Below are 57,671 nucleotides of genomic sequence, written 5' to 3' on the forward strand. Positions count from 1 at the left end.
CCGACACCACCGACATCCACAGCATGGTCACCGGGTTGCCAAGGATCAGAAATGTGTTGGCCCGCGAGCGTTCGGCGCGGGTGAACCAGTGGCAGAGATAGACCAGCATCGCCGGCATCACCGCCGCTTCGACCACGCCGAGCATGAAGCGAATGACGATCAGCCAATAGGCGTTGGATACCACGCCAGTCAGCGTGGCGAGCCCGCCCCAGAGAATCAGGCTGACGAAAATCAGCTTCTTCACGCTGTGCTTTTGCGCGTAGATCGCGCCGGGTACCTGGAAGAAAAAGTAGCCGAGAAAGAACAGCGCGCCGAGCAGCGAGGACAGGCCCGGTGTGATCATCAGGTCTTCGGCCATGCCCGACGCGGCGGCGAAACCGTAGTTGGCGCGATCGAGATAGGCCAGGCTGTAAGTGATGAACACGATCGGCATGATGTACCACCAGCGGCGGGTGGCGAGGGTAGCGGTTTTCATCGGTGTGACTCCTGAGCTTGTTGTTTTTGTCGCAGCAGGTTCATTGATTTGCGGTGATCAGGCGGGCCTCTTCGCGAGCAGGCTCGCTCCCGCATGTGAAATGCGTTCCCCTGTGGGAGCGAGCCTGCTCGCAAATTCAGCGGTCAACTCCAAGCGGGAAGGCAACCCCTCCATATCCCCGCGACTCTGCACCGCGCGACTGCCAATCCAGTTCGCTCGCTGCACGGCCTCGGCAAAACTCTGATGCTCGAGCAGGGCGCTGATCATCCCGACCGCAAAGCCATCACCAGCGCCCACGGTATCGACCACGTTGCTCACCGGCACGCCAGCGACAAATCCCTGATCCAGCTGCGTGCGGTAATAAGCGCCCGCAGGCCCGAGCTTGATCGCCACCGCCTCGGCGCCCTGATCCAGATAGAACGCAGCAATGTCGGCCGGGTCGTCGAAACCGGTGAGCAAGCGGCCCTCGCTCAACCCCGGCAGCACCCAGTGGGCGAGGGCGGCGAGGCGGTTGATCTCGCGGATCATCTCGGCCTCGCTGGCCCACAGGCTTGGGCGCAGATTCGGGTCGAACGACACGCTGCGTCCGGCGGCGCGCATGCGGTTCATCAGCTCGAAGGACATTTCCCGGCTGGAACCTGACAGCGCCGGCGGAATACCGGTGGCGTGCAAATGGCGGGCGCTGAGCAGGTTGTCGGTGATGGAGTGCGGCGACAGATGACTGGCCGCCGAACCACGGCGGAAATACTCCACCTGCGGGTCGCTGCCGTCGTCGTTACGCGATTTGAACTGGAATCCGGTCGGATGGTTTTTATCGACTTCGACGTGGCTGCAATCCAGACCTTCCTTGATCAGCGTTTCCACCACAAAGCGTCCGAGCGAATCGTTACCGACCCGGCTCAGCCACGCGACGTTGAAACCCAAGCGCGACAAGCCGATCGCGACGTTGCTGTCGGCCCCGGCAATCCGTTTGTGAAACTGCTCGACCTTGGCCAGATCGCCGGTCTGCTCGGCGACCAGCATTGCCATGGTTTCTCCGAAAGAAAGGATATCGATCTCAGACATGAGCAGGCTCCAGGCGCGATTGACCGAGGCGGGCGAGGGCGGCGACGTGTTCACGGGTCAGTTGCACCAGGTCATCGCCTTGCAGCGGGTATTCGGCGGCGCGCATAACGCCTTGGTCCATGTGCCGCAGCAGTTGTTCCCACAGATGCAGGTCGCTGACGGCCGGCGGTACGGCGACCAGTTTGCCGTCGGCGCGGCGCGCCACGGCTTTGCAATGCACGTAACCGACATGACGCCCAAGCGCGCGGGCGGCGCTGGCGGCAGATTGGTCCTGCCAGTGCCAGTTACCGATGTCGAAAGTCATCTTGATCGGCAGGTTGTGCTGCTCGACGGCGGCGAAGAAACGCTGGAACGGCTCGATGCGCCCGCCGTGCAAGGTCTGGTCGTTCTCCACCAGCAGTTGCACCGGGCTTTGCTTGAGTCGCTCGGCCAATGCCTGCAAATCAGAGTTATCAGTGAAATAGCCAAGCGAAACTTTCAGCCATTTCGAACCGAACGCCTGGGCCTGTTGCAGCGCGGTAATCAACTCGGGATTTGGCTGCGCTTGCCCGGCCAGCCAGAGTTCGGTGGGTGAGGAATAAATGCTTTGCAGGCCCTGCGCCTGGGTAGCCTGAGCCAGTTGCGCCGGGTCTTCACGGGTCAGCAGCTCTTCACGCCACTCGATGCGATTCGCCCCGGCTGCCGCGAGGATGTCGATAAAACAATCCTGCCCACGCTGGCGCACGAGCTCGGCACCGTAGCTGGACAAACTGATGGAAACGGCGGGTTTATTCATTGTTATTGACCTCTGAAACCGGTTTCATTTTTGTTCAAAAAAATATCAGATGGATTTGTGGTGCTTTTGCAGGCCTTTTCGCGAGCAGGCTCGCTCCCACAATGGAATGCGATCAACCTGTGGGAGCGAGCCTGCTCGCGAAAGCGTCAGATCAGACACCGCCAACCTCACGGGTCGATCCACGCTCAACCAGCACCGGCGCAAAATCCACCACCCGCGCCACCTCATCATCCCCGCGCAAGCGCTTGAGCAGACACTCAAACGCCCGCGCGCCTATCTCTTGCGTCGGCTGTGCCAGCGCGGTAATCCCGCTGCCCACCAGCGGATACCAATCCAGATCATCCAGGGCAATCAGCCCGACATCCTCGAACAAGTGCACACCGAGTGCGCGCAACGCGTGAGTCGCCGCCAGCGCCGCCACGCCATTGGCGCAAAACAGTGCTTTCGGACCGTCACCGTGGGTGTTTAAAAAGGTTTGCAGTCGCGCGAGTAGATGATCGCCGGTTTCCAGCACCGCTCCGGTCAGGGCCGAGCGTTGGGCAATCTGCGCTTGAAAACTGCTGACCCGTTCGATCCGCGAACTGGTGCCGTCAAACGGTTCGGTGACCAGCAATAAATTCCGATATCCGCGCTGCTCAAGATGCGCGAGCGCCATCTCTACTGCTTGCGAGTTGTTCAACCCGACCATGTCGCTGTCGAGCCCGTCGACCTTGCGATCCACCAACACCATAGGCATCTCGCGGCGCAGCTCGTGCAATTCGTCACGGTGATGGCCCAGCGTGTTCACGATCAGCCCTTCGATGTTGTACGAGCGCAACAGCGCCAGATGCTGGCGCTCCTGCTCGTCATCGCGGTCGGTGTTGCACACCACCAGGCTGTAGCCGTGCGCACGGCAGGCGGTTTCCACCCCGTGCATCACGGCAATCGAATAAGGGTTACGGATATCGGCCACGAGCATGCCGATCAGGCGGGTGCGCCCGCGTTTCAGGCCGCGGGCCATTTGGTTGGGGCGGTAACCGAGTTCGCCGATGGCTTGTTCAATGCGCAAGGCAATCGCGTCGGAGAGCAGGGCGCGGTCATCGCCGATGAAACGCGAGACGCTGGCCTTGGACACCCCGGCGCGTTCGGCGACGTCGAGCATGGTCACGCGGCTGCGCTGGGCGGCGGAAAAGTCGTTCATCGGGAAACCTTATTGTTATTCGGGTATTGCTGAAACCGGTTTCAGGAAAGCCGATTTACTGGAACGGCGTCAAGCGTCTTGATCAAACTAAACAGAAAAATTCCGACAGGCGGTCCTTTTACCTGTCAGATCTGACAGTAGGCAGCATGCCTGGCAAGGCGTTTAATCTTATGAAGTACTCATCAAGCGAAAACAGGTAGGGATTTGATGTATGTCTAACTCAGGCCCGCTGGACTTCAAACCGCCGAGAGTCATCGGAGTAGAGGATGCGGATGTTGATCCGGAAGGTTACATACCGCTGGATTTATTATTGGCGGGAATCGACGTGGTGGTTCCACTTTGGCCCAGTTATGCAACATTGCCTGACGATAGAGATCGATTAACGGTTTTTTTAGACCAACCGGGTCAGCCACTTGTTTCAATAATTAATGATTACACGGCAGCGGACATCCAGCCGGAGTTTGTTATTCATATTGATGCTCAGTTTTTGCAGGTCGATGGCGTGGGGCAATTGTGGTATCAGGTGCTCGATACTGCGGACCACCCCTCAAAATCGGAACAACGCAAACTGACAATCGACCATACTCCTGTTCCAACTGACCTAGAGGCGCCGGATTTCCCTGATAAAGACGATTACGGCTATCTCAACTGCAGCACGAAACCGCCTTTGAGTGAGGGCGTACAAATATCTGTCCCACCTCTGGTGGGGTTCAGGGTCGGGGATCGAGTCGAGTTACTGTGGAGAGGCTATTCAAGTTTGAATGGAAGCGGGGTGGAATATGTCAGGGCACGGAAAAAAGACATACGCTCCGCCCTGAATGACACCGATATCAACGAAGGCTATACCTTGTGTATCCAACCTTACGATGTCCACATCAAGCCTATGTATGAGCATGCTTCAGCGACTGCTGTGTACCGAGTTTTTCGGGGGCGCAAACTTGTCGGTGTCTCCAAGCTAGGCTGGGTAAAGATTGATCAAGTAATTCCTGGCGATGAACTTCCTTTAAGACCGTAAACCGCTAATCGTAGGTGCTTGGCAACAAGTGATTGAAGAGAAGACATACCTAATTGAAAAAAGCAGGGAGAAAATAATGAACGCTATAGTTGAAAAAGCCAATCTGTCCAGAGTGGCGGCGCTGAGGAAAAAATCCGTAGTCGAAAATGCTCTTGATATGCCAGTAGCCGTTACTTTTCCTGCACAAACACTACTTCCCGATTTGCGCATTCCAATTGCTGCTCTTGTCAGTGATCTGGAGTATGTGGTTCCGAAACCCGCACTTGAAGATGATGACGATTCGTTTATACCGCAGATTCGTATAAAAGGTTCCATACCGTGGATTGACATTGTCGATTCAGGTGATGACGCTCCGTACATTTTACCTGGGCCTGTTAGTACGCGAGACTGGACGGTACCCTACAAGATCCGACGCAACCTGTTCAGAGAGGAACTTTCTCCCGAAACGCCTACGGAATGGGAGTTTCGGTATGTCTATTTTGCGGGCGGTATCAACGATACCGAGTCCGGTATCAGTACTTTTGCAATTGATCTGACGCGACCCTATCAAGTAAAAAACCCGCCTGCCGATCGGACTCCTGGTGCTGCAGAGTGGCCAGGCGATTTGCTCCCGACCACACCTATCGACGAGGCGTACCTCGAAGGCAAGACTGAAATTGTTGTCAAGCCGGCAATCCCTGCAAATTTCGAGGCAACTGATGTTTACAGCTTTTTTTCGGTCCTGCGCCCGATCCGGTTCGCGATACGCCAGTGTTCGAGGGGGAGCTGTCGGCCAGTAGGGATGCTGGGATTCCAATACAGGTATTCGTAGATGCCCCGGATGGGCCGAATCAGCTTATTTACGTATCCAAAGACTTGGCAGGAAATGAAGGAAGACGATCGAACTTTAGTCAACGTATTGTTCAACATGCCAAAGATCCTGATCCCGCCACGGTGCTGCCTCCGATAGTAACGTTGGCCAACGGTACAGACGGCGACAACTTGATCGATCTTGCGGATACGCAGTTCGATAGCAAAGGTGTGGAGTTCAAGGTCAAGGTTCCAACTCCCAATGCTCAAACTGACACTATTACCGGTTATTGGGCAGGCCAGGCCGCAGGCGCTGAACAGCGAGTGGGTGCCAATACCGAACTGACGTTTTACGCCCCGTATGATCTTGTAAAGCAGGCTTATGGGGATACCGATGGTGTTGTTATAACCGATGTGAGTTTCAAGATGTTTCGTGGTCTCAGGTTGCTCGCTGAAGACGATGTAGAAATTGACGTCGACATTTCATATATCGGTCCGGATCCAATTACGATTGGCCTCGATCCGCCTACGTTGACAACAACTGCTGGTAGCGCCGACGAAATCAAGGAAGGTGATTATGGCGATTCCGGTATCAACGTGCATATTAAACTTTTCGCAACGCCACCGACCGAAGAAGGCTGGTTGATCGATGTGTTCTATGACGACATCAAAATAGGCGAATCGATTGCGCTGACATCAGGCCAGGAAGGCGACACACTCGACCATCCGCTGCCTTGGTCAGTTGTTCTGAAGCAAGAAAGCGGGACCAAGGTGCTGCGCTATACGCTTTACACTCCTGGGTCTAAAAACCCGACTGCTTCCAAGACAAAAGATATCGTTGTGGAACCTTTCCCGATTGAAATGGCTGCACCGGTAATACTGAATCTAGCCGGGTCGCGAAGAAGAATAGGGTGTTCCACGTTGAACTTCCCTACGGCGACCATTCCAAATGATGGTACGGAAAGGCGTAATCTGCACGTGCGCGTATTGCCCAATACCTACACCGTCGATGGAGAAACCATTACTTTGAAGTACCAGGCATATGAACTGGCGGATCCTAGCAAACCAATCGAAGGTACTGATGCAGTAGCTACATTCCCGATTACAGGGACATTCCCTCCCGACGGCGTAATTATCGGAATTGGCGATTACGCCGAGGATTTCAAACCGGCTCATCTCCAAAGGGCGCGTGTGACTTATTCCATTTCCCGCGGGGGCGCTGGCAATAATCCAACCCCGGACTCATTGCCTGCTGAAAACGAATTGGATCTGGACGATAGCCAAGGTCGGTTTTGTGAGGATTTCATCACCCCATGATCGTTGATTAATCATAGGGGGCGCGTGGGCAATAATTTTGTCAGCGCCCCTATTCACTTATGGCTGGATGTTGAATCTTGCAATCTGAAAGAAAATTCTCCTTTCATCTGAGGATAAGTCCTACAGAAATTCAAAATTTTTCTCTATAGCCTTGCGCCCCTCGAAGGATGGCTACTACTGCCATTCCATTAAACACAAAGCAGGTATTCATTATGCGGGGTAAGTCGTTTTCGGTTTTGGGCCGTTTGGGGTATTTCATGATGGCCAGCCCTTCATTGTTGGCGGTGTTTAGTGCCTCCGTCAGCGCAGCGCCCGTCGTTGGGCGGGAGGAAACGGTAAATGGTGGTGTGCCGGAACGATGGGACCTCGCGCAGAATGCAACGCTGACCGTGAACGGCGCACAAACGCTGGCTATCACCTCTGAAAACTCTACGTTGATCGTGAATCCCGGTAGCACGATACGGCAGATAACGGCTCGCCAAGGGTCGACGGTTAATCTGCGTGGTGCAACAGTTTCTTCTACGAGCGGCCTGGCAGCGGTCCTTCTGAGTAGCACACAAGCGACAATTGACAGCAGTACGATTTCCGGGAATCGGTTAGGGCTCCAAGTGGTACGTGATTCCCAAGGACAAGAAGGGTCCAGCGTGTCAGTTGCCAATGGCACGCGGATCACTGGTGTGACCGGTGGCGCTCTGGTCAGTGCTTTCAGCGTCCTGAACCTCAGTGACTCCGACCTTATCGGGACTGGGGCCACCAGTTACGGACTGCGGCTGAGTAGCGGCCAGGCAAATGCCCAAAACAGCACGATCACGGGAGGTGGCGAGGGCGTGGTCATCAACTCCGATCCGAATAGGGTTCAACCCGCGACGCTGAACCTTGAAAACACTACCGTGCAAGGCATATCCGGCTCAGCGATTCTGGTCAACCATGCCAACGCCGAAGACTCGCCATCGGCCATCACCTTGACCAACTCTCGCTTGCTCTCTGGCAATGGCACGTTACTGGATGTCCGAGGTGGGGCTGATGCCTCTCTCGCGGTCAACGACAGCACCCTCAAGGGTGACATCGTCACTGAGCAGGGCAGCATCGCAAGACTGACTCTGCAAAACAATTCGACGCTGACAGGTCAATTGCAAAATGTGCAGAGTGCCACGATCAATGACAGTTCCCGGTGGGTACTGACCAGCAACAGCAGCATTGACCAACTGAACCTGAATAGCGGTGGCTCTGTGGTCTTCGGTACCTCCGATGCCTTTTATCAACTCAACGTGGCATCGCTCTCCGGCAACGGCCGCTTTGTAATGGGCACCAATTTCACCACGGGTGAGACGGATGTGCTGAATATCACAGGAACCGCCCAAGGAACACATGAGCTGCTCATCGCAAGCAGCGGTAATGATCCTGCCAGTGGGCAACCTGTTCGGGTGGTGCAAACAGCCGGGGGTGACGCCGTTTTTTTCATGAATCGCGACGTTGATCTAGGAACGTATTCCTACGGTCTGGTGAAAAGCGGCAATGACTGGATACTGGATCCCAGCACCCGGACGATCAGCCCTGGGGCTCGTTCCGTGCTGGCTCTGTTCAACACGGCGTCGACGGTATGGTTGGGCGAGTTGACTTCGTTACGCTCCCGTATGGGGGAGTTGCGCTTCAGTGGAGGTCAAGCGGGCGCGTGGGGGCGTACTTACACGAACAAGTACAATATCGCCGATGGCTCGGGTGTCGGCTATAAGCAACGGCAAAGTGGCTTCACCCTAGGGGCAGATGCGCCGCTACCATTGGGTGACGGCCAATGGTTGATCGGTGTCATGGCAGGTCAAAGTCAATCTGACCTGGACCTCGATGCGGGGACGTCCGGGAGTGTCGAAAGTTACTACCTTGGCGGTTATGTAACGTGGCTGGATAAGCATACGGGTTATTATTTTGATGGCGTGTTGAAAGCCAACCGTTTCAATAATGATGCAAAGGTCGGATTGAGTGACGGGACGCGAGCCAAGGGTGATTACGACAATTCCGCCATCGGTGGATCGGTGGAAATCGGCAAACACATCACCTTTGCTAATGGAAACTTCGTGGAACCCTACACTCAGTGGTCAGCGGTAGTTATTGAAGGGAAGAATTATTCATTAAGTAATGATCTGCAGGCAGAAGGAGATCGTACCCACTCATTCATCGGTAAAGCGGGCCTAACGGCTGGTCGGAATATCGAGCTGGATCAGGGGCGGACTGTACAGCCTTATATTCGCCTTGCTTGGGTTCATGAATTTGCAAAGAACAACGAAGTGCAGGTGAACAACAATGTATTCAATAATGACCTGTCTGGTTCTCGTGGGGAGCTGGGTGCTGGCGTGGCCGTCGCGATAGCCAGGAATTTCAGCGTGCATGCTGATTTCGAGTACAGCAATGGGCAATATATAAAGCAGCCGTTGGGTGCAAATCTCGGTATTCGTTATACGTGGTGATATAGGCAAAAAAAGGAAGCGTAAGCTTCCTTTTTTATTCCGAACTACGCGGCTTTAGAAGGGTATCCGCGTAATTTCACAATATCTCCCACTGCTGAGAACGCAACCTCCAGGGTCAGTTGTTTCAACTCGTCGTCGTCGTTGTTCTCGACGACAACGTTGTTCAAATTTCCTGAAAGAGTGGCTGAATCGCGGTCATAGGCGATTATGGCAGTGCCTGAACGCTGAGTGTACGTCACAGGTTTCGCTGGATCGCTGCTGTCAAGGAATGTCAGGCGAACCTCGTGGGAGGTTGGTGTCAATACGTAACTGTCATTTGGCAGGCTTTTTGTGAACGACAGGGTGATCTCCTTGGTCGTGTCGTCCTCATTGCGCTGCCGAGCAAACATAACGTAGGCCTCACCATGAGGGAGCGGGAATGCTTTCTCATATAGCTCAACCAGTCCTGCATTGAACTTCTCAACGGTATTGATTGTTCCTTTGCACATGCCTGGGCCAATTGCGTTTCTACGCTCGCGAATTCTAGATAGCATTTTTGCGGTCTCCATGTCGTGACGAGATATCCCGCTTTAAAGGGAAACTTTCGGGATGAGCTATGAGAGCGCTAATGGGGCGATCTGTAAACTGTAAGACCTGACAGTTTACAGTAGCTAAAAAGTATGAGTTTCCGATTCGGTCTGACACGACTGACAGAATGCGTAGGCCGTTGGTTCTCTTTCTCTTATCATAAGCCCTGAATTGACGCACCCGGGACAACATCAGCCAAACAATCCCGCCGCGATATTGATCGAAAAACCTAAAATTGCGGTATTGAATAAAAATCCAATCAGCGACTGCGCCAGCACAATCTTTCGAATATCCCGCGTCGCAACACCCACATCCGAAGTCTGCACAGCCACGCCGATGGTGAACGAGAAGTACAGAAAATCCCAGTAATTGGGGGTGGTCAGTCCTTCCGCAAAACGCAGTGCTGGCTCCTTCCCATTCCAGGTGTAAAACAACCTCGCGTAGTGCACGCAGAAGATCACACCTATCAGCAGCCATGAGCCGGTCACTGTCAGCGCTGTGAACCCGTAGTGCATGAGTTTGCGTGAGGTTTCCAGGTCTTTGCTGCCGGCTAGTTCAAGGGTGATGGTGGCGAGACTGGCCAACGCGGCAATGCACACCACAAACAGCACCAGCCCGGCATTCTCATCTTCGACTTCGGCGATGCGTCGCACGTCCGGGGCCTTGGCGCGTATGGTCAGCCAGAACATCAGGATCAGGTATGTCCAGACACCGACGTTCCAGCCAATGAGGATTTTGCTGACGATGGAATCGGCCGGGACCAACAGGCCGGTGGCTAGGCCGAGCAGAGCGGCGGCGGAGAGGCGAGGGTGGGTGCGGGCGAGGAAGCGCATGGTGACTCACGGCGGTGAACTGTCAGTGCACCATAGCGCAGGCGATCCGGCTTTTGTAGGAGCTGCCGAAGGCCGGGGCCGCGATCGGACGATCTTTCGACTTTAGCTTTTCAAGATCAAAAGATCGCAGCCTCGTTGCACTCGACAGCTCCTACATTTGGATCAGTGGGGTTTGGTGAATCGTTGTACGAGTTTCATCACTACGACGAAGAAGACTGGCACGAAGATCACCGCCAGCGTCGCCGTAATCATCCCACCGATCACGCCAGTGCCGATCGCCTGTTGGCTGGCCGAACTGGCGCCGGTGGCGATGGCCAACGGCACCACACCGAGAATGAACGCCAGCGATGTCATCACGATCGGCCGCAGACGCGAACGCGCGGCCTGCAACGTCGCATCGATCAGATCGTGACCTTCGTCATACAAGCTCTTGGCGAACTCGATGATCAGGATCGCGTTTTTCGCCGACAGACCAATGATGGTGATCAGTCCGACCTTGAAGAACACGTCGTTGGGCATGCCGCGCAGTGTCACGGCGAGTACCGCGCCGAGCACACCAAGCGGGACAACGAGCAATACAGAGGTCGGAATCGACCAGCTCTCGTACAGCGCCGCCAGACACAGGAATACCACCAGTAGCGACAGGCCAAGCAGAATCGGCGCCTGATTGCCGGACAGACGCTCCTGCAACGACAACCCAGTCCATTCCTGGCCCAAGCCCTTCGGCCCCAACGCTACCAAACGCTCGATTTCCGCCATCGCTTCGCCAGTGCTGTGCCCTGCTGAAGGTTCGCCGGAGATGGCAATCGCCGGATAACCGTTGTACCGGGTCAACTGCGCCGGGCCTTGAATCCAGTTGGCCTGGACGAATGCGGACAGCGGCACCATGTTCCCGGTGTCGTTGCGCACATGCATTTTCAGCAAGTCGTCCACCTGACTGCGCTGATCACCTTCAGCTTGCACGACCACCCGCTGCATGCGGCCCTGATTGGGGAAGTCATTGATGTAGCTCGAACCCACGGCAGTGGACAGCACGTTGCCAATGTCGGCGAACGATACGCCCAAGGCATTCGCCTGCTTGCGGTCGACGATCAGTTGCACTTGCGGTGCTTCGGCCAGCGCGCTTTCACGGACGTTCATCAATACCGGACTTTTCTCGGCGGCGGCGAGCAGTTCCGTACGCGCTTGCATCAACGTCGCATGGCCCAGGCCACCGCGATCCTGCAAACGGAACTCGAAACCGCTGGACGTGCCGAGGCCATCTACTGGCGGCGGCAGCACCGAGAACGCCATGGCGTCCTTGATCTGACTCAGCGCAGCGTTAGCGCGGTCGGCAATCGAGCTGGCAGCATCGTCACTGCCACGTTCCGACCAATCCTTGAGCGTCGAAAACGCCAACGCCGCATTCTGGCCGCTACCGGAGAAGCTGAAACCCAGAATCACGACACTGTCACTGATCCCCGGCTCACCGGCGTTGTGCGCTTCGAGCTGTTCTGCCACTTGCACGGTGCGGTTCTTGGTCGCTCCGGGCGGCAGCTGGATGTCGGTGATGGTGTAGCCCTGATCCTCGGTCGGCAGAAACGAAGAGGGCAGGCGCGCGAAACAAAAGCCGAGTGCAATCAGCAGAACGACGTAGATTAACAGGTAGCGACCAGTGCGCTTCAGCGCGTAGCCGACCCAGCCCTGATAGCGCTCGGTCAGTTGCTCGAAGCGACGATTGAACCAGCCAAAGAAGCCGGGCTTCTCGTGGTGTTCGCCTTGGGCAACAGGCTTGAGCAAGGTCGCGCACAATGCCGGGGTCAACGTCAGAGCAAGGAACGCCGAGAATAGAATCGACGTGGCCATGGACAGCGAGAACTGTTGGTAGATCACGCCGACCGAGCCTTGCATGAACGCCATCGGAATAAACACCGCGACCAGCACCAGAGTGATGCCGATAATCGCGCCGGTAATCTGCGTCATTGCCTTGCGCGTGGCTTCCTTGGGCGACAAGCCCTCGGTGGCCATGATGCGCTCGACGTTCTCCACCACAACGATCGCGTCATCCACCAGAATGCCGATGGCCAGCACCATGCCGAACATGGTCAGCACGTTGATCGAGAACCCCAGCGCCAGCATGGTCGCGAAAGTGCCCATCAACGCCACCGGCACCACCAGTGTCGGGATCAGCGTGTAGCGCACGTTTTGCAGGAACAGGAACATCACCGCAAACACCAGCAGCATCGCTTCGCCGAGGGTGTAGATCACTTTGGTGATCGAGACTTTGACGAAGGGCGAAGTGTCATAAGGAATCTTGTACTCCACGCCGGCCGGGAAGTAGCGCGCCAGTTCATCCATCTTCGCCCGCACCAGTGTCGCGGTGTTCAGCGCGTTGGCGCCTGGAGAAAGCTGCACGCCAACGGCGGTGGACGGCTTGCCGTTCAGGCGTGTGCCGAATTGATATTCCTGACTGCCGATTTCGACGCGCGCGACATCACCGATGCGCACCGTGGAGCCATCGCGATTGGCCTTGAGCACGATGTCGGCAAATTCCTGCGGCGTCGACAGCTGGCCTTTGACCAGAATCGTCGCAGTGATTTCCTGTGTGGAAGGCGACGGCAAATCACCGATGCTGCCCGCTGAAACTTGGGCGTTCTGCGCAACGATGGCTTCGTTGACATCGGCTGGCGTCAGGTTGAAGCCGATGAGCTTCTGCGGATCGATCCAGACGCGCATCGCCCGCTCGGCACCATACAACTGCGCCTTGCCGACACCGTCCAGACGCTTGATCTCGTTCATCACGTTGCGCGCCAGATAATCGCTGAGGGCCACGTCATCGAGCTTGCCGTCGCTGGAAGTCAAAGTGATCAGCAAGAGGAAACCGGAAGAGACCTTCTCCACCTGCAAACCTTGCTGATTGACCGCTTGCGGCAGGCGCGACTCGACTACCTTGAGGCGGTTTTGTACATCGACCTGCGCCAATTCCGGGTTGGTGCCCGGCTGGAAAGTCGCCTTGATCGTCGCGCTGCCCAGGCTGCTTTGCGATTCGAAGTAGAGCAAGTGATCGGCGCCGTTAAGCTCTTCTTCGATCAGGCTGACCACGCTTTCATCGACGGTCTGTGCCGAGGCGCCTGGGTAGACAGCGTAGATTTCGATCTGCGGCGGTGCGACGTCCGGGTATTGCGCGACCGGCAACTGCGGAATGGCCAGCGCACCGGCCAACAGGATGAACAGGGCGACCACCCAGGCGAACACTGGGCGATCGATAAAGAACTGCGGCATATAAGAGCGTCCTGCTTACTGACCAGTGGTCTGGGCAAGTGGAAGAGGGGTTTCGTCGACCTGTACTTTTTCCCCGGGACGGGCGTGTTGCAGGCCTTCGATGACAATGCGGTCGCCGGGCTTCAGGCCGCCGGTGACGATCCAGCGATTATTCTGCACCGCACCCAGTTGCACCGGTTGCTGCGCCACGCGCATCTGCTCATCGACGGTCAGCACCTGGGCAATGCCGGCACTGTCACGCTGCACCGCGCGTTGCGGTACGGTGATGCCGTTCTGGATGGTTGCCTGCTCAAGGCGTACGCGGATGAAGCTGCCCGGCAGCAAGTCGAGATCCGGATTGGGAAATTCACTGCGCAGGATGATTTGGCCAGTACCCGGATCAACGGTAATGTCGCTGAACAGCAGCTTGCCAGGCAATGGATACAGGCTGCCGTCATCCTGAATCAACGTGGCTTTGACCTGATCCTGACCGACTTCCTGTAACTGCCCGGAACGGAACGCCCGGCGCAGTTCATTGAGCTCGCGAGTTGACTGGGTGAGGTCGGCATGGATCGGGTTGAGCTGCTGAATCAGCGCCAGCGGCGTGGGCTCGTTCTGTCCGACCAGAGCACCTTCGGTGACCAGAGCGCGGCCGATACGGCCGGAGATCGGCGCGGTGACGGTGGCATAACCGAGGTTGAGTTTCGCCCGTTCCAGCGCTGCCTTGCTGGCGGCGACATCAGCGGCGGTCTGCCGGGCAGCGGCGCGGGCGTTGTCGTAGTCCTGACCGCTGATGGCCTGGTCCTCGATCAACTGCGCATAGCGTTGTTCTTGCAGTTTCGCCTGAAAGGCGTTGGCCTCGGCCTTGCGCAACGCCGCTTCGGCACTGTCCAGATCGGCCTTGAACGGCGCCGGGTCGATGCGGAACAGCACATCGCCTTTTTTCACGTCGCTGCCTTCGCGATAGGTGCGCTGCAGCACTACGCCGGCTACTCGTGCGCGCACTTCGGCAATCCGTGGCGCGGCGATGCGGCCACTCAGTTCGCTGCTGATCGACAATGGCTGGGTTTTGATGGTCTCGATGCGCACCGTGGCCGGCGGCGCCTGCTCTTCGGCGTTCGAGGATGAATCACAAGCGCTCAGAGTCAGCGCCAATGCGATCAGGCCGAGCCCGGCCAGCAGTTTTCCAGACATGTACAACCCCCAATATTGAAGGCCGCATCCTACGGCCAGACGGGGAGGTTAGCGGTGAAGCTTTGTAGCTGCTGTGTGAAATTGTGTAAGGGTTTTGCTCCGTGGCGGGTGAGGGCGTATATCCTGCAGGCCTTGAAATTTATTGCGACAGTTCGATCGCTTTCGCGAGCAGGCTCGCTCCCACAGGAGATCGCATTTCAATGTGCGAGCGAAATGAGCCCTGACTGTCGCCCCAGCATTTTCTGGAACACCCCATGCCCAACATCCTTCTGGTCGAAGACGACACCGCCCTCGCCGAACTGATTTCCAGCTACCTGGAGCGCAACGGTTACTCCGTCAGCGTCATCGGCCGTGGCGATCATGTGCGCGAACGGGCGCGGATCAGCCCGCCGGATCTGGTGATCCTCGATCTAATGCTGCCAGGTCTCGACGGTTTACAAGTGTGCCGCTTGCTGCGCGCCGATTCAGCGACCTTGCCGATCCTCATGCTCACAGCCCGCGATGACAGCCATGATCAAGTGCTGGGCCTGGAAATGGGCGCTGACGACTACGTCACCAAGCCTTGCGAGCCACGGGTGTTGCTGGCGCGGGTGCGTACCTTGTTGCGGCGCAGCAGCCTGGGCGAACCGTTGGCCGTCAATGACCGGATCGTCATGGGCAATCTGTGCATTGACCTGTCCGAGCGCACCGTGACCTGGCGTGATCAAGCGGTTGAGCTGTCCAGCGGCGAATACAATCTTTTAGTGGTGCTGGCCCGGCACGCGGGCGAAGTGCTGAGTCGCGATCAGATTCTGCAGCGGCTGCGCGGCATCGAATTCAATGGCACTGACCGCTCGGTGGACGTGGCGATTTCCAAGCTGCGGCGCAAGTTCGATGATCACGCTGGCGAGGCGCGCAAGATCAAGACTGTGTGGGGCAAGGGCTATCTGTTCAGCCGCTCCGAGTGGGAATGCTGAGCTAATGTTTCGCATCCTGTTTCGCCTGTATCTGGTGACGATCGTCTCCTATAGCGCGGCGATCTATCTGGTGCCGGATCTGGTGGTCATGGCCTTCCGGGATCGCTTCGTCACCTACAACCTGGACTTTTCCCGAGGTCTGCAATCGCTGATCACCAAGCAGTTTCATGCTGCGCCGCAAGAGCAGTGGCCGGAGATTGCAGCGGCGATGGACAAGGAATTCCAGCCGCTGCACATCGTCCTGACGCCAATCGACGACCCGGTTTTCACCCCCATCGAGCAGGAACGTCTGCACCGGGGTGAAAACGTGGTGCGCATCGGCGACTGGGGCTGGCGAACATTGGCGGTAACTCCGCTGAATGCGGACATGGCGGTGCGCATGGTCGTGCCGCCCGATCCGGTCGACGTCGATCTGTTGTACTGGAGCATCAACGTGCTGATCGGCGCCATGTTGCTCGGCTGCCTGCTGCTCTGGTTGCGCCCGCACTGGCGCGATCTTGAACGTCTGAAAGGCACCGCCGAACGCTTCGGCAAGGGGCATTTGAGCGAGCGAACCAGAATTGCCCCGAGTTCGAACATCGGCAGCCTCGCCAATGTGTTCGACACCATGGCCGGCGATATAGAAAACCTGCTCAATCAGCAACGTGATCTGCTGAACGCCGTTTCCCATGAGCTGCGTACACCGTTGACGCGCCTGGATTTCGGCCTGGCATTGGCCTTGTCGGAAGACTTGCCGGCCGCCAGCCGCGAGCGCTTGCAGAGCCTGGTCGCGCACATTCGTGAGCTGGATGAATTGGTGCTGGAGTTGCTTTCCTACAGCCGTTTGCAGAATCCGGCGCAATCGCCCGAGCGCATCGAGGTGTCGCTCGACGAATTCATTGACAGCATTCTCGGCAGCGTCGATGAGGAGCTGGAATCGCCAGACATCGTGATTGACGTTCTGTTGCATGGCCAGCTCGAACGCTTTGCGCTGGACCCGCGCCTGACCGCTCGGGCCATCCAGAACCTGTTGCGCAATGCCATGCGCTATTGCGAAAAGCGCATTCAGATTGGCGTACAGGTGATTGCCGGCGGATGTGAGATCTGGGTTGACGACGATGGCATTGGCATTCCCGACGACGAGCGCGAGCGGATCTTTGAACCGTTCTATCGGCTCGACCGCAGCCGTGATCGCGCGACGGGTGGTTTCGGCCTCGGTTTGGCGATCAGCCGTCGCGCGCTGGAAGCGCAGGGCGGCACGCTGACGGTTGAGGATTCGCCATTGGGTGGCGCGCGGTTCAGGCTGTGGTTGCCCACTGACACCTGAGGCTCATGACGTTGAAAATTTACTTGTGGGAGCGAGCTTGCTCGCGAAGGCGGTCTGTCAGCCAAGTTTGCGTTGACTGACCTAACGCTTTCGCGAGCAGGCTCGCTCCCACAGATGGCTGTGGTTGTTCAGACCAGTTCTGTGGATTGAATCAATTCGACTCCTGCACTTTGCATCCGCTCAAACGCTGCAGCCAGCGAGCCGTCCAGATCGATCGCCCGGCAGGCATCCAGCACCACAAATGCATTGAAGCCCGCCGCGAGTGCGTCCAGCGCCGAAAACATCACACAAAAATCCAAGGCTAGGCCGACTATGTACACGGTGTCGATGCCGCGTTCTTTCAGATAACCCGCAAGACCCGTGGTGGTGCGTCGGTCCGCTTCGAGAAAGGCCGAGTAGCTGTCGATGTCGGGATTGCAGCCTTTGCGGATGACCAATTGCGCGTGTGGCAAATCCAGCTCCGGGTGGAATGCGGCGCCGGCACTGGCTTGCACACAATGATCCGGCCACAACGTTTGTGCGCCGTACGGTAACTCGATGACGTCGTAGGGCTGCCGGCCCGGATGGCTGGATGCGAACGAAACATGCCCGCTCGGATGCCAGTCCTGAGCAATAACGACTTGCCTGAACTGGCGCGCGAGCCGGTTGATCAGCGGCACAATACGGTCACCTTCAGGCACCGGCAACTGGCCGCCGGGAATGAAGTCGTTCTGAACATCGATGACCAGCAAGGCAGTGCGAGATGAAATTGGCAAAGGGCGATCCTCCTTGGAATAAAACCTCGGCCAGTTTAGCAGGGCTGTGTTCAGCCGCTGGTCTGCAGCACACATTGCTGGGTTTTACTGTCCCAGACCTGGCCTTTCGGGCATTCGGGTTTCTTGACGGCGTCGCTTTCATCGACGGCGAAAGCAGCAGGGCTGGACAGGGCGGCGACCAGCAGCGGGACGGCGAACAGCATTTGGCGGATATTCATGGTCGATCTCCACTTTCATCGGCTTGGAGCAGAAGTTGTTGTTCTCCTTTGCAGTGACTGTTCAGTTCTGCGGAAGATTCAAAGTTCTGCAGCGGGCCATTGACTTGTCATCCAACGGCAGGCTAATTTCCAGTCCATGACTTTCACCGTATCGCGCTGCCAGCCAAGCATTATTACCGCCATTCCTCATTTGGCGGGCTAGCTTACGACTGCAGCACCCAACCCGCCCTAGAGGCGGGTTTTTACTTTCTGTCTCCGGGGTTCTGATAAATGTCAGGAGACGACCATGCCGCACAGCCCCGACCAGCAAGCCCTGCTTGAGCATTACGTGAAAAAGATCCTGGCCGCACCGGTGTACGACATTGCGGTGCGCACGCCATTGCAGCCTGCGCCGGCGTTGTCGGAAACATTGGGCAATCGGGTCCTGCTCAAGCGCGAAGATCTGCAACCGACGTTCTCTTTCAAGATCCGTGGTGCTTACAACAAACTCGTGCAACTGAGCGATGAGCAGCGAGCGCGGGGAGTGATCACTGCGTCGGCGGGTAATCACGCGCAGGGTGTAGCGCTGGCGGCACGGGAGTTGGGCATCTGCGCGACGATCGTCATGCCGTCTACCACCCCTGAGCTCAAAGTGCTCGGGGTGCGCAGTCGCGGTGCCGAAGCATTGCTGCACGGTGAGAGTTTTCCCTTTGCCTTGGCCCACGCGCTGCAACTGGCCGAGCAGACAGGACGCACGTTCGTTTCACCCTTCGATGATCCTGACGTGATCGCCGGCCAAGGCACCGTGGCAATGGAAATCCTGCGCCAGCATCAAGGCGCGCTGGATGCGATCTTTATCCCGGTCGGCGGCGGAGGTTTGATCGCCGGTATCGCGGCTTACGTCAAATACCTGCGCCCGGAAGTGCGGATCATCGGCGTCGAATCCGAACATTCGGCGTGCCTGCAAGCGGCTTTAAGTGCGGACGAGCGGGTGGTTCTACCGAGCGTCGGCACCTTCGCCGATGGCGTAGCGGTGGCGCAGATCGGCGCGTATGGCTTTGAGGTTTGCCGTTTTTGTGTAGATGAGGTAATCACGGTCAGCAATGACGAGCTCTGCGCCGCGATCAAGAACATCTACGACGATACCCGTTCGATCACTGAACCTTCAGGTGCGCTGGCCGTGGCGGGGAGCAAGCAGTACGTGGCGCGCAGCGGCGTTCGCGATCAGGCATTCGTCGCCATCGACTCCGGGGCCAACATCAACTTCGACAGTCTGCGCCATGTCGCCGAACGCGCCGCTGCTTGCGGCGTGCCGGCGTAACAAGCGCTCGGGTTATTCCTGCAGGGCGGTGCCGACTTTTTCCGACGCCGACCAGATGCGATAGCGCACTTCGACGTCCGATGGCGCGTACACCACGACTGGCAGCTTGCTGTTGTAGCGCAACATGAAGCCATCACCGACGACCGGAACGAAAGCGCGCTTTTTCTTGCTGCCAGGCGGGCAGGCCATCATCGTGCTCATCGGGCCGATGACCTTTTCCAGGCGATAGAACGGATAGCCCCAACCTTGCAGGTTCTTTTCATCGAGCACACCGCCCAGACGTTGACGGTTGCAATCCGCCTCCAGAGTTTTGCCAGCGAGAATTTCAACCTGGAAATTCTCTTCCTGCTCTTGTTTGGGCAGATGGATGACTTGACGGGTAAACCCGGCTTCGGCTTTGGGATACGGCGCGACGTCTTCGAGTTTGGCGGCGTGGGCGAGGGTGGAAAGGTTGGCGATCAACAGGCCGGTGATCGCGCAAATACTCAAGGAATTCATGGAAGCCTCCGTGCGGGTTGAATTGCATCTGAATGCATTCTTGCCGTCATGGCCCTCGAAAGCAAATTCGCGCAAAGTTGCAGATTGCAGGAGACGGATGGTCGGTTCATGCATTTTGCAAATAGCACAATACTGGCCACTTTCCCAAGTGCTTGATTTTGAAGGGAGCGAAACGAGCCGATCAAAGGCACGTTTTATGCGTTCTTTCGGTGAGGCGCACCGGATTTGGGCGCCTACACTCCAATGGGCATTTCGCAGTACCACCACTTGCCGCACCACGGACACAGCGGGGGCACACCCGTGAAGGCGCAGCGAAGGGTCAGCGTGAATACTTGATTGGCAATCGCACAGAAAGGAGAGGGTTCGCCATGTTTTTATCTGCCTTGGAATTACGCAATATCATTGAAAGCAGTTTCTTGCCGAAACGCTGCCAGTGCACGCTGTCGCCCGACTTGTCGATGTCCGTCAAAGTGTTTGGCGACCATCGAACCGACCAAGCCGATCTCTACGTCAGCGGCATCGACGCCAGCCGCTTGAACAGCTGCCGTGAAATCAACAACCTGGTCGCAGGCCTGCGATCCGATCTCGCGCAACAAACCAATACGCATCAAACCAGCGCTCGTTCTCGAGCGGTTTAACCCAGCGTTTCACCCAATTCGACCGTCACGCGCCGGGCCTGTACAAAACCAAGGCCCAGCGCGAACTCGACTAGCACCGCGAGCAAAATCCCGGGGCCGGCATGGCCATTGAGCCATTCGCCAAAACCCAACGCCGCCAAACCGAAACAGCCGACGATAAAACCAGTGCTCAGTGCACTGCGTGCCGCTGACGGCGGAGCATTGCGCAGCAAATAAAACATCACCCCCAACGCCGCAAACAGCACCGCGCTGCGCCTTGCGACTACGCCAGTGCCTTCCGAATAGCCAATACTCCAGATCGCCAGCAACACCTCCGGAAAAAATCCCCAGACCAGTGCCAGCAGAACACACAGGATTGAAGTGAAGCTCGACAACGTGCGGAACGACAACTGCATGGCCAATCCTTGCGGCAGTAGGGAAGGCCCCGAGCATAACCGCCGGAGCCACCCCACGCCTATGGCGAACCGGAAAATCAGAAGCGTCTGTCAGTTCTGTTGACTGCAAGCGTCAGATAATTTCCTGTAACTGATTTGTGCGGGCTTGCCGGTGTTGTCGATGTATTTCATGTCGGCGGTGATGACTTTGCACTCGAGGGTCGGCGGCTCGGTTAGCGAAAGCACCTTCGCCACGTGTAGTGGCATGCCGTATTGGTAGGGTGCTTGATTCGATGTGGCGGAGGTGTCGTTGGCTTGGGCCAGTGCGGCGTATGAGCTGCAGGCGAGGGTGGCGGTGAGTAGGAAGGGACGAATGTTCATGAGAAGACTCCAGCGTAACGGATAGGCGCCCGGCACGAAGCCGAACGAGCCTGCCGCACTGGACGTCAGCGGGGGAGAGCTGAGGGTGTGCGGTGATATGGAGTCTCTGACTGTGGCGTTAAGGCCGAGTTAACCGATGTGAACATGAGCTGAGTTATTTACGGTTGCTTTTCCCTTGTCTCGGGCATTTGTCGTTTGCGATATGAATCATTAGGGTACGGGCTTTGACGTGCTCGAAAAAAATTAATGATAAGGCTGTACTGCTAAATTTCAGTACCCTAACTTATCTGGAAAAAACGAGAGCGGTGGGTGAGTGGCCTTCCACGTTTTTGCGAGTTCTTTTGCTTTTTCTAATTGCTCTTTTGACAGCTTTTTTTCTACTTCCGGCAATACGTCGTTAACGTTGTTTATTACGTTTCCACCACCATCAAGCTCCAGTAGATTCGACAATAGTGCGTATGACTTTACCGGGTCTGATTCGAATCCGTATTTTGGTTCAGCTTCGCCAATATATGAAGCGTAACCAAAAACTGCAGATGCATAGCCTGAGGCTGCAGCTTTTTCATTCCATTTTCTAAATGATGAAAAATCGGCTTTTTCAATCCTGGTAGCGGCAAATCCCATCATGGCTGGAGGATAACCATTCTCTGCAGCGGCTTTCATCCATTTTTCGATTTCATCTGATCTGCTAGCGGGTAGTAGGAATGTCCCTCCCCCCTCTTGGTACTTGGTCGCTAAACGAAATTGCGCTAATGCAAAACCTTTTTCTGCGGACTTTTCAAGCCATTCATCGTTTCCTGTTATCTCCCATAGCAGGTACATCGACTCAGCGTCACCATGAGATGCCTGATCTGTAGCAAGGTTTTTGGCTTTGTTCATCCAATCTTTAGGCGATTGCTCAGAGGAAGAACAGTTGTTCATAGTCACGCACAAATCTTGATCCGCGCCGCCGAGCCGAATCATAGAGTAAATATTGCCTTTTTTTGCTGACTCCTCGTAAGCCTTTCGCGCTTCTTGAGTCATGTATCTGTTGTTTTTTCTTATAGATTCTCCCAAATAGTAAAGTGCTTCATCATCACCGCCTTCGGCTGCTATTTGTAATGTTTCAATTGCGGAGATGGCTTTGTGTTGATTGTATAGTTCAATGCCCTTGATTTTTGCCTGAGATTGTTCGTTCGTAAGCGCCAGTGACTGGGGCGACGCTAACGTTAATAAAATAAGCGTAGTGGTGATCACTTTTGGTAGTGTAAGTGCTAAGTTGTTTCTCGGTTGCAGTTGTTTAGCTGGTATATCGGTCTTTGTGAAACTTTTGAAAACGATACGGCAGAGCACGGACGACAAGGCTGTCGATTGTTCTAATTGGGGAAGATTAGCCTCGTACCGGTTATTTCTTGCATTCTGCTTCATTACTAATTAAAAACCTAATTTCCTTGGAAAGAAAGAAAGGGGCGGGTGGGTGGCCTTCCACTCAATTGCATATTTTTCCGCTTCCTCAATCTGGTTCGATGTCATTTTTGCAGCAATTTTAGGAAGCTTCCCTTCCACATAGACTTGAACGTTTCCACCGCCATCCAATTCTTTAAGCAAAGAGACCAGTGCGTAGCCCTTGATCAAATCGACGGGGTAGCCAACTTTGTCGGGCGTGTGGGAAAGATATGCACCATAGGTTGCGACGGCATTTTGATAACCGGTTTTCGCCGCTTCTTCCCACCAATGCCGAACACCTGCCAGATCATTTCGCTGGGAAAGAATCGAAATATATTCGATCATTGCAGGAGGGTAACCTCCTTCCGAAGCAGCCTTTAGCAACTCCTCCTCGGCACTCTTTCTTTTCCAAGGTAGCAAAAATGTGCCTTCCCCCTCGGCGTAACGATTAGCGAGCAACCACTGTGACGGCGCATATCCAGCCGCTGCTGATTTCTGCAACCAATCCAACTCTGCAGTCGCGTTGTAAAGCACAGCCATCGCTTCGCCGTCGCCACCCAAAGCGCGAGGCGTAGCAGTTTTTATCAATAAATCTAGCCAGTCACTTGGTTTTTTACTACTAGCAGGACATTGGTTGACAACCGAGCACAGGTCTTCCGATACGGTGGCGAGTTTAAACATCGCATAATAATCACCCTGTGATGCTGATGCCTCGTACCATTTTTGCGCTTCGACAGTCATTCCTTGTTTTTTTTGACGAAGCTCGTCAGCTAAATAGAATTGTGCTTCCGCATCGCCCGCTTCGGCTGCTATGCGAAGTTCCAGCTCTGCTGGTTTGTATTGATTGAAAAGCATTATCCCACGAGTTTTTGCGGCCTGCTGAGTTGGTGTAAGCTCGGCAAGTACATTGTTTGATAAGAGGGTTGCAATTGCGGTTGCTATATATATAAGTGTGCGCGACATTTTTTATCCCTTGATGTATTTAGCTGGAGGGACATATTTTGCTTTTCCGCCAGGAACAAAAGTTTGTCCGTAGTATCGGGTTCTGTGACAAAAGCCATCTAGGTTCGCGCCTAAAAGGTTCACGTGCGCTTTATACCGGGCACGCATTTCGTCGTTCGCATCGTCGTGCAGTCGCAGAATTGCTTCTGACATGAAATTGTCCATATGCAGTCGATTCTCGCAATATAGCTGTTCTGCTTCGTCTGCGGCTTTGGTTCCGAACCGATTCATGCTCATGCATGCTTCTTCAAATTGTGCTTGGGCAAGGGTTATTGTTCCTTGCTTTTCCGCTTGGCGGACAATCAATCCTAGTATGCGCTCAACAGCCTGCTGCTGAAGCAGTTGACACTGGTCTTTTGTATAAGACTTTTCTGTGGCTTTAGAGCTTGCACTAGGCGCTCCATATTCCGAAATCTTGAATTTCTCCGGCGCGGAAATCAATGTCATCAACATTGGGCCAAGCGCACCTGGAGTCGCTGCCAAGATCCATTGGTCTAACTCAGCTTGATTATGATAATTCATAATCGTATGAGCGATAATTGCTCCTCTGCCGCCCCCGGTTAACGCCTCATATAACGACATCACCATATCAACGCCTTGCATGTAAGTCATCGCCACTTCCATCCCGGCAGCGCCAAGAAAGTTTAGTTTGTCGATGTAGTCGGCGGCTTCGTCCGTCACAAAAATTAGCGATTTATCCTGATTTTTATGCATTTCCCGTCGCAGCAAGTTAATCAAGTCAGTAACACCGTCATAGCCTACTTCAAATTGAAATTCGCCGCCGACGCCAGCGCCGACGATGACGGAAGCCTTGAACCGCATGATGAAGCGGCCTTCATGCAAGGAGATCCCAATATCTGCCGTAGTACCCAGCCCATACGCGGCAGTAAAGCCTGCTGTGAGTCTGGCCAGGCTCGCCCATTGGCTAGCTTTCGCGTTGTTGACGGTGTTCGCCATGCCGGGCGAAGGGGCGGTGCGCAACACAGCGATATCTTTCGGCGGAGCCCAGTTCAAGGCGCCTGTCAGTAGAATCCCAGCCTGAACTCCTGCAAAGAGATTGAATTGGGCTTTAGCCCCATCTTCAACCCGTACTTTCGCGGCGTCGCCCGCCAGAACAGGTTCGCTTCTAGTTGTAGTTGCTACGGCATTGGTGGTCTCCGGACGTTTTGCATCGGTGATTTCCGGAAGATTGAGGCCGCCTTGTACGTTTGCACGTCCCAACTGCACGCTGGAGGAGAGGAGGAGGGTAGCGCCTGTGTAGCCCCACGCTCTAGCGCCCAAATGGATCGAAAACCTGCCGAGATTCAGGTTTTTGCGGTTTTTCTCGTAATCCAGGTACGGGATCAGGATGTCTTTTGCTTGATCTTTACCCGGCAGATCCATCTTCATCAACTCAACTTCACCGCGTGCCAAGTCAATCCCAAGGCTGGCTTCGGCTTTGGCAGAGGCCTTGAAGTTATCGGTGACGCTGAAGCTCGGACCAGTGACCTTGGTTCCAGTGTGGATGGAGGACTGTGGTGGCGTGAGGCAACGAACCAATTGTGCTTGAGGACTGTTATCGAACAGGCGCAACGAACTTCGAACTTCTTCTTTGAACAGCAGCTGCCGAAGGCGCAGCCCCCAGTCTTTGCGGGCGCCTGCGTCCTCAATAGTATCCACTGTCAGTTTTTTCGACTTGAGATAGAAATGGAAGAGTTCTACATCGAACCAGCCTTTTTCATCGAACCAGTTGCTTTCCTGATCCTTGATGGCGATCGCGCCTTCGAGGCGTAGCCATTCATGGAAAGGGTTATCGTCTGTGTCAGTTTGCGCTTTCCCGTTGCTGTTGCCGGGAAGTTTCTGCAGGTCTTTGCTTGCAGTAGCACCGAGCGCGCTTACGTCTTTTTTCAAGGCTTTTTCAATGCCTTCCAGATTAAGCAGACTCAAATGCTTGACCGGACTGTTGGGGCTATTGAAAAGCGCCACTTCGCGCAACGGAAAGCCAGCCTTGACCAGGCGCTCTTCCGGTTTCGGCTGAAATTGCTCTGGCTCCCACAACAGATGGCGCAGTGGTAGGGCTGCGGCTACAGCGGCTTCTGCATCATCGCGAAGCTTCATGCGCTCTTGTTGAATGCGCTGCCACTCGGTTTTTTCAGCCTGCACGATGCCCGCTGGTGCCGCTACGTTTTGGCCGCTGGCGTCAATCCAGGCTTTGTATTTGGTGCGGATTTGTTCAGCCAGTTTGACCTGCCGCTGTTCCATCTCGAGATATGATTTGAATTTCTCGATACCTGCGCTGATTTCGCCTGTGTCAGGAATGAGGGCAAACTCAGGAAGTGCCAAGCCATAGTCGGCGACTTTCAAAATCGAATCGATATAGGCAGCAAAGTCTTTTTCGATTTTTTTGCGTTCGTTGGCCACATCGTTCAAATAACCGCACATCCGGGCCTTGCCATCGATCACACAGTTTGTGGCGTCCAGATACGCCTTCTTGTTCTTCTTGAAATCTTCTTCTTTGAGAGTAGTCAGCTTGCCGCTGGCTGTGAGTGCCGCACGGGCTTTCAGATAGGTCTGAACACGAGTTCTAGCCTCAAGAGCACCGGGCGAAAACAGGTTGCCACTTTCATAGATATAGCCAGCTATCTTGGCTTGCTCTATTGCTAAAGCCTTCAGCTTCTTCCACTCGTTGTAGAGTCGTTGCAGCTTTTGCCCCTCGGAGTTGGCCTCAAGCAGGCTAGCCTGTTGCTGACCGGCCAGTGCCCGGTTCCGTGCGTACTCACTCTGATCCGGCAACTTCTCCAGCGCCGCTGAATTTCGGGCGTCACGGCTCACGGATTTCAAGCGCATGGCCATGGTTGGCTGCGCAATATCCGGCTCCTGAGCTTCGATTTCCAGCATTCGGCTTTTCTGTTCACCTTGCAGGAAGTTTGACAACTTGGGTTCGAGGAAGTACTCGAGCAACCCCGCGGTGTTCATCCCCTTTAAACGTTCCTCAGGAGACTTGCTTGCGCTGATATGTTGCTCAAGTTCATTCATCGCTTCTTTGATCGAGCTTGCAGCGCGTTCAGGCAGCAGATAGAACATTCTTTCCTTGGTTGCGTAGATCACCTCGCCATAACTTGTCGAGCAAGCCGTTTCCACTTTGTCGAACGCGTTGGGGCAACTGGCAGGCATTACAGGCTGAGGATCAAGCTCCAAGGCAGGTTTCGTTTCAACCGGTGTCGACGGGGCTGAGGCAGTTGCCGCAGAGCTGTCGCGATCTACCTTTGTTGCTTCTGAGATTTCAGTATCCATTTCGCTTCCATTCATTCTTAACGGACGGGTTCATCAAGCAACGCTGGTGGTGAGTTGCTGCAGCTGCTGTACTTTGATGAACGACTCTTCCCTGGATTGCAGGATGGCCATTGCCTGTGGCTGTGTTTCAAGCAGTGGGCCATTTGTGATTGACCCCAGCTTCAGCAAGTGACGGCCTTCGTAAATATTGTGGGCAACCAGCACATTGAGGTTTGCCACAAGGTTGGGCAGATGCTCATCGCTCGGCTCGCCGTAATCTGCGTGATGTTCATCTGCCCAATAAATCCAACCCAAATGCTCTTGAACGTTCGCCGCGGATGGCGGCAGGCTGAACACTGAAGTATCGCCCAGCCATTCGACTTCCGAGACGGCGCGCCAACTGAGCCATGGACCTTTATTGCGCCCAAAATGAACCGGCGCTGGGCTGTATACGTGCTGCCAAGGGCCGAACAGCTGATGAGAGTTGTCGCCAGCGGTATAGGCCAGCGCGGCCCACAGGCTTGGCTTGTGGTAGCTCAGCAGGCTTTGTCCGCCAGAGCCATCATTAGCGCGCAAGAGCCAGCGCGCATGGGCGAGCGCTTTGTCAGAATCAGCTGTGGTAATGGCAATGCCAGAGAAATTTTCCTCGCACAGCTTTGCTGCCTCAGCCGCAAGGCGACTGCCCCACGGCGCGGTGATCCAGAGCGGACCGTCAGCGGCGATCTCAGCGAAGGCGGTTTTGAGGAACAGGCTCTGTGCATCTACCACCGGTTCGCCAACACGATAAAGGCGGCTCATCGCGTCAGGCTGTCGAACCGGGTCAATAATGAAACACACTGTTGATTCAGAGCTTTCTCTCGGTAAATCAACGAACCCATGGCGTGGAGCTTCGAGGAGTGCGCTGAGCGCTTTCACATGCATGTGCAATCCTTACGGCTGCAGGCGCCGTTGCTTTGCTTGCCGCACAACGGCGTTATTCCAGATTCATTCAGACGTTTGGGCAGCGGGACAGGGACTTTCCCCGCCTTATCCGCATCCACAACCTTCATCGGCCCCGGCAACAACGGCGCCGCCGGCGTGCCCACCCCGGGCGAGCCGCCAGTATTGACCTTCACCTCAGCGCCGCTGATGGTCACGCCACCCGCATCGACCTTGACGAAGCTGCCGCCAGCCTTCGCGGTCAGCTCCATGGCGCCTTCGACCACGACTCGCTGGCCGGCGTAGTAATGGATTTCGTTGCCAGCCTCAACAAACTGCCCAGTCCCCACCTTCACATGCTGCGTCACACCCACTGTCAGGTGATCATCCGCGCGCATTTCGCTGATGCGGTCCAGATGGGTGATGCGGTGCTCTTCGACCTTGAACTCGCTCAGCACATTGGCTTCAACAGTGTCGTGGCGTTCGTTGCCGACGCGGATTTTCTGGTCGTGTTCGATGTTTTCGTCCCAGTCGCGCTGGGCGTGGATGTAGATCTGTTCAGCGCCTTTTTTGTCTTCGATGCGGAATTCGTTGTAACCCTTGCCGCCCGGGGAACTGAGGGTTTTGAAGGTGCTGCGGGTCTTGTTGGCCGGCAGGTCGTAGGGGACGACGTTTTCCTTGTGGTACAGGCAGCCGGTGACGAGGGGCTGGTCGGGGTCGCCTTCGAGGAAGGTGACGAGGACTTCCATGCCGATGCGCGGGATGGCAATGCCGCCGTAGGCTGCTCCGGCCCAGCCGCTGGCGACGCGCATCCAGCAGGTGGTTTTGTCGTCGGACTGGCCGTCGCGGTCCCAGTGGAATTGCACTTTGATGCGGCCGTATTGGTCGCAGTGGATTTCTTCGCCGGGCGGGCCGGTGACGACGGCGGTCTGGCTGCCGAGTACTTTCGGTTTCGGGTGTTCGAGGGCAGGGCGGTAGTGCGCGTCCCACGGGGTGGCGAGGAAGCTGTTGCGGTAGCCCTGGTGGAAATCGCTTTTGTTGTCGGTGACGTCGCTGGTGACGTTTTCGCCGAGCACTTGCGGCTGTTTGCCTTCGTGGAAGACTTCCAGCAGCAGCCAGAGGTCGTTCCACTCGGCGCGCGGGTGTTCGGCGAGCGTGAGGAAATGGCCGCTGGTGAGGGTCGGATCATCACCTTTGCCTTCGGCGAGTTTGTAGTCGCTGCGATGGCGTTCGAGGGCGCGGGTGGAGAGGAACTTGCCGCGCCCGCGGGTGGTGAAGCGGCCGGGGTAATCGTAGTCTTCCAGGTCCGGGGCGAATTCGGATTTGACCGCGCCTTCGGGCAGCAGCTTGGGTTTTTCGAAATCGTAGTCGCGGCGGCTGACGCGGGTGGTGCGGGTTTCCAGGCGCAGGTTGAAGCGCTTGATCACCGGTTTCTCGGCGGCCATGCCGGAGTCCTGCTGGTAGCTGACCGGCTTCAGTTTGCGGAACACCGTCTGATCGTCGCCGAACACCAGTTTGTGGCCGCTGCTGCTGTGCTGGAAGTGGAAGTGGATGCCTTCCTCTTCGCACAGACGCTGGATGAAGTGCAGGTCGGACTCGTCGTATTGCACGCAATACTCGCGTTCCGGGTACTCGGCGCCGAGCTGGAAGCTGTAGGCGTCAGAGAGAATGCCGCGATCTTCCAGCACTTGGGCGATGATTTTCGGCACCGTCAGTTGCTGGAAGATCTGCTGATCATGGTTGTGCTGCAGGTAGGCCAGTTGCGGCATCAGGCTGATGCTGTAGCGGGTCAGGGTCTTGCCGGAGTCGCCCTGCTCGATGCGATAGACCTGGCCGTGAATTTTGCCTTCTCCGGTGGCGCCGAAGGTCAGACAGGCACGCTTGTGCAGCAGCTCTTCGAGCTTCAGGTCGGGGCGGGCGCTGACCAGTTCGAGGTCGAAACGGAACGGTTCGTTGAGGGCTTCGCGACCGGTGAAGCTGAGGACTTGCAGGTCGGCGTTGGCGTCTTCGATCGTGAGGGTGATGTGGGTTGCATTGGCGTCCAGCATGCCTTGAATTCCGTCCGTTGAATAAGCAGGTGATGGATGTTGCAGGATTAGACGGCCTCATTCAAGGCGCAAATGGCGTAGGTGTGGGGCCTTGATGCCATAGGGAAAACCCTTAGGAGGGCGATTTGGGTCAGTGAAATCGGGCCTTTCATAGACTTTGATGGTGTTTGAGAGATTGCCATCGCGGGCAAGCCCGCTCCCACAGGTTTCTCGGGTGTAGACAAAATCGGCGTTCACTAAGGTCCTGTGGGAGCGAGCCTGCTCGCGATGGGCTTCTACAACCAATGCCAGAACCGGCTCCAGAACCCGCGATTGAGGTCTTCCTTGCACCCGGCATATTGCTGTGCGTACAGATCCGAACGGTTCTGCACCTTGCGTGCGGTCGGCGGTAGCCAGGCCTTGCTCGCGTAGGTCTTGTTGCGGAAGCCGCCCCAGCCTTCGTGGTAGTTCAGGTACTGGTTATAGGCGTCGTATTTGTACACGCCGTTGATCGAGGTGGTTTTGTCCATGTACCAGCCGACGAAGTCGATGGCGTCGTCGAAGTCTTCGCGATCGGCCCAGTTGCGGCCGGTGCTTTTCTGGTAGTCGGCCCAGACTTCATCCTTGGCTTGCGCATAGCCGGAAGCGGTGGAGACGCGGCCCCAAGGAATTACCCAGAGCAGGTATTTGCGCGGCGTCTTGGCGTCGTAGCGGTAGCCGGATTCCTGATACATGATCGCGAACGGCACCTGGATCGGCACGCCCCAGCGTTTCTGGGTGACTTGCGCAGCGTCGTACCAGTCGCTTTTCTCGCGGAAGATTGCGCAGATGTCTTCCGGCGAGCGGGGCGGCGAGGTGCCGCAACCGCTCAACAGAGTGGCCAGGGTCAGGAGGGCGAGGATGTGCCTGTGATTCAAGAGCTGTTTTCCGTCGTGCGCAAAAAGGCCGACAGTCTACGCGCTCAGCTCAATTGATGACGATAGGGCAGATCCGGACCGGTTTTGCTGCAGGTCAGTGCGGCGGCTTGTACGGCGAACCTGAGCATGCCGTCAATCTGCTCGCGACTCAGTTGCTGCACGCCAGCGACCGAGTCCAGCGAGTGCTCCGTCAGCCAGGTGATCAGCGCGGCCTGGAAGGTGTCGCCAGCGCCAACGGTATCGGCAATTTTTACCGGGTTGGCCGGCACCGACCACGAGCCATGGGCGCGACTGAACACCGTTGCGCCATCGCCACCGCGAGTAAGGAAGACGATCTGGCAGCGATGTTCGAGCCAGCCCTCAATCACGTTTTGCGGATCCTGCTCGGGATATAGCAGGCTCAGATCCTCGTCGCTGACTTTGATCAGATCGGCCAGGCGCACCAGCATGGCGATGCGCTCGCGCCATAGATTGATGTTCGGCTCGGGGTTGAGGCGCACGTTGGGATCGAGGCTGATCAGGCGTTTGCCGCTTTCGCGCTGAACCAGCTTAAGCAAGGTGTCGCCAATCGGCTGTACCACCAGCGAAAACGAGCCAATGTGCAGGCCGTGCACCTCGTCGCCGAGTGTCGGCAGATGTGCCTCGCTCAGTTGCCGGTCGGCGCAGCCTTCGCCACGGAAGCTGTAATGCGGCGATCCATTGGCGCCTACCGCGACCATTGCCAGAGTGGTCGGCGCGGCGAAATCCACCAGATAGTCCGGGCGCACACCTTCGTCCTGCAGGACTTGCTGCAAACGCCGGCCGAGGTAGTCGGTGGACAACCCGCCGAACAGCGCCGAGTCCACGCCCAAACGCCGCAAACCTACGGCAACGTTGAACGGCGAACCGCCGGCAATCGCCTTGAAATTGACTTTCGAGGCCAGCCCGCTGGCATCGTTTTCGCTGAAGAAATCAAACAGGGCTTCGCCACACACCAGGTACATAGTTGTTTGCTCGTTATAGGGTTGCGACATGCTGTTGATAGCGTTCGTAGGCCTGCTGGAACGCCGCGACATTGGCGGCGATCGGCAGGGTTTCACTGCGCGCGTCGAGTTTCACGCAGCGCTTGCACAGATCGGCCAGGGACACATCATCGCCGTTAGAGCGCGACGCGCACCACGCCGCTTGAATCGCCGCACCCAGTGCGGCGGCTTCGCTTTGTTCGGTGCAGATCACCGGAGCGTTCATGATATCGGCGACGATCTGCCGCCACACCGCGCTCTTCGAGCCGCCGCCGATCAGGCAGATGCGCAGGCTTTGTAAACCATTCTGGCGGAGCAAATCCAGCCCGTAGCGCAAACCGAAGGTGGTGCCTTCGACAGCGGCGCGGCACAGGTTGGCTTGGGTCAGGTTGTCCATCGTCAGCCCATGCAGGCTGCCGGTGGCGTGGGGCAGGGCAGGGACGCGCTCACCGTTGAGAAACGGCAGCATGCTCACGCCTTCGGCACCAATGGGCGATTGCGCGACCAACTCGTTGAAGGTCGGCAGGTCGAGCTTGAACAGTTCGCGAATCGCACCGGTGGCGTTGGTCAAGTTCATGGTGCAGATCAACGGCAGCCAGCCGCCGCTGGAGGAACAGAACGTGGCGACCGAGGCATCGGCGCTGACGTTTGGCTCCTCCGAATAGGCGTAGACCGTGCCGGACGAACCGAGGCTCATGGTGATCGCGCCGGGCTGGATATTGCCGGTACCAATGGCGCCCATCATGTTGTCGCCACCGCCGCTCGAGACCACGGCGTTGGGGTTGATGCCGAGTTGCTCGGCGATTGCCGGGAGGAGTGTGCCGACGGCGGCGTGCGCGTCGATCAGCTCCGGCAGTGCGGTTTGCAAACGGCCGCTGGCGTCGATGTCGCGCAGGATCTGCACATCCCACTGCCGCGTGCGCACGTTGAAATAACCGGTGCCGGAGGCGTCGCCGTATTCGCTGCAGGCGCGGCCGGTGAGCCAGTAGTTGAGGTAGTCGTGGGGCAACAGAATCCGCGCGATACGCGAGAACACGTCGGGATGCTGCTCTTTGGTCCAGAGCAGTTTCGACACCGTGTAGCCCGGCGCAATGACCACGCCGAGGCGTTCCAGCGAGCCTTCCTCGCCGCCCAGTTGCGCGTGCAAGCGGTCGTTTTCCGGCGTGGTTTCGGTATCGCACCAGAGCTTGGCCGGGCGCAGCACTGCGCCTTGCTCATCGAGCAGGACCAGGCCGTGTTGCTGGCCGGAGACGCCTACACCGAGGATCGCCTGGCCGTCGACGTTGGCCGCTCGCAACGCCTGGCGTGTGGCGCTGACGAACGCGTCGAGCCACTGCTGAACGTCTTGTTCGCGGCGGCCGTTGGCGCCGCTGATCATCGTGTGCGGCGCCGCGCCCAGACCGAGCACCTGGCCGCTGTCGGCATCGACGATGATCGCTTTGGTGCCTTGGGTGCCGCAGTCGATACCCAGGAAGAGCTTTGTTGTTGTCATGAAGACTCCACGGCTGCTCGTTCCCATGCTCTGCCTGGGAACGCCTCAATAGACGCTCTGCGTCCGCTTTTGATGGGACGCGGAGCGTCCGGGCTGCATTCCCACGCGGAGCGTGGGAACGATCAGGTCGCGAGAACTTTCTCCAGAGTCCGCGAAACCCCAACCTCGCGCAAACTCTGGCAGCACCACTCGAATGCCGCAACAAACTCCGCCGACTTCGGTATCGCCGTGCCGAAAATCTCTTCAACACCCAGCAACCGCTCCGTGGTCAGCCCTTCGTCCGCTACCAGACCTTGGCAGAAAGCCGCTCGCGGGTCGGGAATCGAATACGTATCGCCATTCTCATCCACGCCCTTCAAATACAGCGCCCACGCCGCGACTACCAGTGCCGCGCGTTTGGTCTCGCGGCCATCGGCGATCAGCCGATTGATCGTCGGCACGGTGAACTTGGGAAACTTCGATGAGCCATCCGAACACACGCGCTCCAGTTGATCGGCAATCGCCTGATTGGAGAAGCGCGCCACCAGCGTGTCCTTGTATTCGCTCAGATCAATGCCCGGCACCGGCGCCAGCTGCGGCGTGACATCCAGATCCATATAAGCGCGCATGTAACGCACGAACAGCGGATCGTTCATGGTCTCGTGGACGAAGCGATAACCCTTGAGGAAACCCAGATAGGTCAGCGCCAGGTGACTGCCGTTGAGCAGTTTGATTTTCATCTCTTCGTACGGCGATACATCGTCGGTGAACTGCACGCCGACCTTTTCCCATGCCGGGCGGCCGTTGACGAATTTGTCTTCCAGCACCCACTGCACAAACGGTTCGCAGACCACCGGCCAGGCATCGTCGACGCCGTGTTTGTCGGCCAGTTGCAGGCGATGCGCGGTGCTGGTCATCGGCGTGATGCGATCGACCATGGCGTTGGGGAAGCTGACGTTCTGGTCGATCCAATCGCGCAATTGCGGATCACGCAGCGAGGCGAACGCCAGCAGCGCCTTACGCGCGACGGCGCCGTTGTGCGGCAGGTTATCGCAGGACATCACAGTGAATGCCGGAACGCCCGCCGCACGGCGTTTGGCCAATGCGGCGCAAAGGAAGCCGAACACGGTGCCCGGCGTTTCGGGATGGGCGAGGTCGTGTTGAATCTGCGGCAGGTGCGCCATGAATTCGCCGTTGCTGTCGTCGATGCAGTAGCCGCCCTCGGTGATGGTCAGCGAGACGATACGGATCTGCGGTTCGGCGAGTTTGTCGATCAGCGTTTGCGCGCCATCTTCGGCCAGCAGCATGTCGCGGATTGCACCGATGACGCGCACTTCGGTGTCATCGCTGTCGCCCAGTTCGAAGAGGGTGAACAGGTAATCCTGCTCGCGCAGATCATCGCGGGCACGGCGATCCTCCGGGCGCAGGCCGACGCCGCAGATTGCCCAGTCCAGCGCTTCGCCAGTGTTCATCAAGGCATCGGTGTAATACGCCTGATGCGCGCGGTGGAAACCGCCGACGCCGATGTGGGCGATGCCTTGGCGTGTGTCGCTCAGGTTGTAGCCCGGCAGTTGCACTTCGGCGGCGAGGCGGTTGAGGTTCTGTTGGTTGAGTTTCATCGGATAGTCTCGAAATCAGGCGGCAGCGCGCAGTGGGCGAGTCAGCGCCACACCTTCAGCGTCGAACAGGTGGCAGTGAGTCGGGTCCAGGCGCAGGCTCAATTGCTCGCCATAACGGCTGGCCAAGTCGCCGCGCACGCGCATGGTCAGGGCTTCACCGGCGCTGGTGGTGACGTGGCAGAAGGTGTCGCTGCCAAGGCGTTCGCTGACATCGGCAGTCACCTGCAACGTGCAGTCGCCGGGTTGTGCCAGCTCCAGGTGTTCAGGGCGAATACCCAATGTGACTGCGCTGCCGACACTGAGGTTGGCGGCGTTGAACGGCAGGGTGATGCGCGTGCCGGCGTCCAGCGAAACTTCGCAGCTGGCGCCGTCGATGCGGGCAATCTTGCCTTTGAGGAAACCCATTTTCGGCGTGCCGAGAAAGCCTGCGACAAACAGGTTCGCCGGGTTGTGATACAGGTCCAGCGGCGAGCCGACCTGCTCGATCCTGCCGCCATTGAGCACCACGACTTTGTCGGCCATGGTCATCGCTTCGACCTGATCGTGGGTCACATAAATCATCGTCGCTTGCAGGTCCTTGTGCAGGCGCAGCAGCTCCAGACGCATCTGCACGCGCAACGCCGCGTCGAGGTTGGACAGCGGTTCATCGAAGAGGAAAATCTTCGGGTTGCGCACGATGGCACGGCCGATCGCCACGCGCTGGCGCTGGCCGCCGGAAAGCTGTTTCGGCTTGCGCTCGAGCATCGGCCCGAGCTCGAGAATCCGCGCCGCTTCGCCAACCTTGCGCTCGACCTCGGCTTTCGGCACGCCGGCCAGATCGAGGGCGAACGACATGTTCTTTTTTACGGTCATGTGCGGGTACAGCGCGTAGGTCTGGAACACCATCGCCAAATCGCGCTTGGCCGGGCTGACTTCAGTGATGTCGCGGCCATCGAGTTCGATGGTGCCGCCGCTGACCTCTTCCAGCCCGGCGATCAGGCGCAGCAGGGTGGACTTGCCGCAGCCCGACGGGCCGACGAAGACCACGAATTCCTTGTCGTTCACTTCCAGGTCGATGCCCTTGATGATGGAAAAGCCTTCGAAGCCTTTTTGCAGATTCTTGATTTTCAGGTTGGCCATGAGATGGGCCTCCGCAATTTATTATTCGATTGAACCAGCCGCACATTTTGACTGCGGGAGCGAGCCTGCTCGCGAAGGGGCAGTGTCAGCCGCCTTCAGCGTTGAATGACCCTCCGCATTCGCGAGCAGGCTCGCTCCCACACGAGTCGTGTTGGTTCAGGGATATTCACTTCACGGCACCAAACGACAGCCCGCGCACCAGTTGCTTCTGGCTGATCCAGCCAAAGATCAGAATCGGCGCACAGGCCAGGGTCGATACGGCCGACAACTTGGCCCAGAACAATCCTTCGGGACTTGAATACGAGGCGATCAACGCGGTCAGTGGTGCAGCATTCGATGAGGTCAGGTTCAGCGACCAGAACGCCTCGTTCCAGCACAGGATCAGCGACAGCAGCACGGTCGAGGCGAGGCCGCCCTTGGCGATCGGCAGCAGCACGCGGACCATTTCCTGCCACAGCGTCGCACCGTCGAGGCGGGCGGCTTCGAGGATGTCTTTGGGGATGTCCTTGAAGTAGGTGTAAACCATCCAGACCACGATCGGCAGGTTGATCAGCGTGTAGATCACGATCAGCGCAATGCGCGTGTCGAGCAGGCCGAAACTCTTGGCCAGCAGGTAGATCGGCATCAGCACGCCCACCGGCGGCAGCATCTTGGTCGAGAGCATCCACAGCAGCGTGCCTTTGGTGCGCTGGGTTTCGTAGAACGCCATCGAGTAGGCCGCCGGCACCGCGATCAACAGGCACAGGGCGGTGGCGCTGAAGGAGATCACCACCGAGTTCCAGGCGAAGCTGAAATAGTCGCTGCGCTCGTTGATGTGCAGGTAGTTCTCCAGCGTTGGCGTGAAGATGAACTGCGGCGGCGTGGCGAAAGCGTCGATTTCGCTCTTGAAACTGGTCATCACCATCCAGAAGATCGGGAAGAAAATCACGATCGCGATGGCCCAGGCCAGGGTGCCGAGCAGCAGGCTTTGCAGGCGGCGGGATTGTTGGAGGGTCATGGCAGGCCTCACGCTTTGTCAGTCAGGTTTTTGCCGATCATCCGCACCAGAATGATCGCGGCGATGTTGGCGATGACCACGGCAATCAAACCGCCGGCCGAAGCCATGCCGACGTCGAACTGGACCAGCGCCTGGTTGTAGATCAGGTAGGCGAGGTTGGTCGAGGCGTAGCCGGGGCCGCCGTTGGTGGTGGTGAAGATTTCGGCGAACACCGAGAGCAGGAAGATCGTTTCAATCATCACCACCACGGCAATCGGCCGCGCCAGATGCGGCAGGGTCAGGTGCCAGAAAATCGCGATCGGGCCGGCACCATCCAGGCGTGCGGCTTCTTTCTGTTCCTGATCCAGCGATTGCATCGCGGTCATCAGAATCAGGATCGCGAAGGGCAGCCATTGCCACGAAACGATGATGATGATCGACAGCAGCGGGTAGTGCGCCAGCCAGTCCACCGGTTGCGCACCGAACAGCTTCCAGATGTAGGCGAGGATCCCCGAAACCGGGTGGAAGATCAGGTTCTTCCAGATCAGCGCACCGACCGTGGGCATGATGAAGAACGGCGAAATCAGCATCACTCGCACCAGACCGCGACCCAGAAATTCGCTGGCCTCCAGCAGCGCACTGATCAATACGCCAAAGACCACGCTGATCAGCAACACGCTGCCGACCAGTAACAACGTATTGGTCGCGCCGGGCATGAAGCCCGCATCGGTGAGGAAGTAAGTGAAGTTCTCCAGCCCGACGAATTCATTCTCGCCGGGGTAGAGCAGGTTGTAGCGGATCATCGAAAAGTACAGGGTCATGCCCAGCGGCACGATCATCCACAGCAGCAACAGCGCCACCGAGGGGCTGACCAGAAACCAGCCGGGATTGCGCACGCGCAGCTTGCGCTGCGGTGGCGACAGGTCGATGTGGGCTTTGGCAGTTGAAGTATTCATGGCATTCACAACCGAGTCATACAGACCTATGGAGATCCCCATGCGGGAGCGAGCCTGCTCGCGAAAGCGCCGGATCAGTGTCATGTGTGTTGGCTGACACGACGCCTTCGCGAGCAGGCTCGCTCCCACAAGAGGCAGGAGCAAGTCGTTCAGCGCTTACTTGGGATAACCCGCGCGCTTCATCTCGCGTTCCGTGGTCTGCTGCGCCGCCGCCAGCGCCTGATCCACCGTGGTCTGGCCGATCAGCGCAGCCGAGAACAGCTTGCCGACCTGGGTGCCCACTGCCTGGAATTCAGGAATGGTCACCAGTTGAATGCCGATGTACGGCACCGGTTTCAGCGTCGGTTTGCTCGGGTCAGCGGCTTTCAGCGATTCCAGCGTCACCTTGGCAAACGGCGCGGCGTTCATGTACGCATCGCTGTAGGTCGAAGCGCGGGTGCCCGGCGGCACGTTGGCGATGCCGTCGGTTTTGGCAACCAGTTCGCCGTACTCTTTGGACGTGGCCCAGGCGCTGAAGGTTTTTGCTGCGTCCTTGGCCTTGGAGCTGGTCGGAATCGCCAGCGCCCACGAATACAGCCACGCCGAGCCTTTATCCGTGACCTGATGCGGAGCGAAGGTGAAACCGACGCTATCGGCGACCTTGCTCTGGGTCTTGTCGGTGACGAACGAACCGGCGACGCTGGCGTCGACCCAGATCGCGCATTTGCCGCTGTTGAACAGGGCGAGGTTTTCATTGAAACCGTTGCTGGATGCGCCCGGCGGGCCGGATTTCTTCATGGTGTTGACGTAGAAATTCAGCGCGTTTTTCCATTCCGGTCCGCTGAATTCCGGTTTCCATTGCTCATCGAACCAGCGCGCGCCGTAAGCATTGGCGACCGTGGTAACCAGCGCCATGTTCTCGCCCCAACCGGCCTTGCCGCGCAGGCAGATGCCGTATTGCTCTTTGTCTTTCTGGGTGAGTTTTTCCGCAAACCCGGCGATCTCTTCCCAGGTCGGCCGCTCCGGCATGGTCAGCCCGGCTGCCTTGAACAGGTCGGTGCGGTAATAGGTGATCGAACTTTCTGCGTAAAACGGCAGCGCATACAGCGAACCCTTCACCGACAGGCCTTCGCGCACCGACGGGAAGACATCGTCGAGGGCGTAACTGGCCGGCAGGTCCTTCATCGGCTCCAGCCAACCCTTTCCGCCCCAGAGTGCGGCTTCGTACATGCCGATGGTCAACACGTCGAACTGGCCGCCCTGAGTGGCGATGTCGGTGGTCAGGCGCTGACGCAGGACGTTCTCTTCCAGCACCACCCAATTGAGCTTGATGTCCGGATGCTCGCTCTCGAAGGTTTTCGAGAGTTTCTGCATGCGAATCATGTCGCTGTTGTTGACGGTGGCGATGGTCAGGGTCTGGGCGCCAAGGCTGACGCTGCTGAGGGTCATGCAGGTGAGAGCGAGCAGAGCTTTTGCAGTGGGTTGCATCGTGCACTCCTTTTCTGACACCCGACGGGGCAGAAGGACAGTTATTGTTTTTGTGTCTTCCGAATGCAGGAAGAATCTGCGCTGATTACAGCCTTCCACGGCGAGGCTGACAAATCATCCCTAGCACTTTTGTTGATACTTTTTTGCACTGGGGTTTGGTGGGGGGAACGCAGGGAAGGGCTTTTGCGCGAGGTGCGGTTAACGAATGCGTACAGATTTCGCCAGCCGGGCACAACCTCTTGTGGGAGCGAGCCTGCTCGCGAATACGATATGCCTGTCACAGGGTTCTTGACTGACAGCACGCTTTCGCGAGCAGGCTCGCTCCCACAGGTGGCGTGTCTTCAGAGATGGTTCTGTTCAGTCAGGCGCTGCACCGCCAGCCGTCGATAGTGCGACGGCGTCATGCCCTTGAGTTGCTGAAAGCGCCGATTGAAGTTGGAAATATTGTTGAAGCCCGACTCGAAGCACACCTCGGTCACCGGTTTGTCGCCATCGGCCAGCAGCTCACAGGATTTGCTGATGCGCAGGCGATTGACGAATTCGATGAAGTTGCGTCCGGTGGCCTGTTTGAATACCCGGCTGAAATAGGTCGGCGTCATGCCCAGATGCTCGGCCACTTCTTCCAGTGAAATGTCCCGCGCGTAGTGGCTGAAGATGTAATCGACCGCGCGGTTGGTGCGGTCGATGTTGTGTTCGTCGGCCAGTTGCGGGGTGGTGGCGCCGGACAACAACTGGTAATCCTCACTCGCAGCGAGCAATTCCATCAGGATGAAAAAATGCCCGAGGCGGGTGATGCCGGTGCTGTCGGCGATCCGCTGCATAAGCGTCATGGCCTGACGGATCGTGCGCTTGCAGCGAAATTCGATGCCGTACTGCGCGCGCTCAAGCAGTGGCGCCAGGGATTTCAGCTCAGCGAACACTTGATGGCCGCTCTCGAACAATTCGTCGGTGAAGTTGACCAGCATGTCGCGCTTCTCCACCACTTCATCTTCAGCGATCTGGCTGATCCAGTTGTGCGGCAGGTTGGGACCGGTCAGAAACAGGGTTTCCGGATAGAAGTTGCCGATGTAATCGCCGATGAACACCTTGCCCGAGCTGGCGACGATCAGGTGCAGTTCGTATTCCTTGTGGAAATGCCAGCGCACCAGCGGGCAGGGGAAGCCGTGCTGGCGGTAGATGATGGACAAACCGTTATGGTCGTCCATCAATTCGTAGGAAGGGTCGGTCACGCGAGCGGTTCGGGTCATGACAAGGCACTTTTTTATTATCGCTGCACGATCATGCCTCGTTTTTTGCCATTTGTGCCACTTCCGACTGGCCGTCCGTGGAGACCGCTCAGCTGAGCTTGTCGCGCGCCTTTTGCAAGTTGGCCATTTGGCAGAAGCGCACGATATTCGAATTCTTGATGAAGTCGAAATTGATGATGTTGCACTTGCGCGCCCAATCGGATTTTTCCGGGTCGAACCACTCGTCAAGACTGTCGAGGATTCGCTGTGGCCCGCCCAGTGTGTAACTGGTTGCCGACAGCGACCACGGGCGGCGCGTACTGACAGGTGTGCTCAGTACGTTGTCTATATAGCCATAAAGATCCGAGGTGCTGACCTGTGATTTGCCGATCCACTTGTGATTGATCTGGCTATAAAAGCGGAAGTCCAGGGTTTCCCAGGTCATCGGCGCAGCTACCATAATGCGCTGCAATGGATCGATGGCTTTGAGTTGGCCAATTGTCAGATGCAGATTTTCGGTGGGAATGATCCGTTCCCCAAGGTGCTCCAGCAAAGCTGTTCTGAATTCCTCATGGTTGAATGGATCTGTAGCGTTGGAAAGTTCATGAAAGTCCAGAACGATAAACTCGTTCGGGCTTCTTTCATAAAACCCCTTGAGGTCTCTGATCAGGTCTTCAAGCGTTCGCGAAGAGTTGAATCCATTGTGCTGGAAACGAAACTTCGCCAGTTGTTTCGCCTTGCTGTTGTAAACAAGGCGTACATCAAGTGCGCGAGCGCCGCGATTCAACTGCGAATAAAACGAAACGTCCTGACGGGCAAGCCAGTTTTTACCGGGAATCAGGGCATAAGAAGCTTCCCAGTCACAGCCGGCGTTGTGCGCGCCGGGCAGGGTCATTTCGAATAACGAAAGATTATCGATTTGTGGTGAATCAGCCATCCATTGATAGGTTGGTATATCGTCGAAGTTTTCCATGTTGCATATCCTGCGAAGTAGTTGATTAGTTGCGCGCAGGATGTTTATAAGCATGTTCGCGTTATTGCGAAAGTTCGCTTTTAATGCAAGTCATGTAATTGATGTAATCAGCGCTCTGTTGGATTCAACTGGTTTTTCGCTTCGATCCATTGAGCCATGTATTGAGTGCTTTTGAGTGTGTGATGTCGCAGCATGGCGCCGGTGAAGTTGTCGCTTCTAAGTTGTGCCAAGTGTTGTCGGCAATCAGCTATCCGGTTGATCAGACGCGGGCCATGTACGCTGCGCTGATAACGCTGCTGTAAAAGTGCCGAAGCCTGAATCTGCGCTTGCTGCCAGCGCGCTCGATCTTCGTACAGTTGCACGGCCTGTTCGGCGAAGGTATTTGCGTCCAGGGCAACGGCTCCCGGCCAAGGAGCATCGCCGTGCATGGCTTCGGCGCCGATCGGTGTCGTCACGCTTGGCGTGCCACAGAGCATGGCGTCGACCAGTTTGCCCTTGATTCCCGCGCCAAAGCGCAATGGCGCAAGGCAGACTCGTGCTGCGGACATCACTTCAAGCGCATCTTCGGCCCAGTCCATGATGTGAAAGCCTTGGGCCGGGTTGTGCAGTGCGGTGGCTTTGGGCGGCGTATAGGCGCCATAGATATGCAGTTGCGCGCGAGGCAAGCGCGCGCGGATCAGCGGCCAGAGCGTGGTCTTCATCCAGAGCACAGCATCCCAGTTTGGCGCGTGACGAAAGTTGCCAATGCTGAGGAAATGCGCGCGCTCTTCGAAACCTGGCGCGGCGGTGTCCGGAAGATCAATCATCAACGGATACCAATGCAGGATTTGCCGAGGCAGGCCGAATTCCTCCACCAGCAGGTCGATCTCGACTTCGGAAATCATCAGGTTCAAATCACACCGGTACAGCGCAGCGATTTCCCGTTTGGCCAGATCGGTGCTCGCCATCAGCTGGAATTCTTCGTGCAATGCCGGTGCGAACAGTTCGGTGAAATCAGTTTGCTCGTCGTTGCTTTTCAGCCGGTCTTTCAGACGCTGATGACGCGCATGCCGCAGACTTTGCAGGTCGGATGTTTCGAGGATGCGCAGGGCGTCCGGACAGTGTTTCTCCACCCGCCAGCCAAACTGTTCTTCCATCATGAACTGATCGAACAGCACGATATCCGGCGCCAACTCGCTGATGAACGTATCAAAGCTGCTGTTGTTGAGTTCGATCGGCACTTCGCAAATGCCCAGCGCTGTCAGATCAGCCTTGTGTTCACCCGGGCCGGCCGGGCTGCTGAACGTGATGTCCCAGCCTTGCTCGAGGAACGCTTCAAGAATCTGCATGACATGCCCGCTGGCCGCCGAAGAGCGGGGCTCGGGCCAGACGTAGCCGATGACCAGGACTTTGGTGGGAACGGAGTGGGACATCACTGGATTCTCGGCGCATAAAAAAGGGCGCAATTAAACCACAGTGATGTGTGCTCATCGCCAGTCCAGGTTGATCACGATTGCTCGGGTTCCAGCCAATGCCGGTAGATGCGCAGGACTATTCCAGTATGGATTTGACCTTGTCGCGTAACTGGTCAATCGAAAACGGTTTGCCGATGACATGCATGTCGCCGGGTACTTCGATAGTCTCGGCATAACCGCTGGCAAACAGGATGGGCAGAGCAGGGCGTAGTTCTCGCGCCTTTTCAGCAAGTTCGCGGCCATCCATGCCAGGCAGGCCGTGGTCGGTCATCATCAAATCGATCGGCTGCCCAGCATCCGCAATAATCTCAAGTGCCGCTTTACCGTCATCAGCCTCTAACACCGTGAATTCCAGCTCCTGCAATACATCGACGATGAGCATGCGCACGATGTCGTCATCTTCTACGACAAGGATGGTGGAGGCATTGGTAGACATGGCAGGGCTCTCAAAAATGAAATCGGGGGATACCGGGCGATCGAAAATGCCGGACTCTTGCATGAGTAAGTGGCGCATAGCCACAAGTTCCCGAGCTGATACAAAAAAAGAACAGGTCAGTGCGGTGCGGTGCGGTGCGGTGCGGCAAGGATAACCGTTGGCGTCGTCCAATGCGCAGGCGTGTGTAGGAAAATGCCATCATTTGTGTGAGAAAAATGGATCCATGGCGGGGTTTTGGGGCAAACTCTCGGGTTTTCAACAGTTCGACAAGGCTGCCCCATGTCCTCTCCGTCCTCGGTTGATGAACAACGGTTCCGCAAACTTCTGAGTCGCAACGTCAGCCTGCCGCTGGGCGTCGGCGTGCTCAGCGCCGTATTCTTCGTCTCGCTGATCACTTATTTGCTGTCGGTCATCCAATGGGTCGAGCACACCGACCGGGTGATCAATAACGCCAATGAAGCGGTGAAGCTCACCGTTGATCTGGAAACCGGCATGCGCGGCTATCTGCTCAGCGGTGACGAGCACTTTCTCGACCCGTACGAAGTTGCCAAGCCGCGTATCGAGGTCGCTCTCAATACGTTGCTGGAGCTGACCGCCGATAATCCGGTGCAGACCGATCGCCTGCGCCGTTTGCAAGCCTTGCAGGTGGAGTGGGCCAATTACGCGCAATCGATGATCGATCTGCAGCGCAGCAGCGGTGATTATCGCGGCGCGGTCAAGGCTGGGCGGGGCAAGCGCCTGACCGATGAAATCCGCAAGCAATTCGAGGACGTCATCGAGACCGAGCAGGTGCTGCGCGCCACGCGCAACGAGGATGTGCGCCGCACGACGATCTGGAGCATCACCCTTTACCTGATCTTCATCGTTGGCATCAGTGGGTTGCTGGCCTACATCGGCCGCCGTGATCTGCTCAACCTGTCGACCAACTACAGCGCCAACCTCGCCGCCCAACTGGCCAGCGCCGAACGCCTCGAGAAACAGGCGTGGCTGCGCAACGGCCAGACGCAACTGGCCGAGCAGGTGCTGGGGCAACTGACGCTGAACCTGCTGGGGCGCAACATTCTGCAATTCTGCGCGCAATACCTCGGCACTGCCGTCGCCGCGCTTTATGTGCGCGAAGAACATGGCGGCCTCAAGCGCGTGGCGACTTATGGCTTCTCCCGCGAGCAGGAAGAGCTCAATCAAACGATCTACAGCGGCGAAGGCATCGTCGGCCAAGTGGCAGAACAGGCACGCCTGATCCGTCTCGACGCGGTCCCGGGCGACTATTTCAAAGTCAGCTCCGGTCTCGGCGCAGGCCTGCCGCACAGTGTGCTGGTGGTGCCGACCAGCGATGATGATCGGGTCAACGGTGTGATCGAACTGGGCTTCCTGCGTCCGCTGTCCGAGCGCGACATCGAACTGCTGGAACTGATTGCCGGCAACATCGGCACCTCGATCGAAGCGGCGCGTTACCGTCAGCGCTTGCAGGAAGTGCTCGCCGAAACCCAGCAGCTCAATGAAGAGCTGCAAGTGCAGCAGGAAGAGCTGAAGACTGCCAACGAAGAGCTGGAAGAACAGTCGCGGATTCTCAAGGAATCCCAGGCGCATCTGGAAACCCAGCAAGTGGAGCTGGAGCAGACCAACGAGCAGCTCGCCGAACAACGCGATGCGATGGACAAGAAAAACACCGAGCTGAATCAGGCGCAGATCCAGCTCGAAGAGCGTGCCGAAGAGCTGCAACGCTCGAGCAAGTACAAGTCCGAATTCCTCGCCAACATGTCCCACGAACTGCGCACGCCGCTCAACAGTTCGCTGATTCTGGCCAAGCTGCTGGCGGAGAACCCGCAGCAGAATCTGTCGGCGGAACAGGTCAAGTTTGCCGAATCGATCTATTCGGCCGGCAACGATCTGCTCAACCTGATCAACGACATTCTCGACATTTCCAAAGTTGAAGCCGGGAAACTCGAAGTGATCGCCGAAAACACCCGCGTCGATCGTCTGGTCGACGGCTTGCGCTCAATGTTCGAACCGTTGGCGGCGGACAAGAAACTGGCGTTCAGCGTCGAGGTTCAGCCGGACGCACCGGGCTTGCTGTTCACCGACCGTCAGCGTCTGGAGCAGGTCATCAAGAACCTGCTGTCCAACGCGATCAAGTTCACTGAGCACGGCGCCGTCAGCCTGAGCATCACCGCGCAGCCGAACGATCACATCGCCTTCAGCGTCAAGGATTCCGGGATCGGTATCGCCGCGGATCAGCAGGAAAGTATCTTCGAGGCGTTCCGTCAGGCGGATGGCACCACCAATCGCAAGTACGGCGGCACCGGCCTTGGCCTGTCGATCTCGCGGGATCTGGCAACGTTGCTTGGCGGTTCGATCAGCGTCGACAGCGTGCCGGGGCAGGGCAGCACGTTTACGCTGGTGTTGCCGCGTCAGTATCACGAATTCGGTGAGACGCCTGCCGCGCCGCTGACCTTTCACCCGGCACCTGTGACGCCTGCGCCAGTTGCTGTTGCGGCTCCGCTCGCATCGGCGATTCCGGCAGTCATCCCGCGCTTTGCCGACGATCGCGACAAGGCACCGTTCGCCACCCGCTGCATTCTGGTGGTGGAGGACGAACCGAACTTCGCCCGTATCCTCTATGACCTGGCCCATGAGTTGGGCTACATGTGTCTGGTCGCCCACGGCGCTGACGAAGGTTACGACCTGGCGCGCGAATTCGTGCCGGATGCGATCCTGCTCGACATGCGCCTGCCGGATCATTCCGGTCTGACCGTGCTGCAACGCCTGAAAGAACGCGCCGAAACCCGGCACATTCCAGTGCACGTGATTTCCGTGGAAGACCGCGTCGAAGCGGCCATGCATATGGGCGCGATCGGCTACGCAGTGAAGCCGACCACCCGCGAAGAGCTCAAGGACGTATTCGCCCGCCTTGAGGCCAAGCTGACGCAGAAGGTCAAACGCGTGCTGCTGGTCGAAGATGACGATCTGCAACGCGAAAGCATCGCGCGGCTGATTGGCGACGAAGACATCGAAATCACTGCCGTCGGCCTGGCCCAGGACGCCCTGGAATTGCTGCGCACGACCATCTACGACTGCATGGTCATCGACCTCAAGCTGCCGGACATGCTCGGCAACGATCTGCTCAAGCGCATGTCCACCGAGGACATCTGCTCGTTCCCGCCGGTCATTGTCTACACCGGACGCAACCTGACCCGCGATGAAGAGGCCGAACTGCGCAAGTATTCGCGCTCGATCATCATCAAGGGCGCACGCTCCCCGGAGCGGTTGCTCGACGAGGTCACACTCTTTCTGCACAAAGTCGAATCGCAGCTGTCCCATGAACGGCAGAAGATGCTCAAGACCGCGCGCAGCCGCGACAAGGTCTTTGAAGGTCGTAAAGTGCTGCTGGTGGACGACGATGTGCGCAACATCTTCGCCCTGACCAGCGCGCTTGAACACAAAGGCGCAGTCGTGGTGATCGGCCGTAATGGCCGCGAAGCGATTGAGAAACTTCATGAAGTCGAGGACATCGACCTGGTGCTGATGGACGTGATGATGCCGGAAATGGATGGCTTCGAAGCCACCATGGAAATCCGCAAGGATCCGCGCTGGCGCAAGCTGCCGATCATCGCGGTGACGGCCAAGGCCATGAAGGACGATCAGGAGCGCTGCCTGCAAGCGGGCGCCAACGATTACCTGGCCAAGCCCATCGACCTTGATCGTCTGTTCTCGCTGATACGTGTGTGGTTACCGAAAATGGAACGCATCTAGTGGAACGCAGCAGTTCAGCCGAGCGCAACAGCGAAATCGAATTACGCTTGTTGATCGAGGCGATTTACCTGAAATACAGCTACGACTTTCGCGACTACTCCGGCGCTTCGATCAAGCGCCGGGTGCAGCACGCGCTGAGTCAGTTCGAGTGCGCGACCATCTCGGCCCTGCAAGAAAAAGTCCTGCACGACCCGACCGCGTTCATGCAGCTGCTGCAACTGCTGACGATCCCGGTCAGCGAGATGTTCCGCGATCCGTCGCACTTCCTGGCCATCCGCAACGAAGTGGTGCCGCTGCTGCGCACCTATCCGTCGCTGAAGATCTGGATTGCCGGCTGCAGCACGGGCGAGGAGGTCTATTCGATGGCGATTCTGTTGCGCGAGGAAGGCCTGCTCGACCGCACGATCATCTACGCCACCGACATCAACCCGCGCTCGCTGGAGAAGGCCAAGCAAGGGATTTTCTCCATGGAAAACGTCCGCGCCTACACTGCCAACTATCAGCAGGCCGGCGGTCAGCGCTCATTTGCCGATTACTACACGGCAGCCTACGGCTACGCGATTTTCGACAAGAGCCTGTGCGAGAACGTGACGTTCGCCGACCACAGCCTGGCCACCGACAGCGTGTTCTCCGAAACCCAGTTGATTTCCTGCCGCAACGTGCTGATCTATTTCAACAAGAAGTTGCAGGACCGGGCGTTCGGGCTGTTCCATGAATCGCTGTCGCATCGCGGCTTTCTGGTGCTGGGCAGCAAGGAAACCCTGGATTTTTCCAACTATTCGAACCAGTTCGAGGCGTTGGTCAAACAAGAACGGATCTACCGCAAATCATGAACGACACCCCGAGCCTGCCTCGCATCGAGGCCGTCGTGATCGGCGCCTCCGCAGGCGGTGTCGAGGCGTTGCTGACCCTGCTCGGGCCATTGCGCAAAGGCTATGTGCTGCCGATCATCATCGTTCTGCATCTGCCGGAAGAACGCCGCAGTCATCTGGCCGAAGTGTTCTCCCGCCGTGTGGCGATGCCGGTCAAGGAAGCTGAAGACAAGCAGGACGTTGAAGCCGGCACGGTGTATTTCGCCACGCCCGGTTATCACTTGTCGGTCGAAGCGGATCGCAGCCTGTCGCTGAGCCTGGAGGACCGCGTACATCATTCGCGGCCGTCTATTGATTACCTGTTTGAATCGGCCGCTGATGTTTACGGCGAGACACTCGCCGCCGTCCTGCTGACCGGCGCCAATCACGATGGCGCGCGCGGGCTGGCCTGCGTCAAGCGCTGCGGCGGCCTGACCATTGTTCAAGACCCCGATGATGCACAAGTCGCCACCATGCCCCAGGCTGCACTGAACGTTCTGCAGCCGGATCATGTCCTACCCATTCACGGCATCGGCCGTCTGCTAGTCGAGCTGGAACGAATCGCATGCTGAGTAATATCCAAGCCAAACTGTTGATCGTTGACGATCTGCCAGAAAACCTGCTGGCGCTGGAAGCGCTGATCAAGCGCGAGGATCGCACGGTCTACAAGGCTCTGTCGGCGGACGAAGCACTGTCGCTGTTGCTGCAACACGAATTCGCCATGGCCATTCTCGATGTGCAGATGCCGGGCATGAACGGCTTCGAACTGGCCGAGTTGATGCGCGGCACCGAGAAGACCAAGAACATTCCGATCATTTTCGTCAGCGCCGCTGGCCGTGAACTCAACTACGCGTTCAAAGGCTATGAAAGCGGTGCGGTGGACTTCCTGCACAAGCCGCTGGACATTCATGCGGTGAAGAGCAAGGTCAACGTTTTCGTCGATCTGTATCGCCAGAGCAAGGCCATGAAACAGCAGGTCGAGGCGCTGGAGCAGGCTCGACGCGAGCAGGAAGCGCTGCTGCAACAGCTGCAAAGCACCCAGCTTGAGCTGGAACAAGCGGTGCGCATGCGCGATGACTTCATGTCCATCGTCGCCCACGAGGTGCGCACGCCGCTCAATGGTCTGATTCTTGAAACCCAGCTGCGCAAGATGCACCTGGCCCGGGACAACGCCGCGGCGTTCACCCTCGACAAGATGCAGGCGATGGTCGACCGCGATGAGCGGCAGATCAAAAGCCTGATTCGCCTGATCGAAGACATGCTCGATGTCTCGCGAATCCGCACCGGCAAATTGTCGATCCGCCCGAGTCGTTTCGATCTGGTGCAACTGGTCAGCAATCTGCTGCAGAACTTTGCTCCGCAAATGGAAGCGGCAGAGACCAGTGTGTCCTTTGAAGCGCCCGTGCCGGTCGAAGGTTGCTGGGACGAGTTCCGCATCGAGCAAGTGGTGTCCAATCTGCTGACCAACGCTTTGCGTTATGGTGGTCGCAGCCCGATTCAGGTGCGCGTCTATCGCGAAGGCGAGGAGGCGCGGGTCGAAGTTCAGGACCACGGCATCGGCATCAGCGCCGAGAACCAGAAGCGTATTTTTCAGCAGTTCGAACGGGTGTCCGCCAAGACGGTGGTGGCCGGGCTCGGGCTGGGTCTGTTCATTTCCGAGCAGATCGTCGCCGCCCATGGCGGCTCCATCGTCGTCGAGAGTGAAATCAACGAAGGCGCCCTGTTTCGCGTTTGTCTGCCGATCCAGGAAAACGGCATATCCGACGCAACCTCTGAGTGACCACACGGTCGTATCAGCAGCTATTGACCGAACAAAGGCTTCCCATGAGCGTAGATGCGCAAGATGTAGTACTCGTCGTCGAAGACGAACCGGTTATCTTGATGGTCCTGACGGATTACCTGTCAGGGCAGGGCTATCGCGTGTTGCAAGCGGAAAATGGCGAGCAGGCTTTCGAGATCCTCGCCAGCAAACCTCACCTGGACATGCTGATTACCGATTTTCGCCTGCCGGGCGGGATCTCCGGCGTGCAGATTGCCGAGCCAGCGGTGAAATTGCGACCGGACCTGAAAGTGATTTTCATCAGCGGCTACCCGCAGGAAATCCGTGAAACCGGCAGCCCGATCACCAGCAAGGCACCGATCCTGGAAAAACCGTTCGATCTGGATGTGTTGCAGGAAAAGATTCAGGAATTGCTGGCCTGATTGTCATGCAGGAGCTGCCGAGCCTTCGGCAGCTCCTGTTCATCAGCTATTGATCATCTCGCGCACCTTGGCGGTGAGCAGATCAAAGGTGAAGGGCTTGGTGATCATCTGCATCCCCGAGTCGAGGAAGCCACCGCGCACCGCCGCGTGCTCGGCATAACCGGTGATGAACAACACTTTCAGACCTGGGCGATATTGCCGACCAACCTCCGCCAGTTGACGACCGTTCATCCCCGGCAGACCAACGTCACTGATGAGCAAATCAATACGTTGCGTCGAATTTAGAATCGGCATGGCGCCGTCGGCATCACCGGCTTCAACGAAGGCATAACCCAACTCGCTGAGCACGGCGCTGACCAACACGCGCACTGCCGGATCGTCTTCGACGATGAGTACGGTTTCGCCATCCATCGCATACGGAGCCTGCTGCGAATCCGAGACGGGAACTTCCACTTCTTCACCACGGAAACGCGGCAGGTAGAGTTTCACCGTGGTGCCTTGATCGACTTCACTGTCGATCGACACATGCCCGCGTGATTGCTTGCTGAAGCCATAGATCATCGACAGTCCGAGGCCGGTGCCCTGGCCGATCGGCTTGGTCGTAAAAAACGGATCGAACGCACGGCTGACCACGCTCTGCGGCATGCCGCTGCCATTGTCAGTGACGCTGAGCATCACGTAATCGCCCGGCTCCAGATTGCTGTAAGCGGCAATGAAGTCGCGATGCAGCACCTGATTGCTGGTTTCCACCACCAGTTTGCCACCCTCGGGCATCGCATCGCGGGCATTGATTACCAGGTTGAGCAGGGCGCTCTCGAGTTGATTGGGATCGGCCTCGGCAACCCAGAGGTTGTCGTCCAGGCGCATTTCCAGATGAATGCTTTCATTGAGGCTGCGTTGCAGTAGCTCGCCCATCGACAGCACCAGCGTGTTCATTTGCACGGCTTTCGGGTCGAGGGATTGCCGGCGGGAGAACGCCAACAAGCGGTGAGTCAGGCCGGCGGCGCGGTTGGCGGAGGTCACGCCTAGATCGATCAGACTGTCGAGGTCTTCGGTGCGGCCTCGGGCCAGACGCCGGCGCAGCAGTTCCAGGCTACCGATGATGCCGGTGAGCATGTTGTTGAAGTCGTGAGCAATGCCGCCAGTAAGTTGGCCGACCGCTTCCATTTTCTGCGATTGGCGCAGCGCTTCTTCGTTGTGGCGAAGCTGTGCGGTGCGCTCTTCAACCTGTTGCTCGAGGGTTTCCAGAGTCGACTGCAGGCGTCGTTCGCTTTCACTCAGGTCGATCAGCCGATCGCGTGCTTCATATTGTCGTCGCCGCCCACGCAGGGCGGCGGAGACCAGACTGACCAGCGTCGCGGGATGGAAGGGGCGCTCAAGAAAAGTCACGTTGCCGAGCAGGGTGCTCAGGCGCGACGGCGGCCCTTGTTCATCGCCGCCATGATGAGTCAGCAGCACGATGGGCATGTCCGACCAGGCGGGCTGCTGGTCAAGGTAGGCGATAAGCCCTTCCAGTTCCGGTCCGCGCAACGCCTCAGCAGCAATCAGCAGCAATCCGGCGCCGACCTCCAGTTCGGTGCACAGAGCGCCGAGATTCGGCGCCACCATGCCGCCGTAACCGGCTTCGTTGAGAATCATCAACGCGATCTGGCTGTCACGACCCATGGGCGCCAGCACCAGCACCCGCTCGGCCAACGGCGTGTTGACCGTCACAAGCTTTCATCCTCAAGCAATGGATTGCTCGCTCCCATGTAGGTCGGCACGCCACGCAGCACGCCCTGGAAGGATTCCAGCGGTTGGCCGATGGTCATGCCACGCGAGGAGATCCGGTATTCACGGATGGTCGACTCGTGGTTGCCGGTACGTTTCTTGATAATCGAGATCGCCCGGCGGACTTTGCCGAGGGCTTCGAAGTAGCGCAACAGAATCACCGTGTCGGCCAGGTAAGTGATATCAACCGGCGCCTGCATATCGCCCACCAGACCGTGCTGGGCGACCGTCATGAAAGTCGCCGCGCCTTTGCGGTTAAGGTACAGCAGCAGCTCGTGCATGTGCAGCACCAGCGCGTTTTCTTCCGGCATCGCCGCTTGATAGCCGTTGATGCTGTCGATCACCACGGTTTTGATACCCAGCTCATCGACGCAACGGCGCACGCGATGGGACAACTCACCCGGAGACAATTCGGCGGCGTCTACTTGTTCGATCAGCAGATTACCGGTGGCCTGCAAGGCTTTGAGGTCGATACCGAGATGACGCATCCGTTCGAACAGCAGGCCCAGCTCTTCATCGAAAATGAACAGCGCGGCTTTTTCGCCTCGGGCCACAGCTGCGGCGGCGAAGATCATCGAAATCATCGATTTGCCGGTACCGGCCGGGCCGAGAATCAGCGTGCTTGAGCCGGTTTCGATGCCGCCGCCGAGCAGGGCATCCATTTGCGGGATGCCGCTGGACAGCTGCAGACGTGGGTAGTCGCCGCGATGTTCCGCCGCTACCAAGCGTGGGAAAACATGGACGCCGTCGCCCATGATGGTGAAATCGTGGAAACCGCCACGGTATTTCTGCCCGCGATATTTGACCACTCGTACCCGACGACGCTCGGCGCCGTAGCTAGGCGTCAGCTCTTCAAGGCGGATCACGCCGTGGGCGACACTGTGCACAGTCTTGTCGAGTGATTCTGTGGTCAGGTCATCGAGCAGCAGGACGGTGGCGTCGTAGCGCACAAAGTAGTGCTTGATCGCCAGAATCTGCCGACGATAGCGTAAGGAGCTCTGCGCCAGCAGACGGATCTCCGAAAGGCTGTCGAGCACAACGCGGGTCGGCTTGAAGCGTTCGACCACTTCGAAAATCTGCCTGGTCGCCTCGCCCAGTTCAAGGTCCGAGGAATACAGCAGGCTTTGCTGATGTTCGGCATTGAGCAGGCTTTCCGGCGGTGTCAGCTCGAAGATCTTGATGTTTTCGTTCAGCTCCCAGCCGTGGGAGAGCGCACCTTGACGCAGTTCTTTCTCGGTTTCCGAGAGAGTGATGTACAAGCAACGTTCCCCGGCCAGCGCACCGGCGCGGAGGAAATGCAAAGCCACGGTGGTTTTGCCGGTTCCGGGTTCCCCCTCGAGCAAAAACACATGGCCGCGAGACAGGCCACCGGCAAGGATGTCATCCAGACCTACAATGCCGACGGCGGCCTTTGCACTGATCAACTCGTTTGATGTAGTCAAAAAACGCCCTCTTATGACTAGGGTAATCCGGCGGCTGGCTTAAGTGAGCCGCCTGAATAACTTGACCTCAGGGCATGTTCACGGTTCCGCTTTTTCTTTCGACAGGTGGTTGATTGCACCCGCTTTACCTTGATTAAAGACCCTGTTGCAGGGCCGGGTCGTCCGGATTCAGCTGCTCCAGCTGCGCCAGCAGAATCTGCACATTCTGCAACTGGCCGCTTTCCTTCCAATAGTTGATCAACAACACCCGCGCCTTGCGGTCGGCGGGGTGGCGCTGGACGATTTCCTGCAATTGTTTCTGCGCCGCTTCCAGTTCTTCCGCACTGTGCAGTGTCGTGGCGAGGTCGTAGCGATAATCCTTGTTGTCCGGTTCCAGTTCGACCGCTTTGGACAGGCCGAGCAGGGCGTATTCGCGCTGGCCGTGATGCAACAGCCACAGACCCAGGGCATGTTGCAGATAGGCCGAGTCAGGCTGCGCCTTGAGTTGTTGTGCAAGTAACTGGCGGGCCGCATCGCTCTGGCCCTGGCGGTCGAGCACATCGATCTGCATGACCAGCGCCGCCAGGTTGCCCGGTTCCAGGCGCAACGTGTTGTCCAGCGCTTGCTGTGCCTGTTTGTATTCGGCGTTATGAATATAGAGACGTGCCAGTTGCGCATAGTTGGCGGCGCTTTCCGGCTGGCTTTCGAGCGTCTGCTGCCAGCCGTCGATGGCTTGCTGTAGCGGCGCGAAATACAGGCCCAACTCGTCCGGGGTAAGGCCGAGCAGGGCATTGATCGCAGCGAAACGGACAGTTTGTTCTTCATCGTCGAGCAGCGGCCCGAGCAACAGGCTGCGTTGCCCGCCGGGCACCAGGCCGACGATGCTTTTGATCGCTGCGACGCGCACTTGCGGCGCTTCGTGATGCAAATCGATGTCAGCCAGTTTCAGTGCCTGCGGGCTGGGATAGTTGGGCAGCTCGCCATGCAGCCAGACGCGGCGCTTGACCGAGATGTCCGGGCGCCCCAATTGCTGGTACAACTGGCGCGCCGCTCCGGGTTCACCAGTGCGCGCGGCGTTCAGCGCTTCGCTGTAGCCATGTTTGATAGCATCGGGGATGGTCGGAGTGCTGCTGCGCCAGGACAGCCAGACGACGCCGAGGATCAGTACGAGGCCTAAGCCGATCAGCAGGTTGCGGCGGGACTGAGTCATGCGGGTTTCCGAAAGCTTCGAACTTGAGCAGAGCGGCAAGCTTCGTTCAGCTTGGCGCGTGAGTCAAACCGTTGCCAGCGAATCGTCCTACAACACGTGTCGACTGTGAAATCCGTCAGGCTTTTGCTGCAATGTCTAAGCTTGCAGAAGTCGTTTTAAAGAGAGTGCCCATGTCTGCGCTGTACACCTATTTCAAGGCTTTGATCCAGCCCGGTCAGGCTGTTCTGCTGTTTGCCCTGCGGACCATCGCCGCCGGGCTGTTGACCCTTTATCTGGCGTTCATCTTCGATCTCGAACAGCCGAAGTGGTCGATCATGGCTGTGGTGATTGTCAGTCAGCCATTGGCAGGGATGGCCCTGGCGCGCAGTTTCGGCCAGGTGATCGGCACCACCGTGGGTGCCGCGGTGGCGGTGCTGATCATGGCGATTTTCCCTCAGGCGCCGCTGCCGTTCATCACGACATTGGCGTTGTGGCTGGCGCTGTGCACGGCGGGCGGCACCTTGCTGCGCTACACCAGTTCCCAGGCGTTCGTGCTCAGTGGTTACACCGCTGTGGTCGTAGCTTTACTGGCGATTCCGGATCAGGACGGCACCTTTCTGCTGGCGGTCACCCGCGTCACCGAAACCCTGTTGGCGGTTGCCTGTGTCTGTGTGGTCAGTTTGCTGACGGCCCGGCCTGAAGCCGTCGCCAAGGGCTATTTCGCCAAAATCGATCAGGTCATAAAACTGGCGGCCAGCCACGCTGCCGAGGTGCTTCGTACGGAAGAAAGCGAAGCCGATTTCCAGCGTCGGCAGATGCAGCTGCTCGGTGAGATCAGCGCACTGGAAGGTTTGCGACGTCATTTGTATTTCGATGCTCCACGTTTGCGCAGTGCCGACAACCTGGTATTGCTGCTCGGCAATCAACTGATGTTGCTGACCTCGCGACTGACCGCGCTGCGTCATCAGCGTGAATTGCTCATCGAACGCTGGGAGGGCGACCTGCCGCTGGAGGTTCAGCAATTGCGGGCCGAGGAACTGGCATTGCTTGAGCAACTGGCGCAACAGGGCCGCGCGCTGTCTGGCGCCGATCGGCAGCGTTTCGTCACCTTGCAGCAACAGTTCGAAGCGTTGGCGTACAAGGCCGAGCAGCAGACCGAGAACATGAGCGCGACCCTGCGTTCACTGGCTTGGGCGCTGCGTTGGGAGCAGGCGCGCCTGTTGCAGCAACTTGAGCAGATCCTCGAACTGAGCGACGCGATTCAGGAAGGGCGCCCGGCCAGTTGTCTCTATCGCGGCCAGAGCAGTCCTTTGCATCTGGATTTCACCTTGGCTTCGATGAATGCGATCCGTGCCTTTACCGCGCTGTTGGTCAGCGGGTTGATCTGGATCGAAACGGCGTGGGATGGCGCGCGCGGCGGGATGATTCTGGTGGGGATTCTTTGCTCGCTGATGGCGACTTTTCCGCGTCCGCTGATGGCTGCGCAAAGCTATGCACGAGGCTTGGGCCTGGCGCTTGTGGTGTCGGCGTTCTACCAGTTCATGCTGGTGCCGGCGATCAGTGATTTCGAGCTGCTGGCCTTGCTGCTGGCGCCGCTGCTGTATGCCATTGCCGTGGGCATTTCCAGTCCGGCCACCGCCGGTATCGGCATGGGCCTTGGGCTGTCCAGTTTTCTCATGCTCGGACCGCAAAATACCGGCACTGGGCAGAACACGGCGATTCAATGGTTCGAATTCGCCGGCGCCTACGTCAGCGCAGCGATGCTGGCCCTGATCGTTTATGCGCTGATCTTCCCGTTCCGCCCGGCCTTGCGCATCCGCCGCCTGTACGGCGAAGCGCGGGAGCAGGTGTACCAACTGAGCAAAATGCCTGCGACCGATGAACAACAATTCGCTTTCGAGAGTCGGATGACCGATCGCCTGACCAGCATGCTCGGCCTGCTGCCAGCGGCGAACGATCGTGCCATGCAGCGCTTGTATGAAATCAGCCTGGCTTGCGTGGCCTTGGGCGTGGCCATGCATCAGCTGCGGCAGCAGGCGCAGAACAATGGGTTGCTCACCGATGCGTTCGGCCAACGCCTGGCGTCGGCGTTGCGCAAGACTGGTCGTTTGGTTGCCGGTCGCGACGATGTCCAGCTTGCGGCGTTGCTGGCCACGTTGCACCAGCTCGGAGACGAGCTGGACGAGCTGCACGCCTCAAGTCATGAACATCTTTGGTCGGTGTTTCGCATGCGTGTGGCGCTGCTGATTGTGGTGTCGTTCCTCGACCGGCACGGCGAACATTTGCAACCTCAAGCACTGGAAGGAGAACCGCAACTTGCCCATTGATTTTGAGATTGGCGGGGTTTATCTGCCGCCGATTGCCCAGGCACTGTTACTGGCGATTCCGATTTTCATGTTGCTGGACTGGTGTCTGCGGCGCCTCGGCGTGCTGCGCCTGGTGTGGCATGAAGCACTGTTCGAAGGCGCGCTGTATGCCTGTGTCTGCGCCACGCTGATTCTGTTGATGGGAGCCTGATGTCTTGAAAGCACTAGTTGCACGAATGATGACCGTGGCAGTGGTGATCCTGGCGATCGTCCTCGGCTGGTTCGCCTGGGAGTATTACACCCGCGCGCCGTGGACACGGGATGCTCGGGTGAGGGCGGATGTGGTGACGCTGTCGGCGGATGTTTCGGGGCGAATCGTCAAACTGGCAGTGCAGGACAACCAGCATGTCGACAAGGGCCAATTGTTGCTGGAGATCGATCCGGCGCGCTATCAACTGGCGGTCGAGCATGCCCGGCGTTCGGTGGAAGTGTCCAAGGCCTCGCTGGGGCAATCGCAAGCGGCAATCGTCGCCAGTGAAGCGTTGCTAAAACAGCGTCAGAGCGAGGAGCGCCGCCGACGCACATTGAAGCAGGGCTTCGCC

Annotated in this window: 48 protein-coding genes and 1 pseudogene (2 of these 49 cut by a window edge); 16 read left to right on the forward strand and 33 right to left on the reverse strand. The window is 57.7% G+C overall.

Annotated elements, in window-relative coordinates; translation table 11 throughout:
• The 4 genes from AB4N47_RS08830 to AB4N47_RS08845 form a co-directional block, all read right to left on the reverse strand.
• On the reverse strand, positions 1-475 hold the start of the coding sequence (locus AB4N47_RS08830; RefSeq protein WP_122506808.1) for an MFS transporter. It extends 824 nt beyond the left edge of the window; 475 of the gene's 1,299 nt are visible here — the first part of the coding sequence; it begins with the start codon at positions 473-475; the stop codon falls past the left edge of the window.
• A gap of 57 nt (positions 476-532) precedes the next feature.
• On the reverse strand, positions 533-1,540 hold the full coding sequence (locus AB4N47_RS08835; RefSeq protein WP_341637373.1) for a sugar kinase: 1,008 nt from the start codon (positions 1,538-1,540) through the stop codon (positions 533-535).
• Entirely contained in the window at positions 1,533-2,315 is a 783-nt protein-coding gene (locus AB4N47_RS08840; protein ID WP_341637374.1) for a sugar phosphate isomerase/epimerase family protein, read from the reverse strand. Before AB4N47_RS08840 ends, AB4N47_RS08835 begins: the two co-directional genes overlap by 8 nt.
• Positions 2,316-2,466: 151 nt before the next feature.
• Positions 2,467-3,495, reverse strand: a complete 1,029-nt coding sequence (locus AB4N47_RS08845; protein ID WP_341637375.1) for a LacI family DNA-binding transcriptional regulator — start codon at positions 3,493-3,495, stop codon at positions 2,467-2,469.
• Between the two features lie 211 nt (positions 3,496-3,706).
• Here AB4N47_RS08845 and AB4N47_RS08850 point away from each other — a divergent pair, with 211 nt between their 5' ends.
• The 4 genes from AB4N47_RS08850 (at position 3,707) to AB4N47_RS08865 (ending at position 9,078) form a co-directional block, all read left to right on the forward strand.
• Positions 3,707-4,510, forward strand: a complete 804-nt coding sequence (locus AB4N47_RS08850) for a hypothetical protein (protein WP_341637376.1) — start codon at positions 3,707-3,709, stop codon at positions 4,508-4,510.
• Positions 4,511-4,586: 76 nt separating this feature from the next.
• Entirely contained in the window at positions 4,587-5,321 is a 735-nt protein-coding gene (locus tag AB4N47_RS08855) for a hypothetical protein (RefSeq protein WP_460154460.1), read from the forward strand.
• A 44-nt stretch (positions 5,322-5,365) separates the two neighbouring features.
• Positions 5,366-6,616, forward strand: a complete 1,251-nt coding sequence (locus AB4N47_RS08860) for a hypothetical protein (RefSeq protein ID WP_460154461.1) — start codon at positions 5,366-5,368, stop codon at positions 6,614-6,616.
• Between the two features lie 167 nt (positions 6,617-6,783).
• On the forward strand, positions 6,784-9,078 hold the full coding sequence (locus AB4N47_RS08865) for an autotransporter outer membrane beta-barrel domain-containing protein (protein ID WP_341637378.1): 2,295 nt from the start codon (positions 6,784-6,786) through the stop codon (positions 9,076-9,078).
• A 44-nt stretch (positions 9,079-9,122) separates the two neighbouring features.
• On the opposite strand, the gene AB4N47_RS08870 is transcribed toward AB4N47_RS08865, so the two are convergent.
• From AB4N47_RS08870 to AB4N47_RS08885, 4 genes are all read right to left on the reverse strand, one after another.
• The gene (locus tag AB4N47_RS08870) at positions 9,123-9,611 is read right to left on the reverse strand and encodes a hypothetical protein (RefSeq protein WP_122611362.1); all 489 of its coding nucleotides are present in this window, start codon (positions 9,609-9,611) and stop codon (positions 9,123-9,125) included.
• 225 nt (positions 9,612-9,836) lie between these two features.
• The gene (locus tag AB4N47_RS08875; protein WP_341637379.1) at positions 9,837-10,478 is read right to left on the reverse strand and encodes a DUF1345 domain-containing protein; all 642 of its coding nucleotides are present in this window, start codon (positions 10,476-10,478) and stop codon (positions 9,837-9,839) included.
• A 162-nt stretch (positions 10,479-10,640) separates the two neighbouring features.
• Entirely contained in the window at positions 10,641-13,739 is a 3,099-nt protein-coding gene (locus AB4N47_RS08880) for a multidrug efflux RND transporter permease subunit (protein WP_460154462.1), read from the reverse strand.
• A gap of 15 nt (positions 13,740-13,754) precedes the next feature.
• Complete coding sequence (locus tag AB4N47_RS08885; RefSeq protein WP_341637381.1) at positions 13,755-14,912, reverse strand: efflux RND transporter periplasmic adaptor subunit; 1,158 nt, start codon at positions 14,910-14,912, stop codon at positions 13,755-13,757.
• Positions 14,913-15,166: 254 nt separating this feature from the next.
• Between AB4N47_RS08885 and AB4N47_RS08890 the strand changes: the two genes are divergently transcribed.
• Together AB4N47_RS08890 and AB4N47_RS08895 are read left to right on the forward strand one after the other, a co-directional pair.
• Positions 15,167-15,868, forward strand: coding sequence for a response regulator (locus AB4N47_RS08890; protein WP_016774890.1), 702 nt, complete (start codon positions 15,167-15,169; stop codon positions 15,866-15,868).
• 4 nt (positions 15,869-15,872) lie between these two features.
• Positions 15,873-17,174: an ATP-binding protein gene (locus AB4N47_RS08895; protein WP_341637382.1), complete on the forward strand. Its 1,302-nt coding sequence runs from the start codon at positions 15,873-15,875 to the stop codon at positions 17,172-17,174.
• Between the two features lie 128 nt (positions 17,175-17,302).
• On the opposite strand, the gene pncA is transcribed toward AB4N47_RS08895, so the two are convergent.
• Both pncA and AB4N47_RS08905 read right to left on the reverse strand, forming a co-directional pair.
• The gene (gene pncA / locus AB4N47_RS08900) at positions 17,303-17,929 is read right to left on the reverse strand and encodes a bifunctional nicotinamidase/pyrazinamidase (protein ID WP_341637543.1); all 627 of its coding nucleotides are present in this window, start codon (positions 17,927-17,929) and stop codon (positions 17,303-17,305) included.
• Positions 17,930-17,979: 50 nt separating this feature from the next.
• Positions 17,980-18,147, reverse strand: a complete 168-nt coding sequence (locus tag AB4N47_RS08905) for a hypothetical protein (RefSeq protein WP_159894620.1) — start codon at positions 18,145-18,147, stop codon at positions 17,980-17,982.
• A gap of 286 nt (positions 18,148-18,433) precedes the next feature.
• Here AB4N47_RS08905 and ilvA point away from each other — a divergent pair.
• Positions 18,434-19,423: pseudogene (gene ilvA, locus AB4N47_RS08910) on the forward strand (threonine ammonia-lyase, biosynthetic); the annotation flags it as partial.
• Positions 19,424-19,459: 36 nt separating this feature from the next.
• Here the strand turns inward: ilvA and eco are convergent.
• Complete coding sequence (gene eco, locus AB4N47_RS08915) at positions 19,460-19,945, reverse strand: serine protease inhibitor ecotin (protein WP_341637384.1); 486 nt, start codon at positions 19,943-19,945, stop codon at positions 19,460-19,462.
• Positions 19,946-20,313: 368 nt separating this feature from the next.
• On the opposite strand from eco, the gene AB4N47_RS08920 reads away from it, so the two are divergent.
• Positions 20,314-20,583 (forward strand): DUF1652 domain-containing protein, encoded by a 270-nt coding sequence (locus AB4N47_RS08920; protein WP_243241059.1) that lies wholly within the window; start codon positions 20,314-20,316, stop codon positions 20,581-20,583.
• Here AB4N47_RS08920 and AB4N47_RS08925 read toward each other — a convergent pair.
• The 19 genes from AB4N47_RS08925 to AB4N47_RS09015 all read right to left on the reverse strand — a co-directional run bounded on the left by AB4N47_RS08925 (position 20,580) and on the right by AB4N47_RS09015 (position 43,577).
• Positions 20,580-20,978 (reverse strand): hypothetical protein, encoded by a 399-nt coding sequence (locus AB4N47_RS08925; protein WP_341637385.1) that lies wholly within the window; start codon positions 20,976-20,978, stop codon positions 20,580-20,582. The two genes, AB4N47_RS08920 and AB4N47_RS08925, sit on opposite strands and share 4 nt — an antisense overlap.
• 90 nt (positions 20,979-21,068) lie before the next feature.
• Positions 21,069-21,338 (reverse strand): DUF2790 domain-containing protein, encoded by a 270-nt coding sequence (locus tag AB4N47_RS08930; protein ID WP_341637386.1) that lies wholly within the window; start codon positions 21,336-21,338, stop codon positions 21,069-21,071.
• 270 nt (positions 21,339-21,608) lie between these two features.
• Positions 21,609-22,745, reverse strand: a complete 1,137-nt coding sequence (locus tag AB4N47_RS08935) for a tetratricopeptide repeat protein (RefSeq protein WP_460154463.1) — start codon at positions 22,743-22,745, stop codon at positions 21,609-21,611.
• 6 nt (positions 22,746-22,751) lie between these two features.
• On the reverse strand, positions 22,752-23,726 hold the full coding sequence (locus AB4N47_RS08940; protein ID WP_110645398.1) for a tetratricopeptide repeat protein: 975 nt from the start codon (positions 23,724-23,726) through the stop codon (positions 22,752-22,754).
• 3 nt (positions 23,727-23,729) lie between these two features.
• On the reverse strand, positions 23,730-27,038 hold the full coding sequence (locus AB4N47_RS08945; protein ID WP_341637388.1) for a hypothetical protein: 3,309 nt from the start codon (positions 27,036-27,038) through the stop codon (positions 23,730-23,732).
• 33 nt (positions 27,039-27,071) lie between these two features.
• A complete protein-coding gene (locus tag AB4N47_RS08950; protein WP_122611354.1) occupies positions 27,072-27,938 on the reverse strand; it encodes a DUF4123 domain-containing protein in 867 nt (288 codons plus the stop codon).
• Positions 27,929-29,983: a type VI secretion system Vgr family protein gene (locus AB4N47_RS08955; RefSeq protein ID WP_341637389.1), complete on the reverse strand. Its 2,055-nt coding sequence runs from the start codon at positions 29,981-29,983 to the stop codon at positions 27,929-27,931. Before AB4N47_RS08955 ends, AB4N47_RS08950 begins: the two co-directional genes overlap by 10 nt.
• A 275-nt stretch (positions 29,984-30,258) precedes the next feature.
• The gene (locus tag AB4N47_RS08960) at positions 30,259-30,879 is read right to left on the reverse strand and encodes a transglycosylase SLT domain-containing protein (RefSeq protein WP_016774877.1); all 621 of its coding nucleotides are present in this window, start codon (positions 30,877-30,879) and stop codon (positions 30,259-30,261) included.
• 44 nt (positions 30,880-30,923) lie between these two features.
• The gene (locus AB4N47_RS08965; RefSeq protein ID WP_341637544.1) at positions 30,924-31,862 is read right to left on the reverse strand and encodes a carbohydrate kinase family protein; all 939 of its coding nucleotides are present in this window, start codon (positions 31,860-31,862) and stop codon (positions 30,924-30,926) included.
• A gap of 13 nt (positions 31,863-31,875) precedes the next feature.
• The gene (xylB, locus tag AB4N47_RS08970; RefSeq protein WP_341637390.1) at positions 31,876-33,372 is read right to left on the reverse strand and encodes a xylulokinase; all 1,497 of its coding nucleotides are present in this window, start codon (positions 33,370-33,372) and stop codon (positions 31,876-31,878) included.
• Positions 33,373-33,494: 122 nt separating this feature from the next.
• The gene (locus AB4N47_RS08975; protein WP_460154464.1) at positions 33,495-34,970 is read right to left on the reverse strand and encodes a mannitol dehydrogenase family protein; all 1,476 of its coding nucleotides are present in this window, start codon (positions 34,968-34,970) and stop codon (positions 33,495-33,497) included.
• A 15-nt stretch (positions 34,971-34,985) separates the two neighbouring features.
• Positions 34,986-36,089: an ABC transporter ATP-binding protein gene (locus AB4N47_RS08980; protein WP_073476158.1), complete on the reverse strand. Its 1,104-nt coding sequence runs from the start codon at positions 36,087-36,089 to the stop codon at positions 34,986-34,988.
• A gap of 166 nt (positions 36,090-36,255) precedes the next feature.
• Complete coding sequence (locus tag AB4N47_RS08985) at positions 36,256-37,086, reverse strand: carbohydrate ABC transporter permease (protein WP_016774872.1); 831 nt, start codon at positions 37,084-37,086, stop codon at positions 36,256-36,258.
• 8 nt (positions 37,087-37,094) lie between these two features.
• A complete protein-coding gene (locus tag AB4N47_RS08990; protein WP_341637392.1) occupies positions 37,095-38,021 on the reverse strand; it encodes a carbohydrate ABC transporter permease in 927 nt (308 codons plus the stop codon).
• A 156-nt stretch (positions 38,022-38,177) separates the two neighbouring features.
• A complete protein-coding gene (locus AB4N47_RS08995; RefSeq protein ID WP_110645391.1) occupies positions 38,178-39,488 on the reverse strand; it encodes an ABC transporter substrate-binding protein in 1,311 nt (436 codons plus the stop codon).
• 341 nt (positions 39,489-39,829) lie between these two features.
• Positions 39,830-40,735: an AraC family transcriptional regulator gene (locus AB4N47_RS09000; protein WP_217878282.1), complete on the reverse strand. Its 906-nt coding sequence runs from the start codon at positions 40,733-40,735 to the stop codon at positions 39,830-39,832.
• Between the two features lie 88 nt (positions 40,736-40,823).
• Positions 40,824-41,687, reverse strand: a complete 864-nt coding sequence (locus AB4N47_RS09005; RefSeq protein ID WP_341637393.1) for a PI-PLC domain-containing protein — start codon at positions 41,685-41,687, stop codon at positions 40,824-40,826.
• A gap of 107 nt (positions 41,688-41,794) precedes the next feature.
• Positions 41,795-43,099: a glycosyltransferase gene (locus tag AB4N47_RS09010; RefSeq protein WP_341637394.1), complete on the reverse strand. Its 1,305-nt coding sequence runs from the start codon at positions 43,097-43,099 to the stop codon at positions 41,795-41,797.
• Positions 43,100-43,217: 118 nt separating this feature from the next.
• Complete coding sequence (locus AB4N47_RS09015; RefSeq protein WP_341637545.1) at positions 43,218-43,577, reverse strand: response regulator; 360 nt, start codon at positions 43,575-43,577, stop codon at positions 43,218-43,220.
• A gap of 279 nt (positions 43,578-43,856) precedes the next feature.
• Here AB4N47_RS09015 and AB4N47_RS09020 point away from each other — a divergent pair, with 279 nt between their 5' ends.
• From AB4N47_RS09020 to AB4N47_RS09040, 5 genes are read left to right on the forward strand one after another with little or no spacing between them, the layout of a single operon-like run.
• Complete coding sequence (locus AB4N47_RS09020) at positions 43,857-47,330, forward strand: response regulator (protein ID WP_122692507.1); 3,474 nt, start codon at positions 43,857-43,859, stop codon at positions 47,328-47,330.
• The gene (locus tag AB4N47_RS09025) at positions 47,330-48,163 is read left to right on the forward strand and encodes a CheR family methyltransferase (protein WP_016774863.1); all 834 of its coding nucleotides are present in this window, start codon (positions 47,330-47,332) and stop codon (positions 48,161-48,163) included. Before AB4N47_RS09020 ends, AB4N47_RS09025 begins: the two co-directional genes overlap by 1 nt.
• A complete protein-coding gene (locus tag AB4N47_RS09030; RefSeq protein WP_341637395.1) occupies positions 48,160-48,753 on the forward strand; it encodes a chemotaxis protein CheB in 594 nt (197 codons plus the stop codon). Before AB4N47_RS09025 ends, AB4N47_RS09030 begins: the two co-directional genes overlap by 4 nt.
• A complete protein-coding gene (locus AB4N47_RS09035; RefSeq protein ID WP_110645385.1) occupies positions 48,747-49,961 on the forward strand; it encodes a hybrid sensor histidine kinase/response regulator in 1,215 nt (404 codons plus the stop codon). The genes AB4N47_RS09030 and AB4N47_RS09035 overlap by 7 nt, the downstream gene beginning before the upstream one ends.
• A gap of 44 nt (positions 49,962-50,005) precedes the next feature.
• Entirely contained in the window at positions 50,006-50,383 is a 378-nt protein-coding gene (locus AB4N47_RS09040) for a response regulator (RefSeq protein ID WP_016774860.1), read from the forward strand.
• 42 nt (positions 50,384-50,425) lie between these two features.
• Here the strand turns inward: AB4N47_RS09040 and AB4N47_RS09045 are convergent, their stop codons facing one another.
• The 3 genes from AB4N47_RS09045 to AB4N47_RS09055 form a co-directional block, all read right to left on the reverse strand.
• Positions 50,426-52,096: an ATP-binding protein gene (locus AB4N47_RS09045; protein ID WP_460154465.1), complete on the reverse strand. Its 1,671-nt coding sequence runs from the start codon at positions 52,094-52,096 to the stop codon at positions 50,426-50,428.
• Positions 52,093-53,595 carry an ATPase domain-containing protein gene (locus AB4N47_RS09050; RefSeq protein WP_024013082.1) on the reverse strand — a complete coding sequence of 501 codons (1,503 nt, stop codon included), beginning with the start codon at positions 53,593-53,595 and terminating at the stop codon, positions 52,093-52,095. The genes AB4N47_RS09045 and AB4N47_RS09050 overlap by 4 nt, the downstream gene beginning before the upstream one ends.
• 133 nt (positions 53,596-53,728) lie before the next feature.
• Complete coding sequence (locus AB4N47_RS09055) at positions 53,729-54,784, reverse strand: tetratricopeptide repeat protein (protein ID WP_341637397.1); 1,056 nt, start codon at positions 54,782-54,784, stop codon at positions 53,729-53,731.
• Between the two features lie 170 nt (positions 54,785-54,954).
• Here AB4N47_RS09055 and AB4N47_RS09060 point away from each other — a divergent pair, with 170 nt between their 5' ends.
• The 3 genes in view from AB4N47_RS09060 to AB4N47_RS09070 are tightly spaced (at most 25 nt apart) and all read left to right on the forward strand, a layout consistent with a single transcriptional unit that may run on beyond the window.
• Positions 54,955-57,090, forward strand: a complete 2,136-nt coding sequence (locus AB4N47_RS09060; protein WP_341637398.1) for an FUSC family protein — start codon at positions 54,955-54,957, stop codon at positions 57,088-57,090.
• A complete protein-coding gene (locus AB4N47_RS09065; RefSeq protein ID WP_016774855.1) occupies positions 57,080-57,280 on the forward strand; it encodes a DUF1656 domain-containing protein in 201 nt (66 codons plus the stop codon). Before AB4N47_RS09060 ends, AB4N47_RS09065 begins: the two co-directional genes overlap by 11 nt.
• Positions 57,281-57,305: 25 nt before the next feature.
• Positions 57,306-57,671 carry the start of a biotin/lipoyl-binding protein gene (locus AB4N47_RS09070; protein ID WP_445941193.1) on the forward strand. It continues 558 nt past the right edge of the window, so 366 of the gene's 924 nt are visible here — the first part of the coding sequence; the start codon lies at positions 57,306-57,308; the stop codon falls past the right edge of the window.

Source organism: Pseudomonas sp. S3_G06, assembly GCF_054667565.1.

Coding starts and splice junctions, on each gene's coding strand:
- eco (WP_341637384.1), bottom strand. CDS start 19,945: ATGAATTCCTTGAGTATTTGCGCGATCACCGGCCTGTTGATCGCCAAC.
- AB4N47_RS08855 (WP_460154460.1), top strand. CDS start 4,587: ATGAACGCTATAGTTGAAAAAGCCAATCTGTCCAGAGTGGCGGCGCTG.
- AB4N47_RS08945 (WP_341637388.1), bottom strand. CDS start 27,038: ATGGATACTGAAATCTCAGAAGCAACAAAGGTAGATCGCGACAGCTCT.
- AB4N47_RS08865 (WP_341637378.1), top strand. CDS start 6,784: ATGGCTACTACTGCCATTCCATTAAACACAAAGCAGGTATTCATTATG.
- AB4N47_RS08850 (WP_341637376.1), top strand. CDS start 3,707: ATGTCTAACTCAGGCCCGCTGGACTTCAAACCGCCGAGAGTCATCGGA.
- AB4N47_RS09005 (WP_341637393.1), bottom strand. CDS start 41,687: ATGGAAAACTTCGACGATATACCAACCTATCAATGGATGGCTGATTCA.
- AB4N47_RS08940 (WP_110645398.1), bottom strand. CDS start 23,726: ATGTCGCGCACACTTATATATATAGCAACCGCAATTGCAACCCTCTTA.
- AB4N47_RS09020 (WP_122692507.1), top strand. CDS start 43,857: ATGTCCTCTCCGTCCTCGGTTGATGAACAACGGTTCCGCAAACTTCTG.
- AB4N47_RS09040 (WP_016774860.1), top strand. CDS start 50,006: ATGAGCGTAGATGCGCAAGATGTAGTACTCGTCGTCGAAGACGAACCG.
- AB4N47_RS08835 (WP_341637373.1), bottom strand. CDS start 1,540: ATGTCTGAGATCGATATCCTTTCTTTCGGAGAAACCATGGCAATGCTG.
- AB4N47_RS08920 (WP_243241059.1), top strand. CDS start 20,314: ATGTTTTTATCTGCCTTGGAATTACGCAATATCATTGAAAGCAGTTTC.
- AB4N47_RS08880 (WP_460154462.1), bottom strand. CDS start 13,739: ATGCCGCAGTTCTTTATCGATCGCCCAGTGTTCGCCTGGGTGGTCGCC.
- xylB (WP_341637390.1), bottom strand. CDS start 33,372: ATGACAACAACAAAGCTCTTCCTGGGTATCGACTGCGGCACCCAAGGC.
- AB4N47_RS09060 (WP_341637398.1), top strand. CDS start 54,955: ATGTCTGCGCTGTACACCTATTTCAAGGCTTTGATCCAGCCCGGTCAG.
- AB4N47_RS08965 (WP_341637544.1), bottom strand. CDS start 31,862: ATGTACCTGGTGTGTGGCGAAGCCCTGTTTGATTTCTTCAGCGAAAAC.
- AB4N47_RS08950 (WP_122611354.1), bottom strand. CDS start 27,938: ATGCATGTGAAAGCGCTCAGCGCACTCCTCGAAGCTCCACGCCATGGG.
- AB4N47_RS09010 (WP_341637394.1), bottom strand. CDS start 43,099: ATGTCCCACTCCGTTCCCACCAAAGTCCTGGTCATCGGCTACGTCTGG.
- AB4N47_RS08935 (WP_460154463.1), bottom strand. CDS start 22,745: ATGAAGCAGAATGCAAGAAATAACCGGTACGAGGCTAATCTTCCCCAA.
- AB4N47_RS08905 (WP_159894620.1), bottom strand. CDS start 18,147: ATGAATATCCGCCAAATGCTGTTCGCCGTCCCGCTGCTGGTCGCCGCC.
- AB4N47_RS08875 (WP_341637379.1), bottom strand. CDS start 10,478: ATGCGCTTCCTCGCCCGCACCCACCCTCGCCTCTCCGCCGCCGCTCTG.
- AB4N47_RS08955 (WP_341637389.1), bottom strand. CDS start 29,983: ATGCTGGACGCCAATGCAACCCACATCACCCTCACGATCGAAGACGCC.
- AB4N47_RS08885 (WP_341637381.1), bottom strand. CDS start 14,912: ATGTCTGGAAAACTGCTGGCCGGGCTCGGCCTGATCGCATTGGCGCTG.
- AB4N47_RS08890 (WP_016774890.1), top strand. CDS start 15,167: ATGCCCAACATCCTTCTGGTCGAAGACGACACCGCCCTCGCCGAACTG.
- AB4N47_RS08925 (WP_341637385.1), bottom strand. CDS start 20,978: ATGCAGTTGTCGTTCCGCACGTTGTCGAGCTTCACTTCAATCCTGTGT.
- AB4N47_RS08895 (WP_341637382.1), top strand. CDS start 15,873: ATGTTTCGCATCCTGTTTCGCCTGTATCTGGTGACGATCGTCTCCTAT.
- AB4N47_RS08870 (WP_122611362.1), bottom strand. CDS start 9,611: ATGCTATCTAGAATTCGCGAGCGTAGAAACGCAATTGGCCCAGGCATG.
- AB4N47_RS08980 (WP_073476158.1), bottom strand. CDS start 36,089: ATGGCCAACCTGAAAATCAAGAATCTGCAAAAAGGCTTCGAAGGCTTT.
- AB4N47_RS09000 (WP_217878282.1), bottom strand. CDS start 40,735: ATGACCCGAACCGCTCGCGTGACCGACCCTTCCTACGAATTGATGGAC.
- AB4N47_RS09030 (WP_341637395.1), top strand. CDS start 48,160: ATGAACGACACCCCGAGCCTGCCTCGCATCGAGGCCGTCGTGATCGGC.
- AB4N47_RS09015 (WP_341637545.1), bottom strand. CDS start 43,577: ATGTCTACCAATGCCTCCACCATCCTTGTCGTAGAAGATGACGACATC.
- AB4N47_RS08995 (WP_110645391.1), bottom strand. CDS start 39,488: ATGCAACCCACTGCAAAAGCTCTGCTCGCTCTCACCTGCATGACCCTC.
- AB4N47_RS08990 (WP_341637392.1), bottom strand. CDS start 38,021: ATGAATACTTCAACTGCCAAAGCCCACATCGACCTGTCGCCACCGCAG.
- AB4N47_RS08840 (WP_341637374.1), bottom strand. CDS start 2,315: ATGAATAAACCCGCCGTTTCCATCAGTTTGTCCAGCTACGGTGCCGAG.
- AB4N47_RS08985 (WP_016774872.1), bottom strand. CDS start 37,086: ATGACCCTCCAACAATCCCGCCGCCTGCAAAGCCTGCTGCTCGGCACC.
- AB4N47_RS09035 (WP_110645385.1), top strand. CDS start 48,747: ATGCTGAGTAATATCCAAGCCAAACTGTTGATCGTTGACGATCTGCCA.
- AB4N47_RS08930 (WP_341637386.1), bottom strand. CDS start 21,338: ATGAACATTCGTCCCTTCCTACTCACCGCCACCCTCGCCTGCAGCTCA.
- AB4N47_RS08845 (WP_341637375.1), bottom strand. CDS start 3,495: ATGAACGACTTTTCCGCCGCCCAGCGCAGCCGCGTGACCATGCTCGAC.
- AB4N47_RS08975 (WP_460154464.1), bottom strand. CDS start 34,970: ATGAAACTCAACCAACAGAACCTCAACCGCCTCGCCGCCGAAGTGCAA.
- AB4N47_RS09055 (WP_341637397.1), bottom strand. CDS start 54,784: ATGACTCAGTCCCGCCGCAACCTGCTGATCGGCTTAGGCCTCGTACTG.